General features: G+C 68.6%; 50 protein-coding genes (1 of these 50 cut by a window edge). 20 read left to right on the top strand and 30 right to left on the bottom strand.

Going from position 1 to position 57,370, the window contains the following annotated elements:
• A protein-coding gene (locus ABNF93_RS00250) for a nucleoside/nucleotide kinase family protein (RefSeq protein ID WP_349325409.1) crosses the window boundary here: on the bottom strand, positions 1–188 show its 5' portion. Its footprint begins 619 nt before the window's first position; only the first 188 of its 807 coding nucleotides appear in the window; it begins with the start codon at positions 186–188; its stop codon lies beyond the left edge, outside the window.
• Between the two features lie 142 nt (positions 189–330).
• Between ABNF93_RS00250 and ABNF93_RS00245 the strand changes: the two genes are divergently transcribed.
• The 3 genes from ABNF93_RS00245 to ABNF93_RS00235 all read left to right on the top strand — a co-directional run bounded on the left by ABNF93_RS00245 (position 331) and on the right by ABNF93_RS00235 (position 5,756).
• Entirely contained in the window at positions 331–819 is a 489-nt protein-coding gene (locus ABNF93_RS00245) for a MarR family winged helix-turn-helix transcriptional regulator (protein ID WP_349325408.1), read from the top strand.
• Positions 816–4,673 carry an ABC transporter ATP-binding protein gene (locus ABNF93_RS00240; RefSeq protein WP_349325407.1) on the top strand — a complete coding sequence of 1,286 codons (3,858 nt, stop codon included), beginning with the start codon at positions 816–818 and terminating at the stop codon, positions 4,671–4,673. Before ABNF93_RS00245 ends, ABNF93_RS00240 begins: the two co-directional genes overlap by 4 nt.
• 66 nt (positions 4,674–4,739) lie before the next feature.
• Positions 4,740–5,756, top strand: coding sequence for an MASE1 domain-containing protein (locus ABNF93_RS00235; protein WP_349325406.1), 1,017 nt, complete (start codon positions 4,740–4,742; stop codon positions 5,754–5,756).
• Here the strand turns inward: ABNF93_RS00235 and ABNF93_RS00230 are convergent.
• From ABNF93_RS00230 to ABNF93_RS00215, 4 genes are all read right to left on the bottom strand, one after another.
• Positions 5,726–7,087: an LCP family protein gene (locus ABNF93_RS00230; RefSeq protein WP_349325405.1), complete on the bottom strand. Its 1,362-nt coding sequence runs from the start codon at positions 7,085–7,087 to the stop codon at positions 5,726–5,728. The two genes, ABNF93_RS00235 and ABNF93_RS00230, sit on opposite strands and share 31 nt — an antisense overlap.
• Before the next feature lie 269 nt (positions 7,088–7,356).
• Positions 7,357–8,415 (bottom strand): glycoside hydrolase family 26 protein, encoded by a 1,059-nt coding sequence (locus tag ABNF93_RS00225; RefSeq protein WP_349325404.1) that lies wholly within the window; start codon positions 8,413–8,415, stop codon positions 7,357–7,359.
• A gap of 243 nt (positions 8,416–8,658) precedes the next feature.
• Complete coding sequence (locus ABNF93_RS00220; protein ID WP_349325403.1) at positions 8,659–10,242, bottom strand: cation diffusion facilitator family transporter; 1,584 nt, start codon at positions 10,240–10,242, stop codon at positions 8,659–8,661.
• Positions 10,239–10,748: an ArsR/SmtB family transcription factor gene (locus ABNF93_RS00215; RefSeq protein WP_349325402.1), complete on the bottom strand. Its 510-nt coding sequence runs from the start codon at positions 10,746–10,748 to the stop codon at positions 10,239–10,241. Before ABNF93_RS00215 ends, ABNF93_RS00220 begins: the two co-directional genes overlap by 4 nt.
• 128 nt (positions 10,749–10,876) lie before the next feature.
• On the opposite strand from ABNF93_RS00215, the gene ABNF93_RS00210 reads away from it, so the two are divergent.
• Positions 10,877–11,872: a sigma-70 family RNA polymerase sigma factor gene (locus ABNF93_RS00210; protein ID WP_349325401.1), complete on the top strand. Its 996-nt coding sequence runs from the start codon at positions 10,877–10,879 to the stop codon at positions 11,870–11,872.
• A 218-nt stretch (positions 11,873–12,090) separates the two neighbouring features.
• Positions 12,091–14,109, top strand: coding sequence for a GTP-binding protein (locus ABNF93_RS00205; protein WP_349325400.1), 2,019 nt, complete (start codon positions 12,091–12,093; stop codon positions 14,107–14,109).
• 45 nt (positions 14,110–14,154) lie between these two features.
• Here ABNF93_RS00205 and ABNF93_RS00200 read toward each other — a convergent pair whose 3' ends face one another.
• The 5 genes from ABNF93_RS00200 to ABNF93_RS00180 form a co-directional block, all read right to left on the bottom strand.
• The gene (locus tag ABNF93_RS00200; RefSeq protein ID WP_349325399.1) at positions 14,155–14,610 is read right to left on the bottom strand and encodes a hypothetical protein; all 456 of its coding nucleotides are present in this window, start codon (positions 14,608–14,610) and stop codon (positions 14,155–14,157) included.
• Positions 14,611–14,689: 79 nt separating this feature from the next.
• Complete coding sequence (locus ABNF93_RS00195; RefSeq protein WP_349325398.1) at positions 14,690–16,312, bottom strand: ankyrin repeat domain-containing protein; 1,623 nt, start codon at positions 16,310–16,312, stop codon at positions 14,690–14,692.
• Positions 16,313–16,506: 194 nt separating this feature from the next.
• Positions 16,507–18,894 carry an ATP-binding cassette domain-containing protein gene (locus ABNF93_RS00190; protein ID WP_349325397.1) on the bottom strand — a complete coding sequence of 796 codons (2,388 nt, stop codon included), beginning with the start codon at positions 18,892–18,894 and terminating at the stop codon, positions 16,507–16,509.
• Between the two features lie 178 nt (positions 18,895–19,072).
• On the bottom strand, positions 19,073–19,486 hold the full coding sequence (locus ABNF93_RS00185; protein ID WP_349325396.1) for a VOC family protein: 414 nt from the start codon (positions 19,484–19,486) through the stop codon (positions 19,073–19,075).
• A gap of 5 nt (positions 19,487–19,491) precedes the next feature.
• Positions 19,492–19,938, bottom strand: coding sequence for a helix-turn-helix transcriptional regulator (locus tag ABNF93_RS00180; protein ID WP_349325395.1), 447 nt, complete (start codon positions 19,936–19,938; stop codon positions 19,492–19,494).
• 246 nt (positions 19,939–20,184) lie between these two features.
• Between ABNF93_RS00180 and ABNF93_RS00175 the strand changes: the two genes are divergently transcribed.
• On the top strand, positions 20,185–20,682 hold the full coding sequence (locus ABNF93_RS00175; RefSeq protein ID WP_349325394.1) for an SRPBCC family protein: 498 nt from the start codon (positions 20,185–20,187) through the stop codon (positions 20,680–20,682).
• Between the two features lie 15 nt (positions 20,683–20,697).
• Entirely contained in the window at positions 20,698–21,276 is a 579-nt protein-coding gene (locus tag ABNF93_RS00170; protein WP_349325393.1) for a dihydrofolate reductase family protein, read from the top strand.
• A 108-nt stretch (positions 21,277–21,384) separates the two neighbouring features.
• Here ABNF93_RS00170 and ABNF93_RS00165 read toward each other — a convergent pair whose 3' ends face one another.
• The 9 genes from ABNF93_RS00165 to ABNF93_RS00125 form a co-directional block, all read right to left on the bottom strand.
• Positions 21,385–22,104 (bottom strand): alpha/beta hydrolase, encoded by a 720-nt coding sequence (locus ABNF93_RS00165; RefSeq protein WP_349325392.1) that lies wholly within the window; start codon positions 22,102–22,104, stop codon positions 21,385–21,387.
• Between the two features lie 35 nt (positions 22,105–22,139).
• Positions 22,140–23,231 (bottom strand): phosphotransferase enzyme family protein, encoded by a 1,092-nt coding sequence (locus ABNF93_RS00160; protein WP_349325391.1) that lies wholly within the window; start codon positions 23,229–23,231, stop codon positions 22,140–22,142.
• Between the two features lie 524 nt (positions 23,232–23,755).
• Positions 23,756–24,055: a DUF6247 family protein gene (locus ABNF93_RS00155; protein ID WP_349325390.1), complete on the bottom strand. Its 300-nt coding sequence runs from the start codon at positions 24,053–24,055 to the stop codon at positions 23,756–23,758.
• Between the two features lie 289 nt (positions 24,056–24,344).
• The gene (locus ABNF93_RS00150; protein WP_349325389.1) at positions 24,345–24,566 is read right to left on the bottom strand and encodes a hypothetical protein; all 222 of its coding nucleotides are present in this window, start codon (positions 24,564–24,566) and stop codon (positions 24,345–24,347) included.
• A gap of 20 nt (positions 24,567–24,586) precedes the next feature.
• Positions 24,587–24,877: a DUF6247 family protein gene (locus ABNF93_RS00145; protein WP_349325388.1), complete on the bottom strand. Its 291-nt coding sequence runs from the start codon at positions 24,875–24,877 to the stop codon at positions 24,587–24,589.
• 59 nt (positions 24,878–24,936) lie between these two features.
• Complete coding sequence (msrA, locus tag ABNF93_RS00140) at positions 24,937–25,569, bottom strand: peptide-methionine (S)-S-oxide reductase MsrA (RefSeq protein ID WP_349325387.1); 633 nt, start codon at positions 25,567–25,569, stop codon at positions 24,937–24,939.
• A gap of 132 nt (positions 25,570–25,701) precedes the next feature.
• On the bottom strand, positions 25,702–27,111 hold the full coding sequence (locus ABNF93_RS00135) for a sulfatase family protein (protein ID WP_349325386.1): 1,410 nt from the start codon (positions 27,109–27,111) through the stop codon (positions 25,702–25,704).
• A gap of 32 nt (positions 27,112–27,143) precedes the next feature.
• Complete coding sequence (locus tag ABNF93_RS00130; protein ID WP_349325385.1) at positions 27,144–28,532, bottom strand: sulfatase family protein; 1,389 nt, start codon at positions 28,530–28,532, stop codon at positions 27,144–27,146.
• Positions 28,529–29,515 carry a Gfo/Idh/MocA family protein gene (locus ABNF93_RS00125; protein ID WP_349325384.1) on the bottom strand — a complete coding sequence of 329 codons (987 nt, stop codon included), beginning with the start codon at positions 29,513–29,515 and terminating at the stop codon, positions 28,529–28,531. Before ABNF93_RS00125 ends, ABNF93_RS00130 begins: the two co-directional genes overlap by 4 nt.
• Here ABNF93_RS00125 and ABNF93_RS00120 point away from each other — a divergent pair.
• Positions 29,514–29,678 (top strand): hypothetical protein, encoded by a 165-nt coding sequence (locus ABNF93_RS00120; RefSeq protein ID WP_349325383.1) that lies wholly within the window; start codon positions 29,514–29,516, stop codon positions 29,676–29,678. The genes ABNF93_RS00125 and ABNF93_RS00120 overlap by 2 nt on opposite strands.
• Here ABNF93_RS00120 and ABNF93_RS00115 read toward each other — a convergent pair.
• From ABNF93_RS00115 to yczR, 3 genes are all read right to left on the bottom strand, one after another.
• Positions 29,675–30,472 (bottom strand): sugar phosphate isomerase/epimerase family protein, encoded by a 798-nt coding sequence (locus ABNF93_RS00115; protein ID WP_349325382.1) that lies wholly within the window; start codon positions 30,470–30,472, stop codon positions 29,675–29,677. The genes ABNF93_RS00120 and ABNF93_RS00115 overlap by 4 nt on opposite strands.
• Before the next feature lie 16 nt (positions 30,473–30,488).
• Positions 30,489–31,436: a phytanoyl-CoA dioxygenase family protein gene (locus tag ABNF93_RS00110; RefSeq protein WP_349325381.1), complete on the bottom strand. Its 948-nt coding sequence runs from the start codon at positions 31,434–31,436 to the stop codon at positions 30,489–30,491.
• Positions 31,437–31,630: 194 nt separating this feature from the next.
• On the bottom strand, positions 31,631–33,157 hold the full coding sequence (yczR, locus tag ABNF93_RS00105) for a MocR-like transcription factor YczR (protein ID WP_349325380.1): 1,527 nt from the start codon (positions 33,155–33,157) through the stop codon (positions 31,631–31,633).
• Positions 33,158–33,220: 63 nt separating this feature from the next.
• Between yczR and yczE the strand changes: the two genes are divergently transcribed.
• The 5 genes from yczE (at position 33,221) to ABNF93_RS00080 (ending at position 37,292) form a co-directional block, all read left to right on the top strand.
• The gene (yczE, locus tag ABNF93_RS00100; protein WP_349325379.1) at positions 33,221–33,970 is read left to right on the top strand and encodes a membrane protein YczE; all 750 of its coding nucleotides are present in this window, start codon (positions 33,221–33,223) and stop codon (positions 33,968–33,970) included.
• A 117-nt stretch (positions 33,971–34,087) separates the two neighbouring features.
• Entirely contained in the window at positions 34,088–35,239 is a 1,152-nt protein-coding gene (locus ABNF93_RS00095) for a cystathionine gamma-synthase (RefSeq protein ID WP_349325378.1), read from the top strand.
• A 119-nt stretch (positions 35,240–35,358) separates the two neighbouring features.
• A complete protein-coding gene (locus ABNF93_RS00090; RefSeq protein ID WP_349325377.1) occupies positions 35,359–35,760 on the top strand; it encodes a VOC family protein in 402 nt (133 codons plus the stop codon).
• A gap of 86 nt (positions 35,761–35,846) precedes the next feature.
• The gene (locus ABNF93_RS00085) at positions 35,847–36,176 is read left to right on the top strand and encodes a nucleoside triphosphate pyrophosphohydrolase family protein (protein ID WP_349325376.1); all 330 of its coding nucleotides are present in this window, start codon (positions 35,847–35,849) and stop codon (positions 36,174–36,176) included.
• A gap of 234 nt (positions 36,177–36,410) precedes the next feature.
• Positions 36,411–37,292: an LLM class F420-dependent oxidoreductase gene (locus tag ABNF93_RS00080; RefSeq protein WP_349325375.1), complete on the top strand. Its 882-nt coding sequence runs from the start codon at positions 36,411–36,413 to the stop codon at positions 37,290–37,292.
• Between the two features lie 97 nt (positions 37,293–37,389).
• Here the strand turns inward: ABNF93_RS00080 and ABNF93_RS00075 are convergent, their stop codons facing one another.
• The 3 genes from ABNF93_RS00075 to ABNF93_RS00065 form a co-directional block, all read right to left on the bottom strand.
• On the bottom strand, positions 37,390–37,779 hold the full coding sequence (locus ABNF93_RS00075) for a DUF2784 domain-containing protein (protein WP_349325374.1): 390 nt from the start codon (positions 37,777–37,779) through the stop codon (positions 37,390–37,392).
• 110 nt (positions 37,780–37,889) lie between these two features.
• The gene (menC, locus tag ABNF93_RS00070; protein ID WP_349325373.1) at positions 37,890–39,197 is read right to left on the bottom strand and encodes an o-succinylbenzoate synthase; all 1,308 of its coding nucleotides are present in this window, start codon (positions 39,195–39,197) and stop codon (positions 37,890–37,892) included.
• Between the two features lie 22 nt (positions 39,198–39,219).
• On the bottom strand, positions 39,220–40,068 hold the full coding sequence (locus tag ABNF93_RS00065) for a GNAT family N-acetyltransferase (protein ID WP_349325372.1): 849 nt from the start codon (positions 40,066–40,068) through the stop codon (positions 39,220–39,222).
• Positions 40,069–40,446: 378 nt separating this feature from the next.
• On the opposite strand from ABNF93_RS00065, the gene ABNF93_RS00060 reads away from it, so the two are divergent.
• Entirely contained in the window at positions 40,447–44,133 is a 3,687-nt protein-coding gene (locus ABNF93_RS00060; protein ID WP_349325371.1) for a hypothetical protein, read from the top strand.
• A gap of 152 nt (positions 44,134–44,285) precedes the next feature.
• Here ABNF93_RS00060 and ABNF93_RS00055 read toward each other — a convergent pair whose 3' ends face one another.
• Complete coding sequence (locus ABNF93_RS00055) at positions 44,286–45,185, bottom strand: hypothetical protein (RefSeq protein WP_349325370.1); 900 nt, start codon at positions 45,183–45,185, stop codon at positions 44,286–44,288.
• A gap of 400 nt (positions 45,186–45,585) precedes the next feature.
• On the opposite strand from ABNF93_RS00055, the gene ABNF93_RS00050 reads away from it, so the two are divergent.
• On the top strand, positions 45,586–46,545 hold the full coding sequence (locus ABNF93_RS00050; protein ID WP_349325369.1) for an ROK family protein: 960 nt from the start codon (positions 45,586–45,588) through the stop codon (positions 46,543–46,545).
• A gap of 162 nt (positions 46,546–46,707) precedes the next feature.
• Entirely contained in the window at positions 46,708–48,057 is a 1,350-nt protein-coding gene (locus ABNF93_RS00045; protein ID WP_349325368.1) for an AI-2E family transporter, read from the top strand.
• A 96-nt stretch (positions 48,058–48,153) separates the two neighbouring features.
• Here the strand turns inward: ABNF93_RS00045 and ABNF93_RS00040 are convergent, their stop codons facing one another.
• The 3 genes from ABNF93_RS00040 to ABNF93_RS00030 form a co-directional block, all read right to left on the bottom strand.
• The gene (locus ABNF93_RS00040) at positions 48,154–49,842 is read right to left on the bottom strand and encodes an MDR family MFS transporter (RefSeq protein ID WP_349325367.1); all 1,689 of its coding nucleotides are present in this window, start codon (positions 49,840–49,842) and stop codon (positions 48,154–48,156) included.
• A gap of 105 nt (positions 49,843–49,947) precedes the next feature.
• On the bottom strand, positions 49,948–50,520 hold the full coding sequence (locus tag ABNF93_RS00035; RefSeq protein WP_349325366.1) for a MarR family winged helix-turn-helix transcriptional regulator: 573 nt from the start codon (positions 50,518–50,520) through the stop codon (positions 49,948–49,950).
• A 130-nt stretch (positions 50,521–50,650) separates the two neighbouring features.
• Positions 50,651–52,081 carry a cytochrome P450 gene (locus ABNF93_RS00030; RefSeq protein WP_349325365.1) on the bottom strand — a complete coding sequence of 477 codons (1,431 nt, stop codon included), beginning with the start codon at positions 52,079–52,081 and terminating at the stop codon, positions 50,651–50,653.
• Positions 52,082–52,230: 149 nt separating this feature from the next.
• Here ABNF93_RS00030 and ilvA point away from each other — a divergent pair, with 149 nt between their 5' ends.
• The 3 genes from ilvA (at position 52,231) to ABNF93_RS00015 (ending at position 55,115) form a co-directional block, all read left to right on the top strand.
• Positions 52,231–53,454 carry a threonine ammonia-lyase gene (gene ilvA, locus ABNF93_RS00025; protein WP_349325364.1) on the top strand — a complete coding sequence of 408 codons (1,224 nt, stop codon included), beginning with the start codon at positions 52,231–52,233 and terminating at the stop codon, positions 53,452–53,454.
• Positions 53,455–53,520: 66 nt separating this feature from the next.
• Positions 53,521–54,678 (top strand): prolipoprotein diacylglyceryl transferase, encoded by a 1,158-nt coding sequence (locus tag ABNF93_RS00020; protein ID WP_349325363.1) that lies wholly within the window; start codon positions 53,521–53,523, stop codon positions 54,676–54,678.
• The gene (locus ABNF93_RS00015; protein WP_349325362.1) at positions 54,675–55,115 is read left to right on the top strand and encodes a DUF2089 domain-containing protein; all 441 of its coding nucleotides are present in this window, start codon (positions 54,675–54,677) and stop codon (positions 55,113–55,115) included. Before ABNF93_RS00020 ends, ABNF93_RS00015 begins: the two co-directional genes overlap by 4 nt.
• Before the next feature lie 319 nt (positions 55,116–55,434).
• Here the strand turns inward: ABNF93_RS00015 and greA are convergent, their stop codons facing one another.
• Positions 55,435–55,944: a transcription elongation factor GreA gene (gene greA, locus ABNF93_RS00010; RefSeq protein WP_349325361.1), complete on the bottom strand. Its 510-nt coding sequence runs from the start codon at positions 55,942–55,944 to the stop codon at positions 55,435–55,437.
• A gap of 354 nt (positions 55,945–56,298) precedes the next feature.
• Here greA and mca point away from each other — a divergent pair, with 354 nt between their 5' ends.
• Positions 56,299–57,240 carry a mycothiol conjugate amidase Mca gene (mca, locus tag ABNF93_RS00005; protein ID WP_502877508.1) on the top strand — a complete coding sequence of 314 codons (942 nt, stop codon included), beginning with the start codon at positions 56,299–56,301 and terminating at the stop codon, positions 57,238–57,240.
• Positions 57,241–57,370 lie beyond the last annotated feature (130 nt).

The following is a 57,370-nucleotide window of genomic DNA, read 5'->3' as shown; positions in this document are numbered from 1 at the left end:
AGGAGGGTGCGGGTGCGGCGCCCGGCGGCGTCGCACGCGAGCGCCTCCGCCCGGTCGACGAGCTGCTCGAAGCGCAGCGGTGCGGCGCTCAGGTCGTTCACGTCGGTCGCGTCGTTCCCATCGGTCGCGTCGGTCGCGATCTCGTTCCCGTCGTCGGGTTCGAACGGTGGTGAGGGTGTGAGGTCCACGGGTCCCTATCCTCGCCCTTCGTCCGTCGGGTGGCCAGCTCCTGCCAACAGCCGGCACACGCGGCCATAGCGCCACAAAACGTTCATGATCACCGGGGGAGTGTTCGCCGGGTTGGCGACAAGATGGTTAAGCTATGGAACTGTGTCTGAGGAAGAACCATCGGGAGCGGTCGACGCGGAGCCGTCGGTCGAGCGGGCCGTCCGCACCCTCGTCCGGGTGGCCCGCCTCTTCAAACGCGCCGACGCGGGCCTCAGCCTCGCGCAGTTCCGCACCCTCGAACTCGTCTCACGCGGCACCGAGCGGTCGACCCAGATCGCGAGCCGACTCGCCACCAGCAAACCCGCGGTGACGGTCGTCGTCGACGGGCTGGTCGCGGCCGGGCTCCTCACCCGCAGCAGCCTGGCCGGTGATCGGCGGGTGATCCGGCTCGCCCTCACCGACGAGGGCCGTGCCGCTCTCGCCCGCGCCGAACGCGCCTACTGCGAACGGCTCGAGCCGCTCCTCGACGAGGTGTCCGACCGCGACCGCCTGCTGGCGCTCCTCGCCGAACTCGATGACGTGATGGACGCGCGTTGGGCCACCCGCCGCAGCCCCGCACCGACCACCCCGGAGGTATCGCACACCAGATGACATCAGCCACCGCGACCGAAGCCAGTACGGCCACGACCACCAGTTCATCCCAGTCAGCATCTGGCCCCGGCGGCACGTCGGCCGCCGGATCCGGGCGTACCGACTCCGACCGATGGATCCGCCGGCTCGCGGCCTACTGCCTGAGGTCGAAGTGGCTGGTCTTCGTAGCCTTCGGCGGCGCGATCGTCGCGATGGCGGCCCAGGCGTTCGTTCCGCTCGTCCAGCGGCACATCGTCGACGACGTCATCCTCACCGACCGGTCACCGATGCTGCCCTGGGTCGGCGCGCTGCTCGGCCTGGGCCTGGTGACCTTCGGAGCGGGGTTCGTCCGCCGGTATCTGGGTGGACGGCTTGCGCTCGACGTGCAGCACGCGATCCGCGGCGACCTGTTCAAGGCGTTGCTGCGGCTCGACGGAGCGCGGCAGGACGAGCTCCACACCGGCCAGGTGGTCAGCCGGTCGATCAGCGACATCATGCTGGTGCAGGGTCTGCTGCAGATGCTGCCGATGCTGACCGGCAACATCCTGCTCTTCGTCATCTCGTTGGTCGTCATGGCATGGCTGTCGCCATTGCTCACCCTGGTCGCCCTCGCCGTCGCACCCGCGCTGCTCCTGATCGGCTACCACAGCCGTAGCCGCCTCTTCCCCGCCACGTGGGAGGCGCAGCAACAGGCAGCCGAGGTCGCCGGCATCGTCGACTCCGCCGTCTCCGGCGTACGCGTCGTCAAGGGATTCGGCCAGGAACGCCGCGAGCTGTCCCGGCTCGAGCAGCAGGCCCGGCGGCTCTTCGCGTCGAAGCTGCGGTCGGTCCGGCTGAACAGCAGGTACGGCCCGACGCTGCAGGCGGTCCCGCTGCTCGGCCAGGTCGGCATCCTCGCCCTGGGCGGGTGGCTCGCGATCCAGGGCCAGATCACGCTGGGCACGTTCCTGGCGTTCTCGGCCTACCTCGGTCAGCTGATCGCGCCGGTCCGGATGCTGTCGAACTTCCTCGTCATGGGCCAGCAGGCCAGGGCGAGCGTGATCCGGGTGTTCGAGGTCATCGACTCTGAACCGCTCGTGCTCGAGAAGCCCGACGCGATCGACCTTCCGCAGGGTTCGGGAGCGGTGGAGCTGCGCGACGTGACGTTCGGCTATCTCGAGTCCGACCCGGTGCTGCGCGACCTCTCGCTCGAGGTGGCGCCGGGGGAGACCCTCGCACTGGTGGGCACAGCGGGTTCGGGCAAGTCGACCATCTCCCACCTGCTGCCGCGGTTCTACGACGTGCAGCGGGGCAGCGTGCGGGTCGACGGCTACGACGTACGCGACGTGACGTTCGCCTCGCTGCGGTCGCGGATCGGCCTGGTCTTCGAGGACAGCTTCCTCTTCTCCGACAGCGTGCGCGCCAACATCGCCTACGGCCGGCCGGACGCCACCGACGAGCAGATCCGGGCCGCGGCCGCCGCAGCCGAGGCGACGGAGTTCATCGACGAGTTGCCCGACGGGATCGACACGGTCGTGGGCGAGCGCGGCCTCACGCTGTCCGGCGGCCAGCGGCAGCGGGTGGCCCTGGCGCGGGCGTTGTTGAGCGACCCGACGCTGCTCGTGCTCGACGACGCGACGTCCGCGGTCGACCCCGAGACCGAGGCCGAGATCCACACCACGTTGCGCCATGTCATGGCCGGGCGTACCACGATCATCATCGCCCACCGCCAGTCGACGCTGCAGCTCGCGGACCGCATCGCCGTGCTCGACGCCGGGCGGCTCCGCGACGTCGGTACGCACGAGGAGCTCACCGAGCGCTGCGCGTTGTACCGGTTGCTCCTGTCTGGTCCGGGCGACGACGCGGAGGGCGTCGACGCCGGTGAGCTGGAGGCGTTCCTCGCCTCGGAGACGTCCGCCGACGGGATCCGTTCGCCGTGGATACGCACGACACCGGAGGAGCCGAGCCATCTCACCCGCGTCCAGACGCCGACCGGACTCGGCGGTGGCTTCGGTGGCGGAGGCGGCCGTGGAGGTGGCGGCGGAGGCGGCGGCTGGCTGGCGAGCATGCCGCCCACACCGGCACTGCTGGAGAAGGTGGCGAAGCTCAAGCCGGCCACCGATGTGCCGAAGGTGAGCGTGGCCGACGCCGCGCAGCCGGACCCGGGCTTCTCGTTGCTGCGTACACTTCGGCCGTTCCGGACCCCGTTGCTGCTCGCGCTGCTCTTCGTGGCGCTCGACGCGGTGGCGACGTTGTGCCTGCCGCTGCTGATCCGGCACGGCGTCGACGCGGGCGTGACGCGGGATGCCTTCTCGGTGGTGCTCATCGCGGCGGCGGTGGCTCTTGGCGTCGTGATCGCCGACTGGTCCATCATGATGGCGCAGACCCGCGTCGCCGGCCGGACGGGTGAACGGGTTCTCTACTCCCTGCGGGTCAAGCTCTTCTCCCATCTGCAGCGGCTCGGTCTCGACTACTACGAACGCGAGATGGGCGGCCGGATCATGACCCGCATGACGACCGACATCGACGCGTTGTCGTCGTTCCTGCAGACGTCGTTGCTCACGGCCGTGGTGGCGATCCTGCAGTTCGTCGGCGTCCTCGTCGCGCTGGTGTGGATCAACGCCGAGTTGGCGCTGGCGGTCCTGGCGCTGATGCCGATCCTCGTCGTCGCGACGCTGATCTTCCGCGCGAAGTCGTCGGTCGCCTACCAGGAGGCCCGCGAGCGGATCAGCGTCGTCAACGCGGACCTGCAGGAGAACGTCGCCGGCATGCGGGTCTCGCAGGCGTACGGACGAGAGGACCACAACGCAAACCGGTTCGATGCCAAGAGCGAGGCGTACCGGGTCAGCCGGCTCCGGGCGCAGCGCTACATCGGTACGTACTTCCCGTTCGTCCAGTTCCTCAACCTGGCTGCGGCGGCGGTCGTTCTCGGCGTCGGTGCCGGGTTGGTGCGCAATGGCGCCTTGACGGCCGGTGCGCTCATCGCGTACCTGCTCTACCTCGACCTGTTCTTCTCGCCGGTGCAGCAGCTGTCGCAGGTCTTCGACGGCTACCAGCAGGCGCGGGTGGGCCTGCGGCGGATCGGGGAGTTGCTGCGTACGCCGACCTCGACGCCGGAAGCCCCCGGTGCGACGAAGATCGAGGCACTCTCCGGTGAGGTCGTCCTCGACAACGTCCAGTTCCACTACGACAACGCGACCGGCAACGCCCTGAACGGCATCAACCTGACGGTGCGGGCAGGCGAGACGGTCGCGCTGGTGGGGGAGACGGGTGCCGGGAAGACGACGCTCGTCAAGCTGGTGGCGAGGTTCTACGACCCGACCGGCGGCGTCGTCCGCGTCGGCGGGCACGACCTGCGCGACCTCGACCTCGCGTCGTACCGGCACCGGCTGGGCTACGTCCCGCAGGAGCCGTTCCTCTTCCCTGGCACCGTTCGCGACGCGATCGCCTACGGACGTCCGGACGCCACCGACGCCGAGATCGAGGCGGCGGCCCGCGCCGTCGGCGCGCACGGCGTGATCGCCAGGATGCGCGACGGCTACTACCACACCGTGGGCGAACGCGGCCGCAACCTGTCGGCCGGGCAACGCCAGCTCATCGCCCTGGCCCGGGCCTATCTGGTCGATCCCGACATCCTGCTGCTCGACGAAGCGACCGCCGCGCTCGATCCGGCGACCGAGGCGCTGGTGATCCGGGCGACCGAGACGCTCACCCGGTCCCGCACCACGCTGCTCATCGCACACCGGTTGACTACAGCCGAACGCGCTGACCGGATCGTCGTCCTCGACCACGGACGAGTCGTCGAGGACGGTACGCATGCCGACCTGTTGGCGGCGCGCGGTCGATATGCCGGACTCTGGGCGGCGTATGTCCGGGGTGAACAGATCGTCGCCTAACCGCGCGGCCTTTGGCGGCAATTGTCTCCCACGACAAGGAAACTGCAGCCGCGTAGTATCGCCGGTGTGACAGACGGGTCAGTGCTAAAGCGTTATGTCACCACGTTCGCGCCCGCATTTGTCGTGGGTGTCGCCTATTATGCCGCCGCGAGAATCGGCCTTCTCCAGGAGCTTGTCAACGGACAGGTCACGCCTCTGTGGCCGCCTACAGGGATCGCTCTCGTGGGTCTGCTGCTCTTCGGCCTGCGCACCTGGCCCGGCATCGCCGTTGCCGCCCTTGTCGTCAATATGTCGGTCGGTCCGATTGCTGCCGCCGTTGCGATTTCGGTCGGCAACACCTTCGCACCGGTGTGTGCCTACTTCCTGTTGCGCAGGGTCGGGTTCCGGGTCGAGCTCGACCGACGACGCGATGCACTCGCCCTGATCTTCCTGGCCGCGATGGTGGGGATGGCGGTCAGTGCCACCATCGGTGCCGGCGCACTGGTGCTGACCGGCGTGGTTTCCCCGGCCGACTTCGCGGCCACGTGGTCGGTGTGGTGGACCGGCGACGCGATGGGTGTGTTGGTCGTGGCGCCTTTCCTGCTGGCGCTGCGGGCCGTGCGGACCGTGCGGGCCCTGAGAGAGATCCGGTTGTGGCGTTGGATCGAGTTCCTGGCACTGCTGGCCGGCACCTTCGTCGTGACCGCGGTCGCCACCCGTACCACGCCGAACGTGGTGTTCCTGGTCTCACCGTTCCTGATCTGGGCGGCGTTGCGGTTCCAACTTGCCGGCGCCGCGCCGTGTGCGCTTGTCGTGTCCGTCGTCACCATCCAGGCGGTCGCCAGTGGGTCGGTGCCGTTCGCCGACACCGACCTGCTCACCAGCATGGTCATCCTGCAGGCGTTCAACGCATCGGCGGCGTTGACCGCGCTGATCCTCGCCACGATCATCGCCGAACGGAATCAGGCGTACGCCCAGGTGGAGCTGGCGTGCGTGCGACTTGCCGAGGTCGTCAGCCAGCTCGACCGGGGCCGGTTGGTGACAGCGCTGATCCCGCCGGTCAGTTCGCCCACCTATGAACCGTCCTCAGGAGCGGACGAGTAGCCGGGCCGGGGTCGCGGCGTCGATGGTCCACCCTTGTCCGGGTGGTAGGCACAGGCGTTGTCGAGAGAGTCCGTGATCGACGACTTCGACTTCTTCGTCGTGCTCTCCTTGATGGCGTTCTGGACCAGCTCATGGATCTGCTGGTAGTCCGGGTTCGAGGGGCGGATCACCTCGTTGGTGAAGGCGATACTCGTCACGTCCGCGCCTTTCACCTTCCAGGCCAGATCGGCGAACGCCGGCAACAGGTCGTGCGGAATGTCGGTGGAGAAGAGGTCTCGTGACGAGGCGGCGAGTGCCTCGTACCGGGTGAGGACCCTGAGCGGATCCGCCTGGTCGATGATCGCCTTGATCACGCACCGCTGGCGGCCCATCCGCTGGTAGTCGTCGGCGCCATAGCGCCCACGCGCGAACCACAGTGCGTCGAACCCGTCCAGGTGTTGGTTCGGCCCCTGCTCGATCCAGCCGCCGGGAACCAGGCCCGCGTCGGCCTCGCCGCCCATGGCCACCCGATGGTTGACGTTGACGGTGATCCCGCCGAGAGCGTCGATGAGTTCCTTGAAGCCCTCGAGGTTGACCATCGCGTAGTAGTCGACGGGAACTCCGAGTGCGCCGCTGACGGCCAACTTCGTCGCGTCCGCCCCGGGATTGTCGCTGTCGAGGAGATCAGGGTGCTGCGCGGGGACGTTCCGGTAGACCGAGTTGATCAGCCACTCCAACTCGTTGCCCGGGCCGGCGTACGTGCCGTTGGGGTAGACCTGGGCGGGTGCCGATCCAGCGGGGAACGGGATCTTCTGCAGGTTGCGCGGGACGCTGAACATCACGGTGGCGCCGGTCCTGGTGTCGATGCTGGCGAGGATGATGGTGTCCGGTCGTACGCCGGACCGGTCCGGCCCCGCGTCGCTGCCGAGCAGGAGGACGTTGACCCGGCCCTGGTCCTTCCATGGGTTGCCCACGGCGCGCGGCGCGGTCGTCGGCCGGGTGGCGCTCTTACTCGTCGAGCCGGCGAAGACGTGCTCGACGAGGTCCTTCTGCACCCACGCGTACCGTCCACCGACGGCGAACGGAACCGCGATCATGGCGACCAGGACCGTGACCACGCCGATGGCCGCGATGCGGTGCATGACACTCATCCCCGACGGTCGCAGGACGAGATAGGTGGCCACGACGGTCGCCGCCCACGCGAGCCCGATGAGCGGGAGCACGATGGCCAGCAGCAGCAGGGTGTCTGGCCGGAGGGCCAGGTGGACGATCGCCCGCGGCTGGGTCAGTGCGAAGTAGCCGACGACGGCGCAGAGTGAAACGAAGACGAGGAGAATCGATGCGCCGGTCACGCGCCGTCCTGCCGCCCACAAGCCACTACCTGGAAGGATCGCGCCGACAAGGAGCTGACGCATTGTCGGGGCGATGGACTTGGGCGCGTTTCGAGACCGATCCCGGTTGGAATTGTGCGACGAAGTTCCACTGTTGTTCGGTACTGGTTCGCGCATACTTCATCGTCACAGTGGCGCGAATTCGACTCAGGGATTTCTGAGAATTGAGCAGTAATTCGGCGGCTGGTAGGGAATAGTGTCGGTGCTTGTAACAGGGTCAAAGTTGGGCATCAAGGATTGAAATAGGCGCGCAGTCCGGCGGCACGATAAGCCGCCAGCGCCGCCGCAGAGGAGTCTATGCGAGTTGCGCCGACAGTCCGATCTGATCCGGAATTCCAATAGACGAACGCTTTTACCCGCGGCCAGTCCGCGGCCCGCATTCCGAGCTGGCGGAGGAGCTCTGCTTTCGCCTGTGGACTACCTGGCTTCTCCGCGACTCCCCATTCGGCGAGCATGAGCGGCTTGTCCGGTGCGAACTGGGTGGCCCAGGTGTAGAAGCCAGGCCACTCCGGATGGGTGGCGAAGCGCCGGTCCATCAGGTCCGAAACACCACCCCAGTACTGTCCGGTGCCGAAGGCATAAGGGTCGTACGCAATCCAGTCGACGACGTCATCGCCGGGATACAGGTCTCGATACCAGGGCTGGACTCCCCATTGTGGGAGTCCGATGTAGTTCATCACCCGGACGAGGTGGGACACCCCGCGTCGCTCCAGTCGGGTGACGACGTGGCGGTACATCGCACGGTAGTCCGCTGCCGTGTAACCGGACCCCTCGGTCGGGTCGACTTCGTTTTCCGGCTCATGGTGAACGGCGAAGAAGAACGGCCGGTCGTAGTTCCTCTTGATATGCGCCGCGAGCCGGTCGAGTTCGACGTTCGTCGCCCCTCTGGAAACGTCGTACCAGCTGCGTCCCGCCTCGGGTTTGTAATTGATGAGGAGCAGGCGTTCCTTTCCGGGCTCGTCAGCCAGGGCGATTTCCTGACTCGTCGGAAAAAGCTGGCCCGCCCGGTGGTAGAAATGCGCGATGTTGACGGTCCGGTCGATCTGCCTTTCGTAGTCGACCAGAGCCTCCGGCCAGGTTTCGCCGGCGACGGGATTGGCGGCGACTCCCCACCAGGCGCCGCAGGTTGGTACGAGCTTCTCTTCGATGCCGCATGAACTGTTGACCGACACGGTGGCGGTCGCAGGCGGTCGGGCAGGCTTCGTCGGTGCCGGCTGGCACGCCATCGACGCGGCGAGCACGCCGGCGACGACCACCGCGGTCGTGACCTTTCCGCGTACGTCGGCCATCTTCGGGGGAGGTCAGCTCCTTCGAGCAGGTCGAGCACATCGCCGGCGGGCATGGTCGGACGGGCATGGTCGGACGGGCCTGGGCGCGAAGCGCCCCCAACCCGCAGCGGCGGATCGGGGGCGGTTCGTCGCGTATGGACGGAGAACATAGCGTCCGAGCAGCGGCAGAGGAAGGCCAGACGATCAAGAAGATCCGGACAACCCGGAAGTCGCCGGCCTCAGGCCAGGTTGGCCCCCAGGGCGTCAGGCATGGGTGTCATGCTCATGATCGGCATGCCCGACGGGCTCGAGTTGGAAGGTGGAGTGCTCGACATCGAAGTGTCCCGCAAGACATGCCTGCAGGGCGTCCAGCAGCTGGGGAGCGTGCCCGTCGTGGAAACATCCGGCCTCGACGACGACATGCGCCGACAGCACCGGCAGGCCGGACGTGACGGTGTGGACGTGCAGATCGTGGACGTCTCGCACGTGGTCGACCCGACAGATGTGCGTACGAATGTGATCGAGGTCGAGCTCTGCCGGCGCCGCCTCGAGGAGGACGTCGACCGCCTCGCGGAGCAGGCGCAGCGCCCGAGGGACGATGACGAACCCGATCGCCATCGAGACCAGCGCGTCGGCACGGGTGAAGCCGGTGACGGCGATCACCCCGGCCGCCACGAGCACACCTACCGATGTCGCGCTGTCGGTGGCCACCTCGAGGAACGCTCCGCGCAGGTTGAGGCTCGCGGCGCGCGCCCGGTAGAGCAGCGCCACGCCCACCAGGTTGCCGGCGAGTCCGATCGCTCCGAACACGGCCATCCCGCCCGGTTCGACGGCGGTCGGCTCGAGGAGTCTTCGTACGCTCTCGAGGAGGACGTAGCCACCAATGAGGGTCAGCATCAGACCGTTGGCGGCGGCCGCGAGGATCTCCGCACGTGCCCAGCCGAACGTGTGGTGACCGGCCGCGGGACGGCTGGCGAGGAGCGTCGCACCAAGCGCCAGCGCCACGCCGCCGGCGTCACCGAGGACGTGACCGGCGTCGCCGAGCAACGCGAGGCTCCCAGTGAGGAACGCGCCGGTGACCTGAATCGCGAAGATCGCCAGGGAGATCGCGAGTGTCGCTGCCAGTAACCTCCGATGGCGCCCAGTCGCCGTCACGCCATGAACCCCATGGCTGTGGTCGTGGCCGCGATCCGTTGCCGGCGCGCGTGGAGCCTTGCCGTCGTGGACGGGTGCTCGGAACCGGCCGACCCCGGGAACGAACCGCCCGACCCGCGCCGCGTAGGCGTCGTAGTCGGCGCCGTGGACGCCACGCAGGTACGGCTCCTCGCTGCCGCGCACCTGCCGCTGGACGGTGATCAGCAACCATGCCCAGCCGGCGACGGCGAGCACGTTGGGCACCGCGAGAACCAGCCCGGCCGTGGCGACGAGTCCGGCGGTGAAGATCGGGTTGCGTACGAGCCGGAACGGTCCCGTCGTCACCAGGTCGGTGCGTTCGGTCTCGGCGACGCCGATGCGCCAAGACCGGCCCATTGCCAACTGGGCGGTGAAGACCGCGGCGATGCCGACGCCCGCGAGGGCCAGGCCGGTGAGGCGTACCGCCGGCGTGTCCAGAATGGGCAGTGCAGGAAGGCCCGCCAGCTCGGCGACCGGTGCGGCCGCCAAAACCAGCAGTGGGGCAAGGGTGCGCAGGCTGACCCACCACCGCACGCGACCACCCACCGATCCGGAACGCCTGGGAGGTCGTACGCCTGTGTCGCCGGTACGCAGCAGCTGGATCAGCCCGCGGACGCCGACGACGAGGACAGCGGCCAGGGCGTAGCCGGACAAGGCGAGGACGCTGAACCTCATGGCTTCTCCCGGCGTCGGCGTCCGGGTCGGCGTGGCCGCCCGACTCGAACACCTCCGGCGGCGCTATCCGTACGTTCGGGGTGGAGGGCGTCGGTGTGTTCGGTATGGGCGACCGCGAGGTCGAGGAGCATGCGTACATGCGCGTCGGCCAGCCGGTAGTACGCCATCCGACCGTCCCTGCGGGCCGTGACGACCCGGTGGGCGCGCAGCAGGCGCAGCGCATGGGACGTTGCCGACTCGCTCAGTCCGGTCACGGCGGCCAGGTCGCAGACGCACAGTTCGCCGTCCAGCAGGGCGAGGAGCAGCCCCAGCCGGCCCGGGTCGGAGAGCAGTCCGAACACGTCGGCGGTGTCGACGAGCGCGGTCTCAGCCGGCATCCGTTCCACGACCGCCGCGACCCTGGGGGCGTCGACGACGCGAGAGGTGCAGCTGTCGTTCGCCTCGACCTGCGGTGTCGGCGTCACGGCCAAGCCCTCCGGGTCGACCTCACGGTCGAGCCTGATCATCTGAATAGCTGTTCATACGTTGAGGCTAGCCCACCTGACGACAGTCGTGTCAAGCGCCCGCTCTCCTCCGTAACCTTGAGGTCGGTGCCCGGATGAGGGCGGCGTGGCGCGGCCGGGCGAGGGGCGGGATGGACGATTCCACCGCGGCGGAGCTCCTGGTCGCGGCCAGGGCTGGTGACGACGATGCCTTCGACCGCCTGGTCGGACCGCTGCGAGGCGAGTTGCACGCGCACTGCTACCGGATGTTGGGCTCCGTCCACGACGCCGACGACGCCGTACAGGAGACGCTGCTGCGTGCGTGGCGCCATCTGGAGCGATTCGAGGACCGTGGCTCGGTCCGGTCGTGGTTGTACAAGATCGCGACCAACCGGTCGCTGACCCTCATCGAGCGTCGAGGTCGCCGCGAGCTCCCGACCGATCTGAGCCCGCAGGCCGCACCGCTGGCCGAGACGGCATGGGTGGAGCCGTATCCCGACCAGTGGCTCCGCTGGAGCGCTGAGCTGAGCCCGGAGGCGCGCGCCGTCGCGCGGGAGAGCGTGGAGCTCGCGTTCGTCGCCGCGCTCCAACACCTGTCCGCGTTGCAGCGAGCCGTGCTGCTGCTGCGCGACGTCCTGGGGTTCGCGGCGCGGGAGGCGGCCGATCTGCTGGACACCTCCGTCGCCGCTGTCAACAGCGCCTTGCAGCGGTCCCGGAAAGTCCTCGAGGTGCTCCTTCCGGATGCCACCCAGCAGGCGACGCTGGACGCGATGGACGACGCGACGCGTCGCGACGTCGTACGCCGGTACATGGCCGCGTGGGAGGCCGGAGACGTCGATGCCATCGTGGCGATGCTGACCGACGACGCGAGGTACTCGATGCCGCCGCTGCCCACGTGGTACGAAGGCCACGACGGCATCCGCGCCTTCCTGGTCGAGGGGCCGCTCCGCGACCGCTGGCGCTTCCTACCGGCCGAGGCGAACGGTCAACTGGCCTTCGGTACTTACATGTGGGACGAGGCGAGGGCTGTCTTCGTCCCCGGTGGCCTGGACCTGCTCGCCCTGCGCGGAACCAGGGTCGCCGAGGTGGTGTCGTTCCTCGACGCCGACTTTCCGGCGTTCGGTCTCCCGGCCGAGCTGGCTGACTGAGCTGGCTGACTGAGGCTGGCTGAGCGGGCTGACTGAGCTGGCTGGCTGAGGCTGATCGGTCCGTCCGCGCCGGGGGCGCCCCGAAAATCGGTTGCCGTCGTGGCGATCGTCTGCTTCTCTCGCCGGGAGAGTTGGTCGACCAGGGAGAACGAAGATGCGGCAGGCGTTCATGTCCACCCCGAATGGATTTGTTGTCTATCCAGAGGACATGACGCTTCGTGAGCACGTTGAACCTGGGGATCCTGGCGCATGTAGACGCCGGTAAGACCACCCTGACCGAGCGGCTGCTCTTCGCCGCCGGCGTCATCGACAAGATCGGCAGTGTCGACGACGGCAGTACCCAGACCGACACGTTGGCGCTGGAGCGGCAGCGCGGCATCACCATCAAGTCCGCGGTGGTGTCGTTCGTTCTCGACGATGTCACGGTCAACCTGATCGACACGCCAGGACACCCGGACTTCATCGCCGAGGTGGAACGGGTGCTGAGCGTGCTCGACGGCGCCGTGCTGGTGATCTCTGCCGTCGAGGGGGTGCAGGCGCAGACCCGCGTATTGATGCGGACTCTTCAGCGGCTGCGGATCCCGACCCTCATCTTCGTCAACAAGATCGACCGCGGGGGAGCGGGCTACGACCGGATCCTGAAGTCCATCGCCGAGAAGCTGACCCCGGCGATCATCCCGATGGGGACCGTCGACGACCTGGGCACCCGTCGCGCCGGTTTCCTGCGCTTCGCCCCGTCCGACGCGGAGTTCACGGGCAGGCTTGCCGAACTGCTCGCCGAACACGACGAGGCCCTGCTGGCCGCGTACGTCGACGACGAAGATGCGGTGTCGTACGCCCAACTGAGCGCCACGCTCGCCACCCAGACCGGACGGGCGCAGGTGCATCCGGTGTACTTCGGCTCGGCGATCATCGGCGCGGGCACGGAGGCGCTGATCGCCGGCATCACCGAGTTCCTGCCCGCGGTCGGCGGTGACAGTGATGGCCGAACCGACCATGCCGACGCAGAGGCAGAGGATGACGGACCCGTTTCGGGCACCGTCTTCAAGGTCGAACGCGGGACAGCCGGGGAGAAGATCGCCTTCGTACGCATGTCCACCGGGACGGTACGCACCCGAGACCGGCTGCGGTTCGGCCGGGACAAGGAAGGAAAGGTCACCGCGATCCGGGTGTTCGACCGCGGGTCCGCCGTCCAGCGGGCGTCGGTGACGGCCGGCCGGATCGGAAAGCTCTGGGGGCTCGCAGATGTCGAGGTCGGCGACCAAGTAGGCGAGTTCGGAGGGTTTTCGGAGTCCGGCGGCAATGCGTACTTCGCCCCACCCACGCTGGAAACGGTCGTCGTGTCCCGCAGCCCCGGTGACAAGGGCGCCTTGCATGTCGCACTCGCTCAGCTCGCAGAACAGGACCCGCTGATCAATCTGCGCCAGGACGACGTGCGGCAGGAAATGTACGTCTCGCTCTACGGCGAGGTGCAGAAGGAGGTCATCCAGGCAACGCTGGAACGCGACTACGGCATCGACGTCACGTTCCGCGAGACCACGATGATCTACATCGAACGGCCGGTGGGCGCCGGCACGGCCGTCGAGCTGCTGGGCAAGGAGGGCAACCCGTTCCTGGCAACGGTCGGGCTGCGGATCGAGCCGGCGCCGATCGGCGCCGGCGTGGACTTCCGGCTGGACGTCAAGCTGGAGTCGATTCCCCTCTATGTCTACAAGACGGTCGAGGAATTCCGGAAGGCGCTCGACAAGACCGTGCGGGAAACGCTGCGCGAGGGCATTTACGGGTGGGAGGTCAGGGACTGCACGATCACGTTGACGAGTTCCGGTTACAACTCACCGGGAAGTACGTCGGGAGACTTCCGCAAGCTGATGCCACTGGTGCTGATGAGCGCACTCCAACAGGCCGGAACCGTGGTGTGCGAGCCGGTGCACCGCTTCCACCTCGACATGCCCGCGGACACGCTCGGTGCGATCCTGCCGGTCCTCGCCCGGCTGCGTGCCGTGCCGGACACACCGACCATTCACGGGGTGTCGGGCACGTTGGAGGGTGAGATCCCGGCGGCGCAGGTGCATGAGTTCCAGCAGCAGGTGCCGGGACTGACCCGCGGCGAAGGCGTACTCGAGTCCTTCTTCGACCACCACCGGCCGGTCAGCGGTGCGCCTCCGACCCGGCCACGGACGGACAACAACCCCTTGAACCGCAAGGAGTATCTCCTCCACGTCCTGCGTGGGGTCTAGTACTACAGCCGCACGGCTGTAGTACAAGCGACCTTCCGCGGGATTCTACGCAGCGCTGCACTCGCCTTCGTCCTCACCGGAGGGCGCGGCCACGCGCTTCTGCCTCACCGGCCACCGGCAGGTGGACACCCGCCATGCGAAGTACGCACCCATCAGCAACCAGATCGCACCCGCGGTGCCCTCTTCCAGATTGCCGCGCTCGCCACCTGGGTCGACCGTCAACGAGATGAGGTAGGCGACGATGACGGTGAGGAGTGAGCTGGCAAGCGCGAGCCCGATGCCGGCGGCGATTCGTGCGACGATGTGCCCGCGGAACGCCCCACCGACGTAGATCCCGAAGCCGAGGATTCCCGCGAGGATGCCGTATCCGCCCTCCTGGAGTTCGGGCACGTAGGTGTTGGCGGCGAAGTACACGATCACCATGACGACAAGGGCGGCGCCGCCGACGACAGCAGTCGCCGCGCAGATCCCCAGCAGTACTCGGCTTACCCACACGGTCAACGACACTCCCTGGAGTTCCTTGTGCGCCGATGGATGGAGTGCCCAACGTACCCGCCACGATCGGGGACCGGTCCCGACGTCACTCGCCTCTCCCCGCGGCCAACAGGTCAGCCATCTCCTCGTCATGCGCAGCGTGGCGGGCCCAGCCCTCCGCGGTGGCGTTGTAGCGATGATCCCTGATGGTCATGTCGATGCCATGAGCGATCAGGAATCTCGCCGCGGCGACGTTGTGGTTCACCGCGCACTCGTGCAGGATGCTGGCCGGCTCGTGCGTGCCCCAGCGGGTGTTGATGTCCGCTCCGTGCTCGAGCAGGAACGCGGCGATCTCGAACTGCCGGTTCACGCATGCCCAGGCGAGCGCGACGTCGAGTATCTGTTGCACGTTGCTCGTACCCCAGCCGAGGTCCGCCCGCGTCCGCGGACTGTTGGCGGGGAAGTGGTCGTGGGGATTACCCAGCGCGGGTCGGCCGGCGTCGTCGAACCAGCGCCTGACGCGAGCAATGTCGCCCACAGCCGCCGCGTGTGGCAGGTCATCGGGCACCGGCCAGACGCGGGTCAGGAGGGACATGAGATGAGCGTTCCCGTACTCCAGTGCGGACACGAGCGCGCGCGACGGCGGCGGCGTGGGGCGGTGGAGCACGGCGGGATCGAGATCGAGAAGGTGCGTCATGAACGCGGCGCGATCGGTCCACGCGGCGCGGTCGAGCAGCTGAACCTGAAGCTCGACGTACGAATCGCCGAGCAGGTAGGGCTCGGTCCGGAACCAGCGGGTGAAGGCGGACAGGTCATCCGCATCCATCGCGCGCGTGAGCTGGACCAGGATGAACGCGCGCCAGGGTGAGGTGGCTGCCGCGTTCACTTCAGGACTCGCTGTCTCCATTTCCTGTCCACACAGGAACTCGACGAAGGCGGAGCGGCCCTGCCAGCGCTCGATTCGCTGACCGAGATCGTTGTCGAGGGCGATGCAACGGTCCAACAGCACGGATGCGACGGCATCGTGGTCGAACCGGCAGGCGCACAGGAATGCCTCGTTCACCACGGATCGATCGTCGAGGCTGCCGTGGGCTACGCGCATCGCGCCCGGTTCGTCCAGGCACGTACGGACGCCGTCGAGGTCACCCAGTGCGGCGAGAAGGGGAAGCGTCCGCGGGAGCACACCCTTGTCCCACAGGAGTTGAAGCATCCCCGCGGCGCGCGTCCTGATGACGCGCTCCCACACCGAACGCTCGACGACAGCGCCGGCATCGATGAGGACTCCCGCGCACCCCGGCCGGTTGTACATGTCTTCTCGGATCGGGTCGGTGTTGTCGTTGGCGAACGAGGTGGAGGCGTCGAGCAGGGTGTCGCCGAGATCATCGCGCCAGGACAGCAGGGCCGGGTACTCCGCGGTCAGCCGCTTCAGGTGGGCGACGTCATTGTCGTGAATGGCCCGCCTGGCCTGGACTGACGCCCATTCGAGGCCGCTTCCCGAGCGTTTGAGGACTTCCTCGCGAAGATCGTGCCAGCCGGCAAAACCGTACTCACGCGCAAGCACCAACTGGGCGTCACGCTGGGAAAGTGGCAGGCCGATGTCCGCCACCCCTGATTGCGCACGTGCGACCGCCTCCTCGTTACCGGCGGCAGTGTCGCGAGCGAGTCTCTTTGCCTGCTTGCGGATCGATTCCAGAGATGGTCGGACCGGCAGGCTCTTCGGCGTGGTCATGGCGACCTCCTTTCATGAATCGCCTGTGTCCCGCTGATATCAGGCTGAAAGAAGGTGCAGAGCACGCTACTCGAGATCGAGACAGGTGGGACAGTTCCCTTGCCGCGGGCTGGAGGCGCCCTGTGAGCGCGCTGTGAGCAGTATTGACGGGGTGCCGGGCCGCTGTCAACGCACGTGGACATACGACGCCTCGGTCAGGTGCCGACGTAGGCCGCGAGGTGCTCGCCCGTGAGGGTGGCGCGAGCGGCGACGAGAGAGGCCGGCGTGCCCTCGAAGACGATCCGGCCGCCGTCGTGGCCGGCGCCGGGGCCGAGGTCGATGATCCAGTCCGCGTGCGCCATGACCGCCTGGTGGTGCTCGATGACGATGACCGACTTGCCTCCGTCGACGAGCCGGTCGAGCAGGCCGAGCAGGTGCTCGACGTCGGCCAGGTGGAGACCGGTGGTCGGCTCGTCGAGGACGTAGATGCCGCCCTTGTCCCCCATGTGGGTGGCCAACTTGAGCCGCTGCCGCTCGCCACCGGAGAGGGTCGTGAGCGGCTGGCCGAGGCTGAGGTAGCCGAGACCGACGTCCGCCAGGTAGCTCAGGATCTTGTGTGCCGCCGGTGTTTTCGCCTCACCGGAGCCGAAGAACTCGTCGGCCTCGGCCACCGGCATCGCGAGCACTTCGGCGATGTTCCGGCCGCCGAGCGTGTACTCCAGCACCGCCGCCTGGAACCGCTTCCCCTCGCACTCCTCGCAGATGGATTCGACGGTGGCCATGATGCCCAGCTCGGTGTAGATGACGCCGGCGCCGTTGCAGGTGGGGCAGGCGCCCTCGGAGTTGGCGCTGAAGAGCGCCGGTTTCACGCCGTTGGCCTTCGCGAACGCCTTGCGGATCGGCTCGAGCAGTCCGGTGTAGGTCGCCGGGTTGCTCCGTCGCGAACCGCGGATCCCGGTCTGGTCGACCAGCACCACGCCGTCGCGGCCGATCACCGAGTCCTGGATCAGTGAGCTCTTGCCGGAGCCGGCGACGCCGGTGACCACGCAGAGCACCCCGAGCGGGAGGTCGACGTCCACGCCCTGGAGGTTGTGCGTCGACGCGCCGCGGATCTCCAGCGAGCCGGAAGGTGAACGCACCGATTCCTTGAGGGTCGCCCGGTCGTCGAGATGGTGGCCGGTCGTGGTGTCACTGCGCCGTAGCCCTTCGACGGTGCCCTCGAAGCAGACGGTGCCGCCCTCGGTGCCGGCGCCGGGGCCGAGGTCGACTACGTGGTCGGCGATGGCGATGGTCTCGGGCTTGTGCTCCACGACGAGTACGGTGTTGCCCTTGTTCCGCAGTTGCAGCAGCAGGTCGTTCATCCGCTCGATGTCATGGGGGTGCAGGCCGATCGTGGGCTCGTCGAAGACGTAGGTGACGTCGGTGAGCGACGAGCCGAGATGGCGGATCATCTTGGTGCGCTGTGCCTCACCACCGGAGAGGGTGCCCGCCGGCCGGTCGAGGGAGAGGTATCCCAGCCCGATCTCGGCGAATGAGTCGAGAAGGTGTTGCAGCCCGGTCAGCAGTGGCGCCACCGACGGCTCGTTGAGCTCCCGGATCCACTCGGCCAGGTCGCTGATCTGCATCGCGCAGACGTCGGCGATGTTCTTGCCCCTGATTTTCGACGACCGCGCCTCCGGGCTGAGCCGGGTCCCGTCGCACTCCGGGCAGGTCTGGAAGGTCACCGCCCGCTCGACGAACGCGCGGATATGCGGCTGCATCGCCTCGACGTCCTTGGAGAGCATCGACTTCTGGATCTTGGGGATCACGCCCTCGTAGGTGAGGTTGATGCCCTCGACCTTGATCTTGGTCGGCTCCTCGTAGAGCAGCTTGTGGAGCTCCTTCTTGGTGAACTTGCGGATCGGCTTGTCCATGGGCAGGCCGGCTCCGCCGAAGATGCGGCCGTACCAGCCGTCCATGCTGTAGCCGGGGATCGTCAGCGCACCCTCGCTGAGCGACTTGGTGTCGTCGTACAGCGCGGAGAGATCGAAGTCGGTGACCGAGCCCATTCCCTCGCAGCGCGGGCACATGCCGCCGAGACGGTTGAAGGTCGCCTTCTCGGCCTTCGTTTTCCCGCCGCGCTCGACGGTGATCGCACCGCTGGCCTTCACCGAGGGGACGTTGAACGAGTAGGCGTTGGGCGACCCGATGTGCGGTTTCCCGAGCCGGCTGAAGAGGATGCGCAGCATCGCGTTGGCGTCGGTGGCCGTGCCGACTGTGGAGCGGGGGTTGGCACCCATCCGTTCCTGGTCGACGATGATCACCGTCGTCAGGCCTTCCAGTACGTCGACCTCCGGCCGCGACAGTGTAGGCATGAACCCCTGCACGAAGGCGCTGTAGGTTTCGTTGATCATCCGTTGCGACTCCGCGGCGATCGTGCCGAACACCAGCGAGCTCTTGCCCGAGCCGGAGACGCCGGTGAACACCGTGAGCCGGCGCTTCGGGAGCTCGACGCTGACGTCCTTGAGGTTGTTCTCGCGCGCACCCTGCACGCGGATCAGATCGTGAATGTCGGCAACGTGCAGCCCAGGCGCCTGCCTGTCCGTCTTCTTGGCCTTGCTCATCGTGTCTCCATCTGTGAGGCGGGGGCGCCTTCGGCGTCGCCTGGCTCGATCCAACCAGCTTCGGGCAGTACGTCTGGTACTTCATGTCTCGGGTGCGGTGCGTCGCCCGCCGCGCCGCTTGGCGGCATACGGCAGCACGACAAATTCGGACCGGTCAACAGCAGCAAGGCCTGACGGGTCAGCGGAGTTCCTGGATGCGGATCAGGTTGCCGGCGGGATCGCGGACGGCGCAGTCGCGGACGCCGTAGGGCTGTTCGGTGGGTTCCTGGACGATTTCGGCGTCGCTGGCTTGGAGTCGGGTGAAGGTGTCGTCGAGGTCGGGGGTGGCGAGGTTGATGCCGGCGTAGGTGCCTTTGGCCATCATCTCGGTGATGGTCCGGCGCTCGTCGTCGGTGATGCCGCATCCGGGCGCGGCGGGCGGTTCCAGGACGATGGAGGTGGCGGGCTGGTCGGCCGGGCCGACCGTGATCCAGCGCATTCCGTCGTATCCGACGTCGCCCCGGACTTCGAAGCCGAGGGTGTCGCGGTAGAAGGCCAGGGAGGCGTCCGGGTCGGTGTGTGGGAGGAAGCTTGCGTGAATGGTGATGTCCATGGTGGTCACGCTAGATGCGGTTCGGGGGTCGGTGCTTCTCGATTCCTGATCGGTCTGGTCACCTGTTTCGCCACGCACGGCGGCATCCCAGTCGTGCGTGCCGCCTGGCGCCGGTAGACGCTGGGGGGCACGCCGACCAGTTCGGTGAACCGGGTGCTGAAGGTGCCCAGTGAGGCGCAGCCGACTGCGAAACAGACCTCGGTGACGCTGAGATCGCCACGACGCAGCAGCGTCATCGCGCGCTCGATGCGCCGGGTCATCAGGTAGCTGTACGGTGACTCACCGTAGGCGAGCCGGAACTCGCGGCTGAGGTGCCCGGCCGACATGTGCGCGCCGCGGGCGAGCGCCTCGACGTCCAGCGGCTGTGCGTACTCCCGGTCGATCCGGTCGCGGACGCGGCGCAGCCGCGCGAGGTCGTGCAAGTGCTGCGCCGCGGCGGGTCTGCTCGTCACCTACGAAATCGTGCCACGTCGCACCGGAGTCGCCTAGCGCCCCTGGTGTCCCACGCCGCTCTGCGTCCGCTCTGGTCGGTCTGCCCGTTTTCGTCCTCGAACCGTTCAGGCTGCCTCGATCACCACCGGCGTCCCAGAAAGCCCTCAAAGATGTCCGGGAGGCGGTGTCGGATCGGGGCTGGGGTGTTCGTGGAAGGGGTGAGCGGCGCCCAGAGGGGCGCGGCCGAACCACAGGAGATGATCGGGATGTCAGCGGAGAACGTGAGCGCCACCCTGACCGTCGCCGTGCCCGCCGCGAGGGTGTTCGCGGTGCTGGCGGACCCGACGACCCATTCTGCGATCGATGGCACCGGCTGGGTTCAGGAACCTGTCGACAGGGCGCCGCTGACCGAGGTGGGGCAGATTTTCCGGATGGGCATGTACCACGCCAACCATCCGGACGGCGGCTACCAGACAGCCAACAAGGTCCACGTGTTGGACCCGCCGCGCGCCGTTGGCTGGCTGACGGGGCACGACCCCAAGGGCGACGGTCACCTGGAGTTCGGCGGCTGGATCTGGCGTTACGACCTGGCGCCGCTCGGTCCGTCCGAGACCGAGGTCACGCTCACCTACGACTGGTCGGCGGTGCCGCAGTACATCCGGGAGTACCTCCAGTTCCCGCCGTTCGGTCCTGATCATCTCGCCAACTCGCTGCACCACCTGGCCGAGCTTGCCGCACTTGTCGCACCAACGTCCCGGACCTGAGGAATGGAGAGCATCATGACCGCTACCTACACATTCGACGTCTTTTCCACCCTCGACGGCTTCGGCGCCCACAGCGGCGACTGGGGCGGCTACTGGGGCAAGCAAGGTCCCGAGTTTCTCGACCGTCGCCTTGCTTTGTACGACCGGGAGCAGCGGATGGTCTTCGGGGCCAATACGTATCGCGCGCACATGCAGATGCTGGCCTCGGGCATCGAGGAGTCCGAGCTGAGTGACCCATGGGTCACCCGGATGAGGGGCCTGCCGGCAACGGTGGTGTCGACGACACTCGAAGGACCGCTCGACTGGCCGGACGCGACCGTCGTGAGCGGCGACGCCGTCGACGTCGTTGCCCGGCTCAAGGAGGAGTCCGAGGTGCCGTTGCGCTCGCACGGCAGCCTGTCGTTGAACCAAGCGCTGATGGCCGCCGGCCTGGTCGACCGCGTCCAGATGACGGTCTTCCCGGTGATCTGCGGTCGGACCGGGGTGGACCCGGTCTTCGGGGGTGCGGCCGACTTCGACCTCGAGCTGATCGAACGCCGGACGCTCGACGGCCACACCCAGGAGCTCATCTACCGGCCCACCCTGCATGGCTGAGCCTGTCCACGCGCCCTCACACCGTCAAGCTGCCGACCTGACTGGAACGTCCCGCTGACCGACATGCCGACCGGTCTCATGCGTCCAGTGCCTTCGAGCGCGATTGCTTCAGCGTCCAAACGCCCAGGCCACCATCAGGGGGAGCTCGGCCTGCCAGAACGGGTCGCCGTGGTTACCGACCCGCTCGGTCATCACGACGTCCGCGCCGGCATCGCGTAGCGCGTCCGCCCACCGGGTCGCGTTCTCACAGAACCACGGCTCCAGCGTGCCGGCGACGAGGTAGGTGCGCGGAAGCGGGCTCGGCATCTCGGCCGGCGGGCGGTAGCCGCCGCCCGGGGAAGCGGAGAAGACCGCGCCATAGATGTCCGGATGCCGAAGCCCCATGGCGAGGGAGAGCTCTCCACTGGCCGACACGCCGCACACCGCCGTGCGTTCGGCCGGCAACGTGACGCCGAAGCGCGACCGCACCCAGTTGCGGACGTCGGAGACGAAGAAGCTCTCGTGGGCCGCGAACCGGTCGGCGTCGAACGGCGGTGAGTACTCATGGATGCGGACCATCTCGTCCTCATCGTCGGTCCGGTGGGCACCGACGATCATCGTGGGCGGTACGTCGGCCGCCTCGAGGTCCCCGCCCCACTGCGAGATCAGCTGACCGTCACCGGCGAACACGACTGCCTCCGGCGGATCCGGCGGCACGTACACCGTGACCTGCCGCCCGCCGTCGTAGTCGAACGTCTCGGTGACGAGCTCTCCCGCTATCCAATCAGCCGAAGCTGGTTTTGGCGCCACTTCGGCACCAGCAGGCCCTACGGCTGCTTCGTCATCCATTGATCGCACCTCGATCCTTGAGAGTTGGTACAGGTCTATCGGCGACACGCGTCTCTGACAGCGGCTGCAGTTGCGCTGATGTGCTCCCACCAGTCCTCGCCACGGCCCGGTTGTCGACCGCTGCCGTAGCCGAAGCACGCGAGGTACATCGGTCGCACGTACATCACGCCCTCGAGCCGCTCGAGCTCGTCGTCGGTCAACTCGACGTGCTGGCAGTACGCGCGCACGGCAGCGTCGATCCACGCGGCATTGTTCCGGGTCCCCCACATCAGATAGGCGAAGTCGGCAAGGCGCGGGCCACGCCCCGAGGCCTTCCACTGGATCGCGACCGGCCCACGCTCGCTCACGATCACGTGGTCGTGGGCGTGGAGGAGGTTGCCGTGGACCAACGCCTGCGGAAGGCCGTGTCCGTCGTCCGCTGAGCGCACCCGGGTGCGGAGTGGCTCGAATGCCTTGCGGCCGGTCGCCGCGACCTTCGCCTCGGCGACATCGAGGAACGAGAGGGCGGCGAGCACGTCCTGACGCGGGCTGCCCTCACGGGTTGGGTCCTCACCGCTCGCCCCACCGGGGCGGCTGACGGACTCGTCGAGTGGCAGCGCATGCAGCCGGCCGAGCAGGTCACCCATGATGATGAACCTCTCGGTATCCGTGGGTCCCCTCGCCGTCCGGAGCTGTCCGCCGGTGACGAACTGCGTGACGAGGACAGATAGGCCGTCGAATACTGACGCCGCCTCGTCGACCGCGAGCCGTTCCGCCGGGTAGTGCTGCCGCTCCAGGAACCGCAGGATCGCCGCGTCGCCCTCGGCGCCAGCCCGAGGGCGAGCCGGCGGAAACACACGCGCAACCCACGGGTCGCCGTCGCCGCGCTCGACGCGGAAGACGTGATCGTTGTGGTGGCTGACCTTCGTCGCCGCGACGGCGTCGACGCCGTAGTGATCCCTCAGATGGACGAGCAGGCGCCTAGCGATGGGCTCGTGAAGCGCGTCGGAGCGCCCGTCGTCGGTCCAACGTCGCCAGGCGAGCCGCCCTTCGACGCCCTCGAGGTCGGTGAGCGCTTCGGTGTAAAGCTGGCCGTTCTCCTGCGCGTGGCGCCGGACAACCTTCTTGAAACTGCCGTCCTTCGTCATGGACAAGCCTCCTCATGACGCCCCCGTCCCCCAGCGACGCGGTGTTCAGAGATGGCCTGTGACATCGACGACAACGACGACCGAGAGGCAGTTCCCCTTCGCCGAATGGAACCCCAGCTGGGGCGGACGTTCCACGGCTCGGCGACCGGTCGGCGCCGTGGCGGCATTGTTTCCGGCAGGCGCAGCCCGAGTCAAGTACTCGGTCGCATATCGAGGCACGTCCCGCTGAGGGCGCGCGGAGCCTCGCGAAGATGCGCCCGCTGCAAGAAATCTAGCCCGCCCAGAGGATGTCAATGATCCGCAGAGTCTCGGTCTGCTCGTGAACGACGAAGGTCAGCATTCCCTGATGTCTGAACCAAAGAATGCGACTCGCACCGCCGACTGCCCTGGGCGCTCCGGCACCGCGTCCCAGGGATCCTCGAGAAGCTGAAGAAGACGCTCGAGCAAGGGGCCGTTCCGCACGTCTTCGGGCAGGCCGTTCAGCTCGTAAAGTGCACGCCCATGGAAGCCATCGAACTTGTGGGTCACACCCGGCCTTTCCAATCGGCGGGGGTGTAACGAACAAAGGCGTCTTCGCGCCCGTGGATGGCGTCTTGTACCGCCTCCTCATATCCCGGCCGGGCGTATGCGATCGCGCGCAGGCGCCACTGCCGCAAGAGACGACGCACTTGCTTGAACCGTTCAAGATCGTGAGCGGCGTCGAGGGCCTGATCGTACTCTGCCCGGAACTGGGCACGATGTGGCGGCGGAAGTAGTTCGAAGATCGCGGCCGGGTCGTCGCCGGGATCTTGCCGCCCGACAGCATCGAGGAACTCGACGGTCATGGGCACAATCTACAGGGACACCCAGGACGGCGCCCTCCATGGGAAGCACTGATCCAGATGGACGGAACAGCGGTCGCGTCGAGGCCTCCTCAGCCGTCGGTGTGCGCGACACCGATCGGGCAGGCGACACCGGTGGAGTGCACCGGGCAGCAGCCGTTCGGCACCTTGTGGAGGTACTGCTGGTGGTAGTCCTACCGCTCAGGAGGTAATACGCACGGGTTTCTTGACGGCAGGTCCCGGGTTGGACGGCGTCCGGCAAGGTGGTATCGCGATGGCCTGCACGGCTCGGTTAGCCGACCCACGTTACGTTGAAGATCGTAATGAGCTCAGTGGCCTCGTCGACCTTGAAGTACATGATGCCGAAGCCACCGAAGGTCGTATGGCGGAACTCGGGCTGATCCATGTATAGAACGCGCGCATCCCACGGTTCCTCGATCAGCTCGACGGTTCTGGAGACCAGTGCATCAAGTGCCTTGGTTGGCAGTCCCTTCATCTCCGCCAGTGCAGCCACGTGGAGCTCCACGCGATAGGTCACCGGCCGTCAGCCCAGCCCGGAAACGCCTCGTCCATCGGCACGAACTCGTCTCGCCGATCCTCGCGCACGGCACGTTCTGCTTGCTCGAACGCGGGACTGGAGACGGCGATCGCGTGCAGCCTCCATCTGCGCAACAACTCTTGGAGCTGACTGAATCGCCAGACCTCGTGGGCTGCATCGAGGGCGCTGTGATACTCACTCAGAAACTGCGCATGCCACTTGTCGGGGAGCGTGCGCAAGATGTCGGCCGGGTCGTCCCCGACCTCGTGGAGCGGCTCGGCCGTCATGCCCTCATGCTATCCCTAGATGGTCTGACATCCGGAGATATCGGACAGGCGGCACCATCTCAGGCCTCCCCTTGACCCACGCCGATCGGGCAGGCGACACCGGTGGAGTGCACCGGGCAGTAGCCGTTCGGCACCTTGTGGAGGTATTGCTGGTGGTAGTCCTCGGCGTAGTAGTAGTCGCCGAGCGGGGTGATCTCGGTCGTGATTGCGCCGTAGCCGGACTGGGCGAGCGACTTTTCATACGCCTGCTTCGACACCTCGGCGGCGGCGCGTTGCTCGTCTCTGGTGACGTAGATCGCGGAGCGGTACTGCGTGCCGACGTCGTTGCCCTGGCGGTAGCCCTGGGTCGGGTCGTGGTTCTCCCAGAAGATCTTGAGCAAGCCGGCGTAGGAGATGCGCTCCGGGTCGAAGACCACCCGCACGACCTCGGTGTGGCCCGTGCGGCCTGAGCAAACCTCCTCATACGTCGGGTTTGGCGTCGTTCCACCCGCATATCCGGAGGAGGTCGACCACACACCAGGCGTCTGCCAGAAGAGCCGCTCGGCACCCCAGAAGCACCCGAGGCCGAAGACCGCGACCTCATAGCCTTCGGGAACGGGACCTTCCAGCGGCGTGCCCAGCGTCGCGTGGGTCGTGGGCACAGGGAACGGCCGCTCGGCCCGGCCCGGCAAGGTCTCCTGTGGCTTGGGCATCTCACGCATACGGCCGAACAGTGCCATGGTCAGGCCTCACTTTCCGGTGACGGCGATCCTTCCTTCAGCGTAACGACCCGCTGCGACACCGGGACGTCGTGATCGCCGCCTCGGACTCCACATCCTTGGTGGTCAGCGACGGGTCGCCGTCCGTCCGCGGCGATGCATGAAGAAGTCGTACGGCAGGCCGAGACCCTGCTCGGGTACGGGATCGGTCCGGCCGGCCAGCAGGCTCGATCGCCGGCGGTCGAGTTCAGCTGACATCCGGGCGAGATCGGCTGGGCGCCGAAGTGCCTGGTCGCACCGTTCCGCCGGGTCGTCACGCAGGTCGAAGAGTCGTGGCGCGGGATCGCGTGGCCGGCCGTAGAGATCGGGCAGAGGGAGACCGGCCGCGTCCGCGGCGTACGGCACGATCACCTTCTCCGTGGTCGTACGCAGCGCCGCCGACGCCTGCCGCGTCGACTCCACGGACACGACGCTGGAACGGATCTCGCTCGCCGATCCGTTGATCAGGGGCACCATGCTGCGTCCGGTCAGGTCGTACGCCGGCCTGGGGATGCCGCTCAGCTCACACAGGGTGGGCAACACGTCCTCGTGCGAGACCATGCCGTCAACCCGACCTTGCCCCGGGCCGGATCGGTCACCCGCCGGCAGTTTGAGGATCATGGCGAGCCGGGTCACGGCGTCATAGAGACCGTGATGGTCGAAGTAGAGGCCGCCCTCGCCGAAGCACTCGCCGTGGTCGGAGACCAACAGCAGGAGCGTGTTGTCCCAGCTCTGATGTGCCTTGAGGCCGTTGATCAACCGGCCGATCTGGTGGTCGACCTGGGAGATCTCACCGTCGTACTGCGCGAGAACGTACGCATAGTCGTCCGGATGGCGCAGGTTCATGTCGGCGAGAAACGCTTCGTAGTAGTCGGGATGGATGGCGCGGACCTGCGCCATGTCGACGGCCGGCATGCCCTGTGGCCCGGGGGGCATCTCGCCCGGCCGATAGTGCATCTCGTCATACGGCGGCAACGGGCCGTAGGGCGTGTGCGGATCCCAGTAGTGGATGAACAGCAACAAGGGCTTGTCGCGGGGCTTGATGGCGAACTCCAACGCCCGGTCGGTCAGCTGCGTGCTCTGGTCGCCGAACGGTTTGTAGAGGAATCCCGAGTAGTGGTCGTAGCCTCGGGCGAACCACGTGCCCTTGCCCAACCCCTGCACGACGAGGTTGTCAAGCGCCACCGTCACATAGCCGGACTCCTTGGCCAGTTGGGGGAGGAGCTGGATGTCCTCGTCGAGATGCACTTGCGCCGGATGCGTGACCACCCTGTGCTGGTAGGGGTGTAGGCCCGACAACAACGTGGTGAACGACGGCGTGGTGGGGATGCCGGCCGCGTACGCCTGGTCGAAGACGACCGACTCGGCTGCCAGGGCGTCGATCGCTGGGGACGTCGCGATCGGATAGCCGTAGCAGCCGAGATGGTCCGGGCGGAGCGTGTCGACCGCGACGATGACGATGTTCGGCCGGCGGTCCACATTCTCGTCGTCGTTCACCGGAGGTACCGCTTGTGCACTGTCATGTGGGGCTACCGGGGTGCGTTGAGTTCGTTCGGGTCGGGAATTCCGGCCGCCTGGCCCACCCGCTGGGCGAGTGGCGTCGCGCCCGGGCCGACCTTCTCGTCGGGTTTCGGTGTCCCGATGTTGGTCGCGCACATGCCCTGGTCCGCGACCGGATCGGAGTCGCGGCCGGTCTCGGCGAGCCGTTTCGCCAACCAGGCGTCGAGAACTCCCTCGAGCTCCGCCACGACGTCCGGTCGGTCTTCTGCGATGTTGTTCTGCTCGCCCGGATCGGCTTCCAGGTCGAACAGTTCCTTCATCGGCCGGCCGTGCCGATCGGGTTCGATCGACCGGATGAACTTCCAGCGGTCCGTACGCACGCCCCGCTTGACCTGCCAGGTGGCCTCGGAGAGGAACACCTCGGTGTAGTTGGCGTCGCGGACGCCGTAGATGGAGGGAAGCAGGCTGATCCCTTCCATGCCTTCGGTCTGCGGGATGCCGACCAGGTCGAGCAGGGTCTGCGTGACGTCGAGGTTCTGCACGAGGCCAGGAACGCGACGGCCCGCCGGCAGCTTGCCGGGCCACGACATGATCAACGGGATGTGGACGTTGCCCTCGTAGAGGCCGTGGTGGTCGAAGTAGCCCAACTGCTCGTTGAGGACCTCGCCGTGGTCGGCGGTGATCACCACGATGGTGTCGTCCTTGACCGGCTCCAGGGCCGCGAACACCTTGGCGAGATAGCTGTCCATGTAGCGGATCTCACCGTCGTACAGGTTGATCACGTGTTCGGCGTCGGTGACCCCCGGCATCCAGTCGTGGAAGTACCACTTGAACGGCTCCCAGGTCCACGCCTCGTCCATGCTGTGGTTGGCGGGATCGTACGGATCGCGGTCGCCGTCGGTGTAGAGGTCCTCGTAGCCCGGTGGCGGGAGGTAGGGCGTGTGCGGGTCCCAGTAGTGCAGGAAGAGGAAGAACGGCCGCGGATCGGCCACCACCTCCTCGATCGTCGGGAGCGCGAGGTCGGTGACCGTCTCCGCCTTGCGCAGCACGGTGGGATCCGACCGGTCCCACTGGTAGGTGCGGTAGTGCTCGAAACCTCTGCTGAAGTGCCGGTTCATGTTGTCGACGGCCGCGGTCACGTAACCGTTGTCGGCAAGGATCTCCGGCAGGAGCTTGATGCCGTCCTTGATCGGCACTCCGCCGCCAATGTTGACGATGTCGTGGGTGATGGCCTCCTTGCCGGAGAAGAGCGTGGTGAAGCTCGGGTGGGTGGGGATGTTCGGCGCGTAGCAGCGTTCGAAGACCACACCGGCGTTGGCGAACGCGTCGAGGTTCGGGCTCGTGTCCCGGTGGTATCCGTAGCAGCCGAGGTGATCCGCGCGCTGGGTGTCCAGCGCGATCAGCACGATGTTGGTCATCCGGCGACCTCCTCGACCGTGCCACCTTCGAACGAACGGATCGCCGCCTCGATGACCTCCTGCGCGGCGAGACCGTCAGCGCCCGAGCCATCGAGCGGACCGCCGGCCTGGACCTGGGAGACGAAGGCGTTGATGCGGTTGGAGAACGTTTCGCCGAAGCCTTCCATGCCGCCCATGATCGGGTTGTCGACCACCAGCTTCTCCGGCGACTCGCGGGGGAAGAACTCCAGGCGTTCGAAGACGTTCTCGATCACGAAACGTCCCTTGCTGCCGGCGACTTCGCAACGCTCGATCGGGTGGTAGCGGCTCGCGTCGTAGCTTCCGGTCAGGTGCCCGACGGCGCCGCTGGCGAACTGCACGTTGATCGAGGCGTTGGACCAGATGGCGCGGCCCGGTCCCTTGTGCAGGAACGCCTGCACCTTGCTGATCGGTCCACCGAAGTAGCGCATCACGTCGATGGAGTGTGGATGCAGCGCCCGCAGGTGGAACCATGGCGAACTCTCGTTGGGATTGTTGATCCAGAGCGCCATGTTGACGAAGAGGATGTCGCCGAGTTCGCCGTCCTCCTGAAGTTTCTTCGCCCGCGCGGCGGCCGGGGTGAAACGGTGGTTGAGGTTGACACCGAGAAGGACGCCGGCATCCTTCGCCGCCTGAACCATCTCTCGCGCTTCGGTGAGATTGTTGGAGATCGGCTTCTCGACGAGGACGTGTTTGCCGGCCGCGATCAGCGCCATGGTCGGGGCGTGGTGGTGGCCGCCGTTCTCCGGCCCGGCGGTGGCCACGCTGACGGCGTCGAGTTCCTCGGCGTCGATCATTTCCTCGAGACTGTGATAGGCCGGTATTCCGTATTGCTTGCCTACCGGGTCGACGCGTTCGGGCAGCAGGTCGCAGACCGCCACGAGTTCAGCATCAGGGTTGTTGGTGTAACAGCGGGCGTGGTTCTTGCCGATCCCACCCAGCCCGACGATACCTACCCGGAGCATGGGCCCTCCCAATCTGTTGGCACTGGACGTCTGGATACTGGACGTGTCGACGCTGGACGTCTCGATCCTGAACGCGTCGATCCTGAGTATGCCGGCGCGGCTCTTGTCGGCGCGGGTGGTGCGTGCGTTGGTCCTGCCACGCATCCCGTGCGGTATCCACTAACCGGCATTGATCTCCTGCAGGCAACGGTGGAGATATCCGCGGCTCTCGGCGGCGATACTGCTCGCCTGGGCGGGGGAGTACGAACCGGCGCCGATCACCTCGAGGTTGAGCGGCCCGTCGTAGCCCACCTCGGCGAGGGCGCGCAGGGTGGCCGGGATGTCGACCGTTCCGCGCCCGGGAATCTGCGTCGGCGGCGGACCGACCTTCTGCTCCCGGCTCGCGCAGTCCCGGAAGTGTGAGGTGACGATCCGTTCACCCCAGCTCTTCGCGATGTCGTCCGGGTTTTCGTCGGCCCGGAACAGGTGACTCGGGTCGAAGTTGAGCCCCAGGGCGGGATGGGTCACCTCGGAGGTCAGCCGCAAAGCGCTCGCGCCGTTGTAGATCGCCTGCCCCACATGGGGTTTGACGGCAAGCGTCAGGGAGTACTCCCCGGCCAGTTCGGCGAGCGTGGCGAGGTGGGCGATCGCCTGCTTCGTGGACTCCTCGTCGCCGGTCTTGCCGCCAGAACCGACGTTGACGATCGGGATCTCGAGCCTGGTCGCGAGGTCGAAGATCCTTTCGAGCCGGTCGCGGTCGGTGGTGGCGGCTTCGATCGCCGTGGCGGTGAGGCCGTTGTCGCCGAGCAGGGTGGTGAGGCGTTTGATGGCGCCGGTGTCATTGTCGGGGGAGATGTGCTCGCACATGCCTTTGATCGCCGCGAACTCGACGTAGGAATATCCGGCGAAGGCGATCGCCTCGACCGCGGATTCGACGTCGACGGACGCGAACAGGACGGTATTGCATCCCAGCTTCATGGGACAGCATCCTTTCTCAACAAATTCGATCCTTCTGCCATCGGATGGATTCGTCCCATTCGACATAGCGCAACGGAAGATCGCGCCAGTACCACGTCGACTCGTCATCGGGCCAGGTGGCATAGATCTCGTCCCACGTCGCGACACCGCAGTGCACGTCGAGGGCACGTCGTTCGATCACCTCGTGCAGGGGCTGGTAGCGGAAGTCGCAGGAGAGGCGAACCCGGTCGGGCTGGCCGTTGGGCAGCGCCTTGTGCACAGTCCGGCTGGAGAACGTGAGCACGTCGCCCGCCTCGAAGTCCCCTTCAGCCCATGTCAGGTCGAGGTTGCAGAGGTAGGCCTCCAGCCCGCCGGCCCCGTCCGCGGCCTTGTAGGACAGGAGCCCGTCATGGTGCGAACCGTCCAGCACGGTGAGGCCGCCGAGGCTTCGCGGGCAGTCGCCCAGCGGAAGCCACGCTGTCCATACGTTCGGGCTGCCCTGGACGTGGATGAAGTCCTGGTGCGGTGCGGTGGGGTTGCTGTCGCCGCGCGGCACCATCATCCGGGCGATGTTGCGAGGGTGCCGGAGGACCGGCGCGTCGAAGAGTGCGGCGTACAACGCCTGCAGTCGTGGGTGGTCGGAGAGTTGGTGGAACTCCCGCACGTGTTGCGCGTCGCGGTAGGCCGCCGGTGTCACGCCGACACCGCAGAACTCCGTCTCGGCCGGATCTTCGCGTTCGTACGCAGGGACGTCCGCGATCCCCTCGCCGACTGGTGTGCCCGGAGCGAGCCAACCGTGTCGGTCGATGATCTCGAGGAACCGCTGGCGTACGTCGAGGACCGCCGAACGAGGCAACAGCCCGCGCAGGAAGAGGTAGCCGCGCTCGTCGGCGCGGGCACGCAGGGCGGGCGGGTCGCCGAGCAGGTCGGAGGAGTCGAGGAACGGCGTCGTACGCGTCGGGCCGGTGGTCGTCGGGGCCGTCATCGAACGCTCCGGGGTCGGGATCGGTCGCTCATGGTCGCGCCAGGAACGGGTCGGAAGAAAATCGTTTCATCCAGCGTCGAGGGAGGTACGCCGCGAGTACATGGCCTGACCGGTCTTGGCAGCCGGAGTTCGCGTGGACGAACTTCGCCGTTGTGAGACCTCCACGGTGCGCCGGCGACGGCCGACGCTGGGTCTCAGGTGACGACGGGCGTGAGGTCGGCCGCGGGCCGGTGCGGACGTCCGCCTCGGGGGCGACCTCGGCGCTGGTCGGGCCGCGCGGCGAGGGTGGCGGACACGTCGGCGATGCGCACGACCGCCTCGGCGAGATCGGCTTCGGGCAGTGCGTAGGGCAGGCGCAGGAACCGCTCGAACGCACCATCCGTCCCGAATCTCGGGCCCTCCGCCAGCCGCACGCCCTGCTGGCCGGCGAGCACCGCGAGGGTGCTGGACACCGGGGCGTCGAGCTCGCACCACAGGCTCAGGCCACCGGGCGGCAGCTCGAACCGCCAACGCGGCAGGTGAGCGGCCAGAGCCTCGGCGAGTGCCGCCCTTCGGCTGCGTACCATCGATCGCCGCTCGGTCAGGATCGGCCCGTGCCGCACCATCAGCTCGGCGGCGGTCAGCTGGCTGAGGATCGACGTACCCAGGTCCGTCACCGCGCGGACGCCGAGCAACGTCGGCACCAGCGACGCCGGCGCGCGGAGCCAGCCGACCCCGAGGCCACCCCAGTAACACTTGCTGGTGCTGCCGACGAGGAGGACCCGGTCGTGCCGGTCGTACGCGGCGAGCGGGTGGGGCATGGCGTCGGGCTCGACGTCGAGAGCGAGGTCGACCAGCGTCTCGTCGGCGACGGTGAGAGTCCGGGTCCGCGCGGCGGTCGCCGCGACCCGCTCGCGCGTGCTCGCCGACATCAACAGGCCGGTCGGATTGTGGAAGTCGGGAACGAGGTAGGCGAGCCGCGGCGCGGACTGGCGCAGCGTCGCCTCGAACATCGCGACGTCCCAGCCGTCGGGGCGCAGCGGGACCGGCACGGCGCGGGCCGGCACCTGGCGGATCGCCTCGAGGACGTTGGGATAGGTGGGGTGCTCCACGAGGACCCGATCGCCCGGACTCACGAACGCCCGCAGGATCAGCGCGAACGACTGCAACGACCCGCCGGTGACGAGGATCTGGTCGGGTGTCGTCGGCAGGCCCCGTTCGGTGTAGCGGTGGGCGAGCAGCTCACGCAGGTTCGGCACACCGAGCGGGGTGTAGCCGTGGCCGCGGAGGTAGGTCGGCAGGGCATAGGTGGCGGCTTCGACGGCCGCGGCCATCCCGGGCGGCGCGGGCAGCGCGGCCGCACAGAGGTCCAGGGCCTCGTCGTCGGGATCGGCCGCGGGCATGATCGCTCCGCCGCCGGGTCCGGGGCCGCCGTTGGTGCGGTGGGTGGTGCCTGGCGCGCCGGCCCCCGGGGGCACCTGGATGCGGCTCGCCGCACCGCGCCGGCTGGCGAGGAAGCCGGACTCCCGCAGCACGCCGTACGCGGCGGCGACGGTCGTGCGGCTCGCCCCGAGCGCGCGGGCGAACTCGCGCTCACTGGGCAGCCGGGTGCTCGGTGGCAGCCGGCCGTCGAGAACCAGGAGGCGGATCCGGTCGGCGAGCGCGCGGTAGGAGGGCCCGCCGTGATGCCAGGAGCCGAGCATGTCGACGAGCTGGTTCGCCGTCGCGGAGCGGTCCAACATGCATGCCACTCTCACACGACTGGCTCTGGAATACCAGGCCAGTTGTGGGTGAGGATCGCAGACGTGCCCGCTGAGTCCCGCAATGTCAATGACAAGTCCGCACACAATGCCGCACCCATCTCCGCACCCAACTCCGGCCATGCGGTCGAGTTCGCGTCGAGCCCGCTCGCCGCTCTCCGCGAGGGCCGGCTGACCCGCCGGTTCGTGCAGCTCTTCCTCGGCCTGACGCTCTACGGCGCCTCGATGGCGTTGATGATCCGTTCGACACTCGGCCTCGACCCCTGGGACGTGTTCCACCAGGGGCTCATGGAGCACACGCCACTGTCGTTCGGGATGATCGTGATCATCATCAGCGGTGTCGTGCTGCTCGCCTGGATTCCGCTGCGGCAGGTGCCCGGGATCGGCACCGTCTGCAACGCCGTCGTGATCGGGATCGTCGTCGACGCCACCTTGCTCGTGCTGCCGGCACCGGAGTCGATGGCGCTGCGGATCGTGTTCATGGTGTCCGGCATCGTGCTCAACGCGGTCGCGGGCGGTGCCTACATCGGTGCGCGCCTAGGCCCTGGACCTCGCGACGGGCTGATGACCGGGCTCGTCCGGCGCACTGGACGATCGGTCCGGCTCGTACGTACGGTCATCGAGGTCACCGTGCTCGCGATCGGCTGGCTGCTCGGTGGCACGGTCGGTGTGGGGACGGTGCTCTACGCCGTGAGCATCGGCCCACTCGTCCACATCTTCCTCCCGCGGTTCACGGTGCCGGCACCCGTGGCCAGCGCCTCCGCGCTGGACGAGCGGCAGCGAGCCGTTGGATGAGCGTGTCCCTGTGGCAGCGAGCCGTTGGATGAGCGTGCCCCTGGGCAAAACCGTCTCATGAGTCGGCATTGCCGGGCGATGGCCGCTCCCGGACGTCGCGCTGGGTAGCCTCAGGCCATGAACGAGCAGCACCACGGCTTCGAGACTCTGGCGATCCACGCGGGCCAGGAGGCCGACCCCGCGACCGGCGCGGTGATCACCCCGATCTTCGCCACCAGCACCTACCGCCAGGACGGCGTCGGCAAGCCGCGCCAGGGCTATGAGTACTCGCGTACGCAGAACCCCACCCGGGCCGCGTTGGAGGAATGCCTCGCCGCGCTCGAACACGGCGCCCGTGGCCTCGCCTTCGCCAGCGGCATGGCGGCCGAGGACACCCTCCTGCGTACCCTCTGCAAACCCGGCGACCACGTGGTCATCCCCGATGATGCCTACGGCGGCACCTACCGGCTCTTCGCCAAGGTCGCCGAGCCGTGGGGCCTCGCGCACACACCCGTCCACGTCGCCGACGTCGACGCCGTACGTGCGGCGCTCAGATCCCGGCCGACCGCGCTGCTGTGGGTCGAGACGCCGACCAACCCGCTGCTCGCCATCGCCGACATCGCCCGACTCGCCGAGGTCGCCCACGAGGCCGGCGCGCTGCTCGTCGTCGACAACACCTTCGCCTCGCCCTATCTCCAGCAGCCGTTGACGCTCGGCGCCGATGTCGTCGTCCACTCCACGACGAAGTACGCGGGCGGCCACTCCGACGTGGTGGGCGGCGCGCTGGTGACGGCCGACGCGACACTGGGTGAGCGGCTTGCGTACGGCCAGAATGCGATGGGTGCGGTGGCGGGCCCGTTCGACGCGTGGCTGGTGCTGCGGGGGCTGAAGACCCTGGCCGTACGCATGGAACGCCACAGCGACAACGCCGAGCGCATCGCCGCGTACCTCGCCGGCCATCCGAAGGTCGGCCAGGTCCTCTATCCGGGCCTGCCCGAACACCCGGGCCACGAGGTGGCGGCGAAGCAGATGCGGCGGTTCGGCGGGATCGTGTCGTTCCGGCTGGCGGGTGGTGCCGCGGCCGCGATCGAGGTCTGTGAGCGGACGACCCTCTTCACCCTCGCCGAGTCCCTCGGTGGCATCGAGTCGCTGATCGAGCATCCGGGACAGATGACGCACGCCAGCGCGGCCGGGTCGCCGCTGGAGGTGCCCGACGACCTGGTGCGGTTGTCGGTGGGCATCGAGACAATTGACGACCTCCTCGACGATCTGGCGCAGGCGCTCGGCTGACCGGCCTTGCCCGTTCGGCTGACCCGGCCTGCCCGTTCGGCTGACCCGCGTGGCACGAACCCGCTGGAGTGCCGAGGTGCGAACCGCCGAGATGGCCTCATGCTGCAGGAGGAACGACGATGAGTGAGAGTACGCCCGCGAGCCCGAACCCGCTGGCCTGGTGGGAGATCCAGGTCCCTGATCTCGACGTGGGTCAGGCGTTCTACGGTGCAGTCTTCGGCTGGACGTTCGAGCCGTTCGAGGACGGCTTCGTGGTGGCGAAGACGGCCGACGGCACGATGGTCGGCGGGCTCGACACCTCCGCCGGTGACGCCCCTCCGGCGGGCCGCCGCGTCCACGTGTACTTCCGGTCCGACGACCTCGAAGCCACCCTTCGTGCGGTCCAGGCGGCGGGTGGCGCGGTGGTGCAGCCGCGGACGCTGATCTCGCAGGAGTACGGCTGGTTCGCGACGGCCGCCGATCCGTCGGGGCTCCAGTTCGGTCTGGTCACCGACAAGCCCGCGGGCTCGACGCATGAGTGAGGGCTGAGGCCCACTCCTACCGTCCACGAGCGTCCCCGGCGGCGGATTCCTCTGCTGGCGTCCGGCCACCCTCTACGCTTGCGCCGGTGACGATCAACGACCTGACGGCGCGGGCGATGCGGGTCCACGCGCTGTACGACGAACTCAACCACCGGCAACGCGGCCGCACCTGGAGCCGGGAGGAGTTCGTCCTCGGATTCATGGGCGATGTCGGGGACCTCGCCAAGCTCACCACGGCGGCCGAGGGTGCGCGCGACATGCCGGGGGGCCGGGCCGCCCTCGGGCACCAGCTGGCCGACTGTCTCTGGTCGGTGCTCGTTCTCGCCCGGCTCTACGACGTGGATCTCGACGCGGAGTTCGAGCAGATGACGGCGAAGCTCGCCGCTTCGCTCACCGACCGTCTGCGCGAAGGCTGAGACGGCCTCTGATCAGGCGCGGGAAACCGGGGTCAAGCCCGGCACGGACCGCACGGTTCCCGCACATGATCATGGCGCGAGGATGTCCGGACCATGGCGAGGGTGGCGGTTGGCCTGGGGCGGCGGCCCGCTTTCCACGTCCCACCAGCGAGTCCGCGCAGGTCGATCCGATGGTGTCCACGACCGCCGCTCGGGCGTCGCACGAGGTGGCTGCCGCGCGGTATGACTAGCTCCATGACGAGCCCCACCACCCCCCAGAACCCGCTGCGGATCGGCGTCAAGCTCGCCCCGCAGCACACCACCATCGACGAGCTCCGCGGCGTATGGCAGCTGGCCGACGAGGCCGGATTCGACAGCGTCTGGAACTTCGACCACTTCGCGTCCATCGGCAGCGACGACCCGTCGGGTGACGTCTTCGAGGGCTGGACCCTGCTGGCCGCGATGGCCGAGGGCACCAGCCGGGTACGCATCGGCTGCATGGTCAGCGGCAACACCTACCGGCACCCAGCCGTACTCGCCAAGATGGCGGTCACGGTCGACCACCTGTCCGGCGGACGGCTGGACTTCGGCCTCGGCGCGGCGTGGGCGGAGGTCGAGCATTCCATGCTCGGCCTGCAGTTCGGGACCGTGGGCGAACGCATGAACCGGTTCGAGGAAGCCTGCGAGATCATCACGTCTCTGTGGACCCAACCGACGACGACGTTCGCCGGCAAGCACTACCAACTGTCCGACGCCCTCTCCAACCCGAAGCCGGTCCAGCGTCCGTACCCTCCGTTCTGGATCGGCGGCAGCGGGCGCAAGCGCACCTTGCGGATCACGGCGAGGTACGCCGACGCGTGGAACGCCGCGGGTGGGTCGATCGAGGAGATCGCCGAGCTGTCCGGGGTCCTCGACCAGCACTGTGCGGACGTGGGACGCGACCCCGCCGCGATCCGGCGCACGGTGCAGGTCCGGTTCGGCGAGAACCTGACCGACCCGGCGGACCTCCTGCCGGTCGTCGAGTCCTACGCCGGAATCGGGATCGGCGAGGTGATCGTCGTCCTGCGCGGCGGTGATGCGGTGGCGCGGGCGGAGAAGGTCGCGACCGTCCTCCCACGGCTGCGGTCGATCGGCTGACCGCGCAGGTGTGACGGTGCGGCCGGGTCGTCGCTACCGCCCAGGCAGCAGTACGTATCCGCAGGGACCTGTCCGAAGAATCGGTATCCATCACCGTTCAGCGAGTTACGGACAAGTCTCTTCGCCGCGGGATCCGCCGGCGCCGCCACCGCAGGGTGGCGACGGTGCACGACCACAGGGCCAGCGACAGGGCGAGGAACCTGAGACCGCCTGCCAGCTGCTCGGGGTAGACGACGCCGGTGAGGTAGTGGTCGATGAACCCTCCCCGCAGAAGGGGTTCGCCTGCTCTGCCGCGTGCCCAGTTCTCCGTCGCGGTGAGGGGGCAGACGAGCGGAACCAGCGTGCCGACCAGCCCCCAGCACACCGCAGCCAGATGAGGGCCGATGGCGCCAGGCCAGCGCCAGCCAAGAAATCCACCGAAGATGACGTAGGCCATGAAGGCGAAATGCGCGGTGGCGGCGGCCACGACGAGGGCCCGGAATCCCATGGCAGCCACCTCCAGCCGGCTGCGAGACCGAGAGCACTCTCTCCACTATCGCACCGCGGGCGTGAGGTGCGGTGGCCGCGCCGCCGCCACCTTCGCGATCGCGTTCATGATCACGGGGGAGGGCGCAGAGTGAACGTGTCGCCGGCGAGGGAGCGGATCAGGTCCTCGTCGACGTCGTGGCCCAGCCCCGGGCGGTCGAGCGGCACCGGCACCTCTCCGTCGTACGCCCGGATCGGCGGATCCACCACGTCCTGGGTGTAGTACTTGTCCGAGCCCGAAACGTCACTGGGCAAGGCGAAACCGGGCAGGCTGGCGAGCGCGACGTTGGCCGCGCGCCCGATCCCGAACTCGTGCATCCCCCCACACCAGACCTGCCACCCCCCGGCGACCGCGCGGTCATGCGCACGTCGTGCCGGCGTGATCCCACCCATCCGGGACACCTTGATGTTGAGGATCTTCGCCGCATCGAGCGCCATTGCCGTGTCGAGCTGATCAAGGTCGTCGATGGACTCGTCCAGGCACAGTGCGGTGTCAAGACGCGCCTGCAGGCGTGCGTGCGCGGCCAGGGCTCCCGGCGCGAAGGGCTGTTCGATCAGCAGCAGGTCGTACGCGTCGAGGGCCTGGAGCGCGTTCAGATGAACGGGATCCTCGTCGTACGCGCCGTTGGCATCGACCTGCAGCGCGAGATCGGGATAGGTGCCGCGGACCGCGCGGACCGGCTCGGTGTCCCAGCCGGGTGCGATCTTGAGCTTGATCCGCCGGTATCCGTCGTCGAGATGGTGGCTCACCTGGGCGAGCAGATCGTCGACGGTGGGTTCGATGCCCAGGCTGACGCCCGCTGGCGCGCTGGTCCGGGTGCCGCCCAACGCGCTCGCGAGCGACATGTCCTCCCGCCGGCACGCGAGATCCCAGCAGGCCATGTCGAAGCCGGCCTTGGCGAAATTGTGTCCCCGGATCCGCGCCCACGCGAGGTCGGCCTCCCACGGCGTCGTCCACCGGTGCGCGAGCACGGCAGGAGCAAGGTGGGTGGCCAGCATCCACCAGCACGTGTCGACCGTCTCCGCCGAATAGAACGGATCGCTCGGCGACGCGATCTCGCCCCAGCCAACGAAGCCGGCCGTGTCTTCGAGTCGGACCAGGATGTGTTCGAGGTAGGACTTGCGGTGCGAGCTCGTCTCGAACTCGTGCACCAGCGGCAGGCGGACCCGGAACGCCTCCACGCCGACGAGGGGAACCGCCGCGCTGTCGTTCGTCGGTGCCTGGCTCCTCGGGTCGGGTGCCTTCGCCCCCTGCGTGGTCGGCTCGGGTGCCGTCGGATCCGGGCTCTCTGGTTTCTGGCTGCCTGGCTTCTGGCTGCCTGGTTTCTGGCTGCCTGGTTCCGGGGTGGCTGGGTCCGGCGTGGCTGGTTCCGGGCTCATCGGGTCGTCCTCCGTAGCTGGCTCACGGTCGTTGCGTCCTGTCGCCGGTGGCGGAAGGTGAGCCCGGCGCGGCAGGCGTGAGACCGATGCTCGCGGATGCCGGCCGGAGCCGGTACCACGCCGAGTCCGTGTCGTCGGCCCGGCACGACACCCCGACGTAACCCTGGCCCAACGTTCGTTCGAACGCCGTACTCACCGCTGTCCGCACCTGCTTCGCACGGTCCGGTTCACGCGCGACGTCGGACCACGAGCGCGGAATACCGATCAGCATGTCCGTGCCCTCCCGGACGAGTTCGCCCCATCCGGGCAGACGGGTCGGAACCTGGTCCACGGCCGGTGGCGCCGGCGGCCCCGCAAGGTCCCACTCCACGATCAGCCGGTCGCTCGGATGGCCGGGGTCGCGCCCCATGTCCTCGACACCGTAGAGATTGGGCACGAACCACCTCGCCCGTGCCCCCAGGACGTCGAGGTTGAAGTGCCCGTTACCGGCGCGAACCGGATCGTAGGACCAGCGCATGGTCGTGATTCCGGTGCCGAGGACGTACGCGCGTTGGCCGGACTTCAGCGCCCGACCGACCCCGCGCCCCTGCCACTGCGGATGCACCACAGCGGCCTGCGAGTAGTGGTAGACCTCACCCGAGGTGGCGTCCTTCCCCACGAATCCGTACGCGAAGCCAACCAGCCGCTCGCCGTCGAACGCCCCGATCACCGAACCACCGTTGCGGCGCAGTGCCCAGAGCAGCCGCGGGCTGACGGCAGGCGCGCTCGGTCCGAGTTCGAGGACAGCGCGATAGAGCTCGACGCTCGCCTTCATCTCCGCCGGCTGTTCGAGCGGACGGACCGTGAGGGAGGGCCCGGCAGCGGTGTCCATGAAGCTGATGCTTTCACTGGCCGCGAACGCGGCGCCGACGCCCCGGCCTGCCGACGCCCCGGCCTGCCGACGCCGAGGCCTGCCGACGCCCCGGGCTGCCGACGTCCCGGCCTGCCTCGTCGGTCGGTTCACGTCCCCGACTCGCCGCGCAGACGGCGCGAAAAGAATCGGTGACACGCCGGGCGTGGTGCCACCACTTCGGGGCTTGGCCATGAGATCCTCAGCCGCCGCTCGGTGTGATCCATCCGCCCCCGCCAGCCGATGTCTTTGTCGCACCACTCCGCTAGGCTTCGCGGCGATCTGTCCTGTTCGCGATCCGACCGCCGGTCGGGGTCGCCCTGAGGGCCAACGCGACACCCGTCGGCACGGAGGACGACTGTGGTCACGAGTGAGTCCCGGCTACGCGGAGCTCTCGACCTGCTGTTCACCGACGGGCCCGTGCTGGATGTCTACTCTCACCGGCCGTGGGCGGTGCCCGATGGCCTCCTCGACGAGGCGGCGGCCCGCATCGACACCCTGGTCGCCGACCGGCGATCGGCACAGCTCACCCTCGGCAAGCAGCCCGGACTGCGCACCCCGACCCCCGCCGTCGTCGCCGATGTCCTGGGCATGGTGGCGTTCCTCTGCGGTGACGCCGCCGTGCGCGCCGGCGTATGTCGCCGGCTTGAACACGACCTGGTCGAGCGCTTCCGGATCCATCCCGTCATCGAGGCCGAACCCGACCGCCGCTGGGTGGCACAGGGATCCTCCTGGCGGCCGCCCGGCCGGAACCTCTTCCAGGCCGCCGGAGACGACCGCGCCCGCCGCACGGTGGCGCTCGACCTCACCACCGAAGCGCTGCAAGCCCTCGACGGTGTCGTCCCACTGAACGAACGTCGGCAGGCACTGTTGCATCTGTACGACGAGGCACGACGCGACGCCGATCTGCTCGAGGCAACCCTCACCACGCCGTACGTCCGCTCGGAGTGGGGCCGGCTCGAGGAACGCTGGGCCGAGCTCGCCGGTGATGACCTGGTGGCCATCCTGCCCGAGCTCACCGGACCGGTCGGCTACCTCAGCTGGATCGTCGACGGCTGGATCGCGGCACACGAGCGACTCGGCACCCTTGTCCCGGGCGGCGGCGACTCGACCCAGGCGTTCGTCTCGTTGCTGATCCAGGCCGGTATGACCGAGGCTCCTGCCGAGCTCGCGGTCGGGGTCCGGGGCGAGCTGTACTCCCAGGTGCAGCAACAGTTGCGCGTCGTCCTGCGGACCTGGAACGCCGAGGCCTGGCGGCGCCGGGTCCGCGACTGGCTCGCGAGGGCGCTCGTCGCCGGCGAACTCGAGCTCAGCCGCGCCTGGCTCGACCTTTCCGTACGCCTCACCGGCGCGGTCCAGGGTCTCCCGGGTGCTCCGGTGACCCCCCGCCCGTGCCTCGTGCCCGTCGACTGTTTCCAGGAGGACGTACGCCGGCTCTTCCGGGTACGCCGGGTGCGGCACCCTCTCACCGGGTCCAGCTCGGTGGCGGGGTGGGTGGCGGCTGATGACGCGTTCCCTTTCGGCGTTCAGGCTGGCGGTCGGCTGCCCGAGGAGGAGTTCGCTGGCGAGAGTCTCGACTCAGGCCCGTCCCCAGGGGAGCGGCCGGGCGATGAGGTCGCCGTCGAGCAGGCGGCTGGAGAAGGGGCGCGTACGCAGGAGTCGGCCGCGGCGTCGGCTCCCCAGGAGGCAGGTGCGCGGGACTCTGCTACGCGAGAGGCCGCTGTCCGGGAGTCGGCCAGCGACCAGCCGATGAGTGAGGGCGCTGGCGCCCGCCGGGACCATGCCCCGGCGGAGCGGGCCTCACTCGACCCGGCTCCGGTGGAACCAGGCCGGGTGGAATCAGGCTCGGTGAAATCAGGCTCGGTGGAACGAGCCCCGGTGGAACCAGCCCCGGTGGAACGGACTCAGGGAGACGTTCCTGGGGAACCCGTCGAAGCGGACCGGACTGGCGCGAGCCGAGCCGACGGTTCGGCTGCCGAGGGGCACCCGTCTGGAGCGGATCCGGACCAGATCACCGCTGGGCACGACCTGCCAGAACACCCCGACCACCCCGCAGCGTCGGAGCGGCCCGCACGACCGGACCAGCCGGCCAGCGCGACACCGGCCATGCAGCCAGACCAGCCCGCGCGGGTCGAGCAGGATGGCGATGCCGGAGCTCCTGCACGTGCTGGACAGGTGACGCCTCCCGAACGGCAAACGCGATCCGAGCAGCAGGGTCAGGCTGGTCAGACCGCGTCTTCGGACCCGGCAGCGGCCGACACCGCAGCAGGCCCTACCGGCGTAGCTCAACCGGAACGAAGCACCCGCGAACCGGCCCAGACCGAACGTGGCCGACGCGCCGTCGCTGGTCGTCAGTCCATCGCGGAGTCGGAGGCGGGGACATCGTCCGTCCCGCCCGAGCAGATCACGGGAGCCCACGCCAAGCCCATGCCACCTGAGGGTGGCGACGCGACCACGGTCTTCTCCCAGCAGATGCTCGGACTGATCGGGCCGTCGACCCCTCCGCAAGGACGCCGAGCGAACGAGTCTGGGCGAGGCCACGCCGACACTGGTCCGCACGGGGCATCACACGGCGCCGGATCAGAACACGACCAGCACACATCCTCCGAGGCTGTGGCCGGTCCATGGGGGTTCGAGGCGTTCGCCAGTCACGGCCAGCACCCCGACAGTCCTGGCCCGGACCACCAGCGCAACGGGGTCCGGACACCGGCCGACCGGTCCGCTGATCCGATTCCCCCGCACGCCGGTGGACAGGGAACCGGTGGACAGGGGTCCGGTGGACAGGGATCCGGTGGACAGGGATCCGGTGGACAGGGATCCGGTGGACAGGGAACCGCCGGACACGGCGGCGCCGGGGTCTCAGGGGGTCACGGTGGCTATGGCGGCACGGCCGGCCGGGGCGCACCGGCCAGTCAGGGCGGCCCCGACGTACAGAGTGGGCCCGACGTACAGGGTGGGCCCGACGTACAGAGTGGGCCCGACGTACAGAGTGGGCCCGACGTACAGAGTGGCGCCGGTGACCAGCTCGGCTATGGCGCCCAACGCGGCTCTGGTGGCCAAGCAGGCTCTGGCGGGCCGGCTTTCCCCGCTCCCGTGGCTCCGCCCGCGAGCCCGGTCGGCAGCCCGAGCAACGACTTCGCGTGGTACAACGCCACACCGCCCGGCGACTACCGTGAACCGGTCGAGGTCGAGTCTGAGCCCGCCGACTACGCCATGTGGACGCGTCGCGAGCCGACAGGCCCGCGCGCCCAGGTGCTGGCCCTGATCGACAGCATCGTCGGCCAGCCTGCCCTGGTCACCGCACTTCGTGAGGCGGTCGCCGCGCCCGAACAGGACCTGCGTCTCCTCGTCGCCGGACCACCCGGCACCGGCGAGGGCATGACCGTCGACGTGCTGTCGAAGTTGGTGACGGCGCGCGGGTTCGACGGCACCGCCATCACGATCAGGTATGAGCATCTCGCCCGGCTCGATCCCACGACGGCCGTCGGGCAGTTGCGTGAATGGGTGGACGGTTGTCTCGGCGAACGCCTGCTGGCCATCGAAGACCTCGACCAGATCATCAGCGACGGCGCCCGTGGTGCGGCACTGGCCGAGGAACTGCACCGGCTGATCAGCATCTGCGGACCTGACCTGCAGGTTGTGGTGTTCACCGGGCCCGACGGATACCGCCGTCTGGTCGACATCAACCCGGCGCTCGCGGCATGGTGGCGGGTTGTCCGTACCCGTGACTTCGACGCGGGTGACTACGCCACCATCTTCGGGCGGGTCGTCGAGCAGCGCGGCGCGGTCGCCACGGACGATGCCGCCCGGCGGGCGGGTGACATGTTGGCCGCCACGCCTGCCGAGGGCCAGCTTCGCAACGCCAGGTTGGCCGCCTACCTCGCCGAGATGGCTATCGACGCGGCGCGCAGGCGTACGGACGGGTCGTCCCCACCGATGGTCGACCTCGCCGACCTGCCACGGTTCGAGTCCGAGCCACCGCCACCTCAGCACGTCGCCGACGGTCCCCAGCCTGGGGCATACTCCCGACTCGGGCGGTTGCGCTGACCCCCGCCGAGGTCCGCTCGGCGCTTGCCCCAACGGCACGGCGACGGGCTGGCGGAGTCGCAGGACGGAACGCCTCGCTCGGCACCCCCACGATTCGCCCGGTGGTCGGAACGCGCGCGACAGCCGGGTGGGGATGACCCCGGCGAGCTGTCTCAGTACTCCGGCGAGCACACGCCGAGCAGGTTCGCCCAGCTCTCCGCCAGGCGTACGGAGAGAAGCTGCGAGCGGCTGCCGTCTCCACTGTCGAAACGCAGCTTGAGCGTCGCCGGACCTTCGATGGGTGCCGAGCAGTCGTGTGGCGCGAAGCGCAGCCGGACCGTTCGTTCGCGGCCGACCGGGATCTGCCGGTCGGTGTCGGGCGACGCGGTGACGTTGTTCAGGTGGATCCATCCGGCCGGGAGGTCAGCGGCGCGGAAGGTCAACGGTCGCCCGCCACCGTTGAAGACGTCGAGCGCGACCGACACCCCCTCTGGGCCAGGCGTCACTTCCTGCCCGACGAGCCGAGGAACTCCGCGCCCGGGGTGCTGGTCGCACACCGCAGGTGTGAGGTCGTAGAGGGTTCCCGCCGACACGTCCATCGTGTCCGCCGCGCCGACGAACGGCCTGACCAGCATCGGAAGGGTGATCTCCGTGGCCTTGGCAGCCCGGGCCGGCACACAGTCGGTGACCTGCCAGGTCAGGGAGAGTGTCGTACGACCCTGTGCGGGCAGTTGGATCGGATTCTGTGCATGCACGGGCTGGCGGGCGGTGTCCCGAGCGCCACGGAACTCCATCCCGGCCAGTGGCGGCAGGTCCGGTGTGATCTCGAGGTGGTCATCGCCGCTGTTGGTGAGCTGGATGTCCAGCTCGACCGTGTAGCTGTCCAGGAAGGCCGCCGGTGCCGCTTCGGCGCGAACGGCGGAGCTGGTGAGACGGGCGAACAGCAGCAGACCCGCCACGAGGAGTACCAGGGCGACGGCGACCGGGCGGGCCCAGCCGGGACCGCGGCGCGGGGGATCGACCACCTCGGCCACGTCGGGTGAGGCGTCGCGCCAACCGCTGTCCCATGCCATGGCACCCGTCCCGTTCCATGAGCCCGACTGGATCAACGAGCCCCTACCGACAATGAGCCCGGCCCATCGATGTACCTGTCGTGATCGGTGACCCGTCTCGATCTATCGGAGCCGTTGCGATAAGGAGGAGCCGTCTCGATCAATGGAAGCCGTCTCGATCAATGAGCACAGTGTCGTCCTCCTGAGAAGGGTCGTGGCAGCACCCGGCAAGATTGCTGGCATGACCGACGACACCTCCGGAGATACCAGCGAAGGCACTTCAGGCCAGGGCGCGACTCATCGGCCCGACCAGAACGAGCCCGGCAGCCCCACCGAACGGCCCGCCGACTCCAGGGGGCCGGATTCCGGGTCGCCGGATTCTGGGTCGCCGGATTCTGGGTCGAGCACCGGTGCCGGCCGGATGAGGGACGAGTCGGCCGCCCCGGTGCTCGCCGTGGACATCGGGGGTACGAAGATCGCGGCCGGTCTCGTGTCCGCGCAAGGCGACGTCCTGGTCAGCGACCGGGCGCCCACCACTCTGGGTCCTGACGACGGTGACCTCGCGATCTGGGAACGATTGCATACCTTGTGCGAAAGCGTTCTGGACGCTGCCGGGCGGCCGGCCATCCAGGGCGTGGGCGTAGGTTGTGGCGGTCCGATGCGCTGGCCCGCCGGCGTGGTGTCGCCGGTGAACCTGCTGCCCTGGCGGGACTTCCCGTTGCGGGATCGGTTGAGTGCTGCCTACCCAGGCGTGCCGGTCCGGGTGCACAACGACGCGGTCGCCGTCGTCGTGGCCGAACACTGGCGGGGCGCCGGTCGCGGAGTGGCCAACATGCTCGGCATGGTGGTGTCCACCGGCGTCGGTGGTGGGCTCGTACTCGGCGGCCGGCTCATCGACGGCCGCAGCGGCAACGCCGGCCACGTCGGCCACATCGTCGCCGACCCGACCGGGCCGGAGTGCGGCTGCGGGGGGCGCGGCTGCGTCGAGGCCATCGCTCGAGGGCCGGCGCTCGTCACGTGGGCCCGCCAGCAGGGCTGGCGCCAGGACGACGAGGCGGCAACGGCCAAGCATCTCGCCGACGACGCGCTGGCCGGCGACAAGATCGCGCGGAAGGCGTTCGAACGCGCCGGGCATGCGGTCGGTATCGGCATCGCGTCGGCCGTCGCGCTCTGTGACCTTGAGCTCGTGGTGGTCGGTGGCGGCGTCTCCCAGGTGGGCGGGCTGCTGTTCGAGCCGCTCGAACAGAGCCTCCGAACGTACGCCAGGATCGAGTTCGCCCGGGACGTGGTTGTCAGGCGCGCGAGTCTGGACCAGAACGCCGGCATCGTCGGAGCGGCCGCGTTCGTCCTGGCGGGCGATCAGTACTGGACCCCCGGATGACCGACCGGGGTGACCGGCTGGGATGACTGACCGGGATGACCAGCTGGGGACCAGCTGGGATGACCGGCTGGAGTGACGGCCGAGAGTACCAACCGGGTGACCATCCTGTGGCGAGCTCGGCGCGCCGCGTTCCGGGTGTTCGTTCCCGGGTAGGAGCCCGGCATGATCACCGGGAGGGCTGGTTGGCGGGGTCGGCTGCGTCGGGTGGCGGCGCGCCTGTCCGGCCGAGCGGGCCGCCGGCCGGAGACCCCCGCCCGTCGCGGTGGCGAGGGCCCCACCCGTGACGTGGACGCAGCCCGTGACACTGGCCCCGCCCGTGACACTGGCCCCGCCCGTGACAGTGGCGCAGCTCCCGTTCCTCCCACAGACGCTGGTCCTGGTCCTGGTGATGTGGAGCGCCGGGCGGAGACCACGAGCACGGCCGCACCGCGCGGCCGCGAGGTGGACATCCCACACGGCGTTCTCGTGGCCAGCGAATGGTCGTGGCGCCTGCTGTTGATCCTGGCCGCCGCCGGGGTGACGGGCTACTTGCTGCTCCAGATCAGCATCATTGTCGTACCCGTGCTGATCGCGGCCCTGGTCACCGCGCTGATCGTTCCGGTCACCGGCTGGCTGCACCGCTCCGGGCTGCCGCGCGGGGTCGCCGCCGGTCTGACCCTGCTCGGCCTCATCATCGTCGTCCTCGGTCTGCTGGCGCTCGTCGGCCAACAGGTCGCGACCGGTTACCAGGGGCTCTACCGCCAGGTTGTCGACGGGATCGACCAGGTACGTATCTGGCTCATCCGCGGTCCGCTGAAGTTGTCAGAGGCCGAGATCGACAACGCTTTCCAGTCGTTGGGTGAGCTCGTCACGACGAACCAGCTCACCGAGGGTGCCCTCCGAGTGAGTACCACGGTGGGTCACGTGGTGGGCGGGCTCTTCCTTGCGCTGTTCACGACGTACTTCATGCTGTACGACGGCGAACGCATCTGGCGCTTCCTCGTCGGCTTCTTCCCGCGGTCGGCGCGCGTCCTCGCCGACTCGTCGGGGCGGCGCGGATGGGTGTCGCTGACTGCGTTCGTCCGGGCGACAGTGATCGTCGCGTTCGTCGACGGGGTGGGCATCATGATCGTCGCGCTGGTCCTCGGCCTGCCGTTCGCCGTTCCCATCGGGGTCCTGGTGTTCCTCGCGTCGTTCGTTCCGATCATCGGTGCGCTCGTGTCGGGGGCGGTCGCGGTGCTGGTCGCGCTCGTCGCGAAGGGACCGTTCGTGGCGCTCATCATGCTCGGCGGCGTCCTGCTGGTACAGCAGCTGGAGGCGCACGTGTTGCAGCCGTTCCTGCTGGGAAGGTTCGTCCGGCTGCATCCGGTGGCGATCCTGTTGGGAATCGGTGCCGGTGCCTACCTCGCCGGCATCGCGGGTGCGCTGTTCGCCGTACCCCTCGTGGCGGTCCTGAACGGCATCGTCCGGCACCTCGCGCAGGAGCGTACGACCGCGGAGACGCGACAGATGCCGGCACCACCGCCAGGTTGACCCGCGATCGCCACCCGTCGGCCCATGACAGCGATCGGCGGGCCCGGCGGTCACTAGCCGCGCGGACCCGCCGACTGTTGCTGGGGCGCGCTGCTGCTAGCGGGAGCGGGCCATTTCGGGTTCCGAGCCGCCCTCGGGTGCCGAGCCGCCGGCCGTCGGTTGGCCGGTCGCGAGGGGGAGCTCCTTCAGGAACAGCACGATGACGAACGCAGCGAGCGCGAACGGCACGCCGGCGAGGAAGACGTCGTGCAGGGAACGTACGAACGCCTCGATCACCGGCTCCTTGAGCGCCGGCGGGAGGTTCTGGATGGCGGTGACGTTCTGGGTGGCGCCCTCAGGGATCTGCGCCGCAGCCCGCGCGGGCAGTTCCTCCGCCAGGTGGGTCGACAGCCGACTGGTGAGGATGGCCCCGAACATCGCTGTGCCGATCGCTCCGCCCATGGTCCGGAAGAACGTCACCGAGCTGGAGGCGGTGCCCATGTCGCGCATCTGCACGGAGTTCTGGACAGCGGTCATGATCGTCGCCATCGTGAGGCCGAGCCCGAATCCGACGACGTAGGCGTAGAGCCCGATCGTCCACAACGACGAGTCCGCGTGGAGGCGGGACAGGAGCCACACACCGAACGCGATGATCAGGCCGCCCATGACGGGGTAGATCTTGTACTTCCCGTTGCGGGTGATGAGCTGGCCGGACCCGATCGAGGACGTGAAGATTCCCGCGACGGTGGGGAGCATCGCCAGCCCGGAGGCCGTCGGCGACATGCCCTGGACGACCTGCAGGTAGAACGGCAGGTAGATGATCGTGCCGAACATCACGAACCCGGCGAGCAGCCCGAACGCGTTGCTCACGGTGAAGACCGAGTTGCGGAAGAGCCGGAGCGGGATGATCGGCTCGGAGGCACGCGACTCGACCAGGACGAAGAGCAGGACGAGCACGACACTCGCCCCGAGCAGGGCCAGCGCCCATCCCTCGGTCCAGCCGGCCGACTCGCCCCGCCACGACAGGTACAGCAGCAGGCAGGACACCGCCGCCACGATGGTGGCCGCGCCGAGGTAGTCGATCTTGTGGTTGCGCCGGATCTTCGGCATCCGCAGGGCGTACGACGTGACGACCAGCGCGGCGGCGCCGATCGGCAGGTTGATCCAGAAGATCCACCGCCAGCCCGGGCCATCGGTGAACCATCCGCCGAGCAGAGGTCCGGCGACGCTGGAGACGCCGAATACGACGCCGAAGTAACCCTGGTACCGGCCGCGTTGGCGGGGCGGGATGATGTCGCCGATCACCGCGAACGCCAGCGCCATGAGGCCTCCGCCGCCGAGGCCCTGGATGGCCCGGAAGGCGACGAGTTCGAGCATGTTCTGCGAGAGCGCCGAGAGCACCGAGCCGACGAGGAACGTCCCGATGGCCGCCTGGAACATCGGTCGGCGGCCGTAGAGGTCGGAGATCTTGCCCCACAGCGGAGTGGATGCCGTGGACGTGAGGAGGTAGGCGGTGACGACCCAGGACAACTTGTCGAGGCCGCCGAGTTCGCTGACGATGCGGGGGAGTGCCGTACCGACGATGCTCTGGTCGAGTGCCGCGAGCAGCATGCCGGCCATCAGGCCGCCGAGCACGATGAGGATCTGCCGGTGGGAGAGGTACGTGTTGCCCTCGACCTCCGCCGGTGCCGCGCCTGCGGGCACGGCCGCCGGTGTGCCGGGTGCGGCCGACGCGGCGGCCGAAGGGGCGGATGCGGCGGATGCGGCGGCGGGTGTGGTCGAGGGCGGAGGTTGCTGCTCGGTCATCGAATGGTCTCCTGCGGGTTGTTACGTGGGAACGGTGTGACGTGGTGTCACTCGCGCTGTGTGGCGCGAGGCCGGCGACGCCGGGTGTCCCCGGGTCACCCGTGGTCAGGCGTCGTGCACTTCCGGAGTGCCGGGCGGAGGCGGGTCAGGAGCGGGCGGTACGGATGAAGGGGAAGGATCCGGACCTGCGCCTGTCCCCGCGCCTCGTGAGGACTGGTGTTCGAGGTCGTCGGCAAGCCGGTTGAGCAGGCGTTCGAGCGTATGGAGATCGCCTTCCGGCCAGTCGGCGAGGGCGGCGTCGAGGTTCGCCCGGCGGCGCGCGAACGCATCGTCGAGCACCTGGCGTCCGGCGTTCGTGACGGACAGATGGGCCGCACGGCGATCGTCGGGATCGACGGTGCGCTGGAGATAGCCCGAGGTCTCGAGCGCGCGGGCGTGCCGGCTCACCGTGGAGACGTCGAGCTGGACCTGTTCGGCGAGGTCGGAGAGCCGCAGCGGTCCGGCACAGTTGACGGTGTAGAGGACGTACTGGAGTGCGGGCTCGATCGCGGTGGGTTGCGTCCGCTTGATCAGGCGGATCATCCGCATCAGGGCGACGAGGAGCGCCTCCGGCGTGTCACGCGGAAGTTCGCGGGAGAGCCCGGGCCGGTCGGCGGCCGACGAGTGAACTGCTTGCACCGTGCAAGTGTAGGTCGGTAGTTGCGCCATGCAAGTATTACTTTCCGAAGTGACCCTCGTGCGCCTCGTATCCAGCCGCGCCGGCCCTCGGCGTTCCCCGTGATCATGATCATGATCACGGGACGGATGGTCAACGCTGGTGGAGGCTCATCCGGATGCCGTTCCTTGGTCGCAGGGTGACCGCCGGGCGTACGGCGACGACCTGATCGGGCAGGGTCTGCGCGGCCCACCGGCGGGCCAGCGTGGCGAGGACGAGGACGCCCTCCATCCACGCGAACGCCAAGCCGACGCAGATTCGCGACCCGATCCCGAACGGAAGGTACGCAGCGCGCGGCTGCCCCGGCGCGGCTTCGTCCCACCGACCTTCGCGGGTGATCCATCGCTGGGGCCGGAACTCGAGAGGCGCGTTCCAGAACCGCGGATCCCGATGCAGGACCCACTGGCTGGCCACGCACAGCGACCCCGCCGGTAGCGTCCAGCCGTCGAGCTCCAGATCGACGAGCGTACGCCGGCCGAGAATCCACGATGGTGGATAGAGCCGCAGCGCTTCGGCGAACACCGCCCTGGTCCGGGGCAACCGCGCCAGGTCGGCGGACGACAGGTCGTCCCGGTCGTACCCGTCCACCTCCTCATGAAGCCACGTGGCGACCTCGGGGTGTTCCGAGAGCAGCCACCACGTCCAGGTCAGCGCGGTCGCCGTGGTCTCGTGTCCGGCGAGCAGCAGCGTCATCACCTCGTCGCGGACGAGAGAGTTGTCGTCGATGCTCGTGAGGAGCGCCGACAGGAGGTCCGGTCCCGGAGGGGCCGCCCGGCGCTGGTCGATCAGCTGCCGGACCAGGAGGTCGAGCCGGTCGACGGCGGCGAAGAGGCCAGCCCGTCGGCGGGTGGGGAGCCGGAGCAGCACGTCACTTCCCGGCAGGACGTGCCGTTGGAACCCGCGCAGAAGTACGCCGAGCGACTCGGCGACCGGCTTCGCGAGTTCGCGCAGGTCGGAGCCGAACAGGGCCCGCCCGACAATGGTGAGCGTAAGCCCCGACATCTCCTCCGCCATGTCAACGGTTGCGGGAGCGGGTGCGTTGGCGGCCGCTCCGACCGGCCCGCCGACCGGCGTGTCCACCGCCCCGCCGACCGGCGTGTCGGCGGTCCCCTCGGCTGCCGGCCCGGCCCCGGAGAGGATCCGCCAACGGGCATCGTGCTCCAGCGCGGCTGCGACCATCGTCTCCGCATACGCTGCCACCCGTCCGCCGTGCATGGCCGGCTGGATGCGCCTTCGCTGCGTACGATGCAGTTCGCCCTCACTGGTCAAGAGGCCGTCGCCGAGGAGTATCCGGATCCGTTCGAGTGCGCGGCCCTTCCGCGTGGAGCGGCCGTGGACGACGAACAGTTCGTGGACCAGATCGGGGTGGCCGAGGACGTAGACGTGCTCGCGCCCCAGCCGGAGGTGGGCGACCCGCGGATGCCGCGCGGCGACGCGGGTGAGGTAGTCGGTCGGGGAGCCGCTGGCGAGCAGGCCTGCATAGAGCAAAACGCCGTGTGGTCCTGGTGGCCGGGCGATCCGCATGACTCGTTTGTACGCCCGTACCGCGCGCCTCTTCCACACCGCCACTCCGGTCCGACGCGGTTCGGGTCATACGCCCCCAGGTACGGCGAGGGAGGGCGGCTCGCCCGACTGCCGCAGAACCAACGCCGCGGAGTGCGAGACTGCCGGACATGACTCCGGGACCGCCCGAGCTGGCGGCAATCTATGACGAGATCACCCGTGCGGCGCACACGCTGGACGGAGTCGCCCGGACAACGCCGATGGAAGGATCGCGTTGGCTGTCGGACCGGGTGGGTGGGCCGGTCCAGCTGAAGTGCGAGAACCTCCAGCGGGCGGGTTCGTTCAAGATCCGTGGTGCGTACGTCCGCATCGCCCGGCTGGCGCCTGCCGAACGCGCACGGGGTGTGGTTGCTGCGAGTGCCGGCAACCACGGCCAGGGTGTCGCGCTGGCGGCGAGCCTGCTCGACACGGCGGCAACGGTGTTCATGCCGTTGGGCGCGCCGATCCCGAAGGAGGAGGCGACCCGCTCCTACGGTGCCGAGGTCCGGTTCGTCGGGCACACGGTGGACGAGGCGTTGCGGGCGGCGCGGGCGTTCGCGGATGAGACGGGTGCTGTGCTCATTCATCCGTTCGACCATCCGGATGTCGTTGCCGGTCAGGGAACGCTCGGCCTGGAGATCGTCGAGCAGTGCCCGGATGTCGCGACGGTCCTCGTCCCGGTCGGTGGCGGTGGGCTCGTGGCCGGGGTCGCGGCAGCGCTGGCGGGAAGCGGGTCGGCGGCGCGGGTGGTGGGGGTGCAGGCGGCGGGCGCGGCGGCGTACCCGATCTCGCTCGCGGCAGGCCATCCGGTCGCGGTTCCGCACATGGCGACGATGGCGGACGGAATCGCGGTGGGGTGTCCGGGTGTGATGCCGTTCGACCTGGTACGCCGCTACGTCTCCGACATCGTGACCGTCTCGGAGGAGTCGCTGTCGCGCTCCCTGCTCCTGCTGCTCGAACGCGCCAAGCTGCTGGTCGAGCCGGCGGGAGCCGCCGGAGTCGCGGCCCTACTGGATTCGCCGGCTGCGTACGAGCCGCCCGTCGTGGCGGTCCTGTCCGGCGGAAACGTCGATCCGCTGCTGCTCATGCGGGTCGTACGCCATGGCATGGCGGCGGCGGGGCGCTATCTGTCGATCCGGGTCCGCGTGCCCGACCAACCGGGTGGCCTCGCGGCGCTGCTGAACGAACTCGCGGCCGCGGAGGCGAACGTGCTCGACGTCATCCACGAGCGGACGTCGGCGAGCCTGCATCTCGGCGAGGTGGAGGTGGCGCTTCAGGTGGAGACGCGAGGGAATCACCATCGTGAGGAGATCCTCGACCGTCTGCGCAAAGCAGGGTACCCGGTCACGTTTTAGTAAGTGATCTTGATGATCTATAAAATCGCCCTTGACAGTTGCTGTAGTGGCGGGTGAGATCAAGGTATGTCTGAGCACACACCCCACGAACCAGAGGGCACATCCGCCGACCCGTGGGCGGAGGCGACCGATGAGGTACGCCCCGGCCAGGGCGCGGCCACTCCGGCCGAGGCGGACGCGGACCAGCGCAGTGAGAAGGCCGCGCGGTCCGGTGAGAAGGCGGCGCGGTCCGGTGAGAAGGCGGCGCGGTCTGGCGAGAAGGCCGCCCGGGTAGCCGACGAGGCAGCGCGTACGGCCGACCAGATGGGCCGCAAGGCTGACGAGGCGGCACGCTCAGCAGGTGAAGCGCGTTCGGGTGGCGACGCGGCCCGAGCAGCCGCGGGCGGCGGGACGAGTGTGACACCCGAAGGTTCGGTGCGCGCCATCCTCGCCGAGGTGGCCGCCGGAAAGCTGACCCCCGAGCAGGCCGCCCCGTTGATCGATGCCGCCCGGGAGCCCGGCGACGCCGCTACACCCGCGGGCGACGCGGGCGCGACAGAGGCAACCGACGCCGGCCGTGAGGACGCAGGTGAGACGGCGGTTCCGGTCGCCGCGACGATCACCCGGCTCCGGGTGCGCGCAGTCGGGCGGCGGGTGCGCATCATCGGCGAGCCGTTCGTCTCGACCGTGGCCGTCGACGGCCCCCATGTCGTACGTCAGGAAGGCGACACGCTGGTCGTCACGAGCGAGGGAGAGTTCGGCGCGTCCATCGACGGATTCACCCTGATGCGGAGCCGTAACCTGCGCGACGTGCAGGAGCGGGTCTTCGACATCGGTCGCGAGCTGTCCGTCCGTGTCAACCCGAGCATGACGGTGGAGGTCGAGGTCACCGCCGGAAGCGTCAACGCCGAACGCCTCCCCGGTCTCGAACAGGTGCGCGTCACCGCCGGGTCCGCACGGGTCCGCGACGTCGACGGCCCGATCGACCTGTTGGTCCAGGCAGGATCGGCGCAGGTCGAGGGCAAGATCACCAAGGGCCGGTCGCGGCTGCGGGCCGAGTCGGGTTCGTTGCAGCTGCGGTTGCTGCCTGGGTCGAGTGTGCGGGTGCGTCCGGACGTCCAGCTCGGGCGGGTGCAGTGGGAGCCGCCGGGCAAGGACCGCGAGGAGCACATCGTCGGTCTCGGTGACGCGGTACTCAACCTCGAGGTCGTGATGGGCACGGCGACCGTGAAAGAGGCGCCGTGACGGGATCCCATGCGTACGGGCATGGCGGGTCTGGGGTCCCGGAGTACCGGCCACCACGTGACTGTCCGGTCTGTGGCGCGGGCCTGCAGGTCACCCGGCTGGGTTGCGGGTCGTGTGGAAGCGAGCTCTCCGGCGTCTTCGAATCGTGCGGTTTCTGCGGTCTCACCGACGCCGAGCGTTCCGTGTTGCAGGTGTTCCTGGTCTCCCGCGGCAACATGCGAGAGGTCGAACGGCACCTTGGGGTGAGCTATCCGACGGCCCGCCAGCGGTACGCCGACCTGCTCACGAAGCTGGGTCTGGAGCCGGCACCGGCCGCTGCCAGTGGTGCCGCCGAGGCTGCTCAGGCCGGGCACAGCCGCGAAGAGGTCCTCGCCAGTCTGGCGAGAGGCGACATCGACGTCGACACCGCAGCGCTGCAGCTCCGCGACGCTGGCTGATCAACCGCGGCCGGTCGGTCGGCGCCAGGGTCGCCCGGTCAGCGCGGCGGCACCCTGTGAATGACCACGTTGGGCATGTCATTTGTCGTTGAATGACCACGTTGAGCGTGCCATTTGTCGTTGGACAGGTGCCGACGCCTGTTCCGGGGTCGACAGGCATGCTCAACGTGGTCATTTGCCGAAGCTCGGGCGCAGTGGACCGGAGCGCGGCGAGAGTCGGGCGCAGTGGACCGGAGCGCGAGGCTCCGGCGTGGCCGGCTCAGGCGCAGCGGGCCAGGGCGGCGTGGCGAGGCGTGTCTTACGACGTCAAAGGACGCGATCAGGCGCCGAACGGTACGGCGTCGACGATCTCGACCGCGAGCTTGCGGCCGCTGGGGGCTTTGTACGTCGCCTTGTCGCCCTTGCGCTTGCCGCTGATCGCGGAGCCGAGCGGTGACTGTGGCGAGTAGACCTCGAGGTCGACGGAGTCGTCGAGGGCGAGGAGCTCACGCGAGCCGAGGATGAACGTCTCGGTGTCGTCGTCCCCTTCGAACCGGATCGTCACCTTCATCCCGGGCTCGACGATCCCGTCGTCGGGCGGGGTGTTGCCGACCCGCGCACGGCGCAGCATGTCCTGGAGCTTGCGGATCTGGGCCTCGGTCTTGCCCTGTTCCTCCTTTGCGGCGTGGTATCCACCGTTTTCGCGCAGGTCGCCCTCGTCGCGGGCCTCGCCGATCTTGCGGGAGAGTTCCGCTCGCACAGTGCCCGTGAGATGGTCGAGCTCCGCCCTGAGACGGTCGTAGGCCTCTTGGGTGAGCCAGATGACGTTCTCGTCGGTCGACTGCGTCACGGTCTGTCGCTCCTCGATCGTGGGGACATATCGGCATCCCGGAATGCCGGGATATCCCGCGGATGTTGTCAGTGCGTGTCCGGAAGAGTGCGGACTGACCTATGAGGCTAACAACGCCGAACCCATCCGGCCATTCTGGGCGCGCCGTTGACCAAGGGCGGTGTCCGTGTCGTCGGTGGCGTCGGCGACCATGGTGCCGGCGCGTCCGCTGCCAGACCCAGTGTGACTCGCGGGTCCACCAGGTGATCCGCGGCCCCACCGGTGGGCCCCAACCCGCGGCCCACCCGTGGGCCTCGCCCACCGGTTCGCCACCGCTGGCCCGCACGTGGCCACCAGACGGAGGAGAAGACCACGGTGCCATCGACAGCACCCGACGAGTTGCGGCTCATGCATGTCCACGCCCATCCCGACGACGAGTCGAGCAAGGGTGCCGCCAGCACCGCACGGTACGTCGCGGAAGGCGTCGAGGTCCTCGTGGTGACCTGCACTGGCGGCGAACGCGGCTCGATCCTCAATCCTGCGATGGACCGCCCGGAGGTCCTCGCCAACCTCGCCGACATCCGCCGCCAGGAGATGGACCGGGCGCGCGAGATCCTCGGGATCGACCAGGCGTGGCTGGGTTTCGTCGACTCGGGTTTTCCCGACCGCGACAATCCGGAGCCGTTGCCGGACGATTGCTTCGCGGCGACGCCTCTGGAGGACGCGGCCGCCCCGCTGGTGAAGGCGATGCGCGAGTTCAAGCCGCACGTCGTGACGACGTACGACGAGAACGGCGGATACCCGCACCCGGACCACATCATGTGTCACAAGGTCACCATCGCGGCCTGGGAGGCGGCCGGGGACCCGGACGCCTATCCCGAGGCAGGCGACCCCTGGCAGCCGCTGAAGCTGTACTACCACCACTCGTTCCACCGCGAGCGTACGAAGGCGCTGCACGACGAGATGGTGCGGCGCGGCCTGGAATCCCCTTATGCCGACCGGCTCAAGGACTGGAAGCCCGACCCCGCACACGCCGCCCGGGTCACGACCCGGGTGCCGTGCGGTGACTACTTCGCCGTACGCGACAAGGCGTTGCTCGCCCATGCCACGCAGATCGACCCGAACGGGGCATGGTTCGCCTGCCCGCACGAGGCGCATGTGGCCGCCTGGCCCACCGAGGACTTCGAGCTGGCCCGCAGCCTCGTCGAGTCGCCGGTGCCAGAGGACGACCTCTTCGCGGGAATACGGACGCCGGTGGCCTCGACCTGCTGCGCCGACGGTCGGGGTGCGGCCGAGCCGTGCGGTGCATCTGACTAGGGCCTAGATCGTTGATCGGAAATTTTGATCAGGTCAGCGATCAGTGGTCGTAGGCGATTAGGGAGCGTTTTACGGGTGCGCCGATGATCCAGTTGTGCCAGATGGCGGTGTTGAGCGCGAGTAGGCGTTG

Source organism: Actinopolymorpha sp. B9G3, from assembly GCF_040120725.1.
Taxonomy (GTDB): Bacteria; Actinomycetota; Actinomycetes; order Propionibacteriales; family Actinopolymorphaceae; genus Thermasporomyces.
The sequence above is the reverse complement of the archived record's forward strand: the minus strand, read 5'-3'. Positions and strand labels throughout refer to the sequence as shown.

Excerpts from the sequence above, each read along its gene's own strand:
- ABNF93_RS00215 (WP_349325402.1), bottom strand. The coding sequence starts at position 10,748 with ATGATCAGGCTCGACCGTGAGGTCGACCCGGAGGGCTTGGCCGTGACG.
- ilvA (WP_349325364.1), top strand. The coding sequence starts at position 52,231 with ATGACTCCGGGACCGCCCGAGCTGGCGGCAATCTATGACGAGATCACC.
- ABNF93_RS00195 (WP_349325398.1), bottom strand. The coding sequence starts at position 16,312 with ATGACCACGCCGAAGAGCCTGCCGGTCCGACCATCTCTGGAATCGATC.
- ABNF93_RS00050 (WP_349325369.1), top strand. The coding sequence starts at position 45,586 with ATGAGGGACGAGTCGGCCGCCCCGGTGCTCGCCGTGGACATCGGGGGT.
- ABNF93_RS00145 (WP_349325388.1), bottom strand. The coding sequence starts at position 24,877 with ATGACGGCCGAGCCGCTCCACGAGGTCGGGGACGACCCGGCCGACATC.
- ABNF93_RS00125 (WP_349325384.1), bottom strand. The coding sequence starts at position 29,515 with ATGCTCCGGGTAGGTATCGTCGGGCTGGGTGGGATCGGCAAGAACCAC.
- ABNF93_RS00020 (WP_349325363.1), top strand. The coding sequence starts at position 53,521 with ATGTCTGAGCACACACCCCACGAACCAGAGGGCACATCCGCCGACCCG.
- msrA (WP_349325387.1), bottom strand. The coding sequence starts at position 25,569 with ATGCCCAAGCCACAGGAGACCTTGCCGGGCCGGGCCGAGCGGCCGTTC.
- ABNF93_RS00160 (WP_349325391.1), bottom strand. The coding sequence starts at position 23,231 with ATGACGAAGGACGGCAGTTTCAAGAAGGTTGTCCGGCGCCACGCGCAG.
- ABNF93_RS00210 (WP_349325401.1), top strand. The coding sequence starts at position 10,877 with ATGGACGATTCCACCGCGGCGGAGCTCCTGGTCGCGGCCAGGGCTGGT.
- ABNF93_RS00040 (WP_349325367.1), bottom strand. The coding sequence starts at position 49,842 with ATGACCGAGCAGCAACCTCCGCCCTCGACCACACCCGCCGCCGCATCC.
- ABNF93_RS00220 (WP_349325403.1), bottom strand. The coding sequence starts at position 10,242 with ATGAGGTTCAGCGTCCTCGCCTTGTCCGGCTACGCCCTGGCCGCTGTC.
- ABNF93_RS00110 (WP_349325381.1), bottom strand. The coding sequence starts at position 31,436 with ATGACGGCCCCGACGACCACCGGCCCGACGCGTACGACGCCGTTCCTC.
- ABNF93_RS00130 (WP_349325385.1), bottom strand. The coding sequence starts at position 28,532 with ATGACCAACATCGTGCTGATCGCGCTGGACACCCAGCGCGCGGATCAC.
- ABNF93_RS00075 (WP_349325374.1), bottom strand. The coding sequence starts at position 37,779 with ATGGGATTCCGGGCCCTCGTCGTGGCCGCCGCCACCGCGCATTTCGCC.
- ABNF93_RS00090 (WP_349325377.1), top strand. The coding sequence starts at position 35,359 with ATGAGTGAGAGTACGCCCGCGAGCCCGAACCCGCTGGCCTGGTGGGAG.
- ABNF93_RS00170 (WP_349325393.1), top strand. The coding sequence starts at position 20,698 with ATGACCGCTACCTACACATTCGACGTCTTTTCCACCCTCGACGGCTTC.
- ABNF93_RS00175 (WP_349325394.1), top strand. The coding sequence starts at position 20,185 with ATGTCAGCGGAGAACGTGAGCGCCACCCTGACCGTCGCCGTGCCCGCC.
- ABNF93_RS00120 (WP_349325383.1), top strand. The coding sequence starts at position 29,514 with ATGGGCCCTCCCAATCTGTTGGCACTGGACGTCTGGATACTGGACGTG.
- ABNF93_RS00065 (WP_349325372.1), bottom strand. The coding sequence starts at position 40,068 with ATGGACACCGCTGCCGGGCCCTCCCTCACGGTCCGTCCGCTCGAACAG.
- yczR (WP_349325380.1), bottom strand. The coding sequence starts at position 33,157 with ATGTTGGACCGCTCCGCGACGGCGAACCAGCTCGTCGACATGCTCGGC.
- ABNF93_RS00045 (WP_349325368.1), top strand. The coding sequence starts at position 46,708 with ATGATCACCGGGAGGGCTGGTTGGCGGGGTCGGCTGCGTCGGGTGGCG.
- ABNF93_RS00185 (WP_349325396.1), bottom strand. The coding sequence starts at position 19,486 with ATGGACATCACCATTCACGCAAGCTTCCTCCCACACACCGACCCGGAC.
- ABNF93_RS00030 (WP_349325365.1), bottom strand. The coding sequence starts at position 52,081 with ATGCGGATCGCCCGGCCACCAGGACCACACGGCGTTTTGCTCTATGCA.
- ABNF93_RS00240 (WP_349325407.1), top strand. The coding sequence starts at position 816 with ATGACATCAGCCACCGCGACCGAAGCCAGTACGGCCACGACCACCAGT.
- ABNF93_RS00055 (WP_349325370.1), bottom strand. The coding sequence starts at position 45,185 with ATGGCATGGGACAGCGGTTGGCGCGACGCCTCACCCGACGTGGCCGAG.
- ABNF93_RS00155 (WP_349325390.1), bottom strand. The coding sequence starts at position 24,055 with ATGACCGTCGAGTTCCTCGATGCTGTCGGGCGGCAAGATCCCGGCGAC.
- ABNF93_RS00080 (WP_349325375.1), top strand. The coding sequence starts at position 36,411 with ATGACGAGCCCCACCACCCCCCAGAACCCGCTGCGGATCGGCGTCAAG.
- ABNF93_RS00095 (WP_349325378.1), top strand. The coding sequence starts at position 34,088 with ATGAACGAGCAGCACCACGGCTTCGAGACTCTGGCGATCCACGCGGGC.
- ABNF93_RS00225 (WP_349325404.1), bottom strand. The coding sequence starts at position 8,415 with ATGGCCGACGTACGCGGAAAGGTCACGACCGCGGTGGTCGTCGCCGGC.
- ABNF93_RS00165 (WP_349325392.1), bottom strand. The coding sequence starts at position 22,104 with ATGGATGACGAAGCAGCCGTAGGGCCTGCTGGTGCCGAAGTGGCGCCA.
- menC (WP_349325373.1), bottom strand. The coding sequence starts at position 39,197 with ATGAGCCCGGAACCAGCCACGCCGGACCCAGCCACCCCGGAACCAGGC.
- ABNF93_RS00115 (WP_349325382.1), bottom strand. The coding sequence starts at position 30,472 with ATGAAGCTGGGATGCAATACCGTCCTGTTCGCGTCCGTCGACGTCGAA.
- ABNF93_RS00190 (WP_349325397.1), bottom strand. The coding sequence starts at position 18,894 with ATGAGCAAGGCCAAGAAGACGGACAGGCAGGCGCCTGGGCTGCACGTT.